Here is a 57,094-nt window from a genome sequence, read left to right as displayed (position 1 = left end):
CGGGGTCTGGGCCGGCCAGCTCGGCGACGGCCGCGCCATCCGCCTGGCGCAGGCGCAGACCGACACCGGCCCCTGGGAAATCCAGCTCAAGGGCGCAGGCCTGACGCCCTATTCGCGCATGGCCGACGGGCGCGCGGTGCTGCGCTCGTCGATCCGCGAGTACCTGTGCTCGGAGGCAATGGCGGCGCTGGGCGTGCCGACCACGCGCGCGCTGTCGATCATGGGGTCCGACGCCCCGGTGCGGCGCGAGACCATCGAGAGCGCCGCGGTCGTGACCCGGCTGTCACCCACCTTCATACGCTTCGGGCACTTCGAGCACTTCGCCGCGCACGACGACGTGGCCGCGCTGCACAAGCTGGCGGATTTCGTCATCGACAACTTCATGCCGGCCTGCCGCGAAGACGGGCAGCCGTACCAGGCGCTGCTGCGCGAGGTCTCGCTGCGCACCGCCGACCTGATCGCGCACTGGCAGGCGGTGGGCTTCTGCCACGGGGTGATGAACACCGACAATATGTCGATCCTGGGCCTGACCATCGATTACGGCCCGTTCGGCTTCCTCGATGCGTTCGACGCCAACCATATCTGCAACCACTCCGACACCCAGGGTCGCTACGCCTACAGCCAGCAGCCGCAGGTGGCGTTCTGGAACCTGCACTGCCTGGCGCAGGCGCTGCTGCCGCTGTGGCTGCCGCCCGGGCAGGCCGACCAGGAAAGCGCGCGCGAGGCCGCGGTCGAAGCCGCGCGTGCCGCGCTGGACCCGTTCCGCGAGCGCTACGCCGCGGCGTTCTTCCGCCACTACCGCGCCAAGCTGGGCCTGCGCCCGCCCGCCGGCGGCGACGACAAGACCGACGAGCCGCTGCTGACCAGCCTGTTCCAGCTGCTGCACGGCCAGCGCGTCGACTACACGCTGTTCTGGCGCAAGCTGTGCGGCATTTCGTCCACCGATGCCTCGCGCGACGCGCCGGTGCGCGACCTGTTCCTCGACCGCGCGGCCTTCGACGCCTGGGTGGCCGACTACCGCGTGCGCCTGCGTGCCGAGCAATCGCACGATGCCGCCCGCGAACTGGAAATGCTGGCGGTCAACCCCAAATACGTGCTGCGCAACCACCTGGCCGAGACCGCCATCCGCCGTGCGCGCGAGGACAAGGACTTCAGCGAGGTGGACCGGCTGCTGGCGGTGCTGTCGCGCCCGTTCGACGAACAGCCCGAGGCCGGGCACTACGCCGCGCTGCCGCCGGACTGGGCCGCCGGGCTGGAGGTCAGCTGCTCATCCTGACGACTGCGCCCGGCTGCGAGGTGATGCGCCTGCCTGCAAGCCGGTGTAAGGTTCGCGCAATTCCGGCGACGAACGCCGAGGACAAACGGCAAGGACATGCGACAGACGCTGAACGACTGACCGGCCTACTACTCCAAGGGAACACCGCGAGGACAACCATGACCACCACCAAGACCGACGCCGAGTGGCGTGCGCAACTCTCCGAGATCGAATACCGCGTTACCCGCGAAGCCGCCACCGAGCGCCCGTTCACCGGCCGCTACTGGGACCACTGGACCCAGGGCATCTACCACTGCGTGGGCTGCGGCACGCCCCTGTTCGAATCCGCCACCAAGTTCGATGCCGGCTGCGGCTGGCCCAGCTATTTCCGCCCGATCAACGGCGAGGTCATTGCCGAGCATGTCGACCATAGCCACGGCATGACGCGCGTCGAAGTCCGCTGCAAGGAATGCGGCAGCCACCTCGGCCACGTGTTCGAGGATGGCCCGGCGCCGACCGGGCTGCGCTATTGCATCAACTCGGCTGCGCTAAAATTCGACGATCGCGACCCGGCGCAGCGTGCGGCGGATGATGCCCACGCTGCCGAAGCACCCAAACGCGACCCGCAGCCCTGACGCCTGAATGGCCCGGCCAAGACGCCGGGCACAACCTGGACCCGCATGAAATTCCTGTTCGACCTGTTCCCGGTCATCCTTTTTTTTGCCGCATTCAAGCTGGCCGACATCTACACCGCCACCGCCGTGGCCATCGGCGCCACGGTGGTGCAGATCGGCTGGGTCTGGTTCCGCCACCGCAAGGTCGAGCCGATGCAGTGGGTCAGCCTGCTGATCATCGCGGTCTTCGGCGGCGCCACGCTGGTGCTGCACAACGAGACCTTCATCAAGTGGAAGCCGACCGTGCTGTACTGGCTGTTCGCGGCCGCGCTGCTGGGCTCGGTGCTGGTGTGGCGCAAGAACCTGATCCGCGCCATGATGGAAAAGCAAGTGTCCCTGCCGGATCCGGTGTGGGCGCGCTTGAATGTCGCGTGGGCCGGCTTCTTCGCCGCCATGGGCGTGCTCAACCTGTACGTGGCCTACCAGTTCTCGACCGAGGCCTGGGTCAACTTCAAGCTGTTCGGCAGCATGGGGCTGATGCTGGTCTTCATCGTCGCGCAAAGCGTCTGGCTGTCGCGCCACATGCCCGAAAACACCCAGGAATGACGGCGGCGCCTCGCCCCGTTCCGCCCCCCACGAACCGAAGGAAACCATTGATGGCAGCCGATCCCGCTACGATCGAGGCAATGCTGCGCGCAGCGCTCGCCCCCAGCCACCTGGCCGTGCGCGACGACAGCGCGCTGCACGCCGGACACGCCGGCGCCGCGTCCGGCGGCGGACATTACGACGTGACAATCGTCAGCGAGCGCTTTGCGGGTCACAACCGGGTTGCCCGACACCGCATGGTGTATGATGCGCTGCGCGGTCTGTTCCCCACGCAGATCCACGCCCTCGCCGTGACTGCGTTCACCGACCAAGAGTACCAATCCCGCGCACAATCCCTCGCACCCTCACGCGATTCTTCCAGCAACTCTCAGACCTGATTCCATGAAGACCACCGTCCTCTCGTTCAGCCTGGCGGCTGTGCTTGCTGCCGGCAGCCTGCCGGCCATCGCCCAGAATGCCGCCGTCGTGAATGGCAAGGCCATTCCGTCGGCAAAGCTGGACAAGTTGATCGCCGGCACCGGCCAGCCCGACAGCCCGGAGCTGCGCACGCGCGCCCGCAACATGCTGATCGACCGCGAACTGCTCGTGCAGGAAGCCAACAAGCGCGGCCTGACCCAGCGCGACGACGTGCAGGAGCAACTGGAACAGGCCCGCCTGAACGTGCTGGCCGGCGCGGTGTTCGAAGACTACGTCAAGACCCACGGCGCCAGCGACGCCGAGCTGCGCAAGCAATACGACAAGATCAAGTCGCAGTTCGGCAACGGCAAGGAATACCACGCCCGCCACATCCTGGTGGAAAAGGAAGCCGACGCCAAGGCCATCATCGCCAAGATCAAGGGCGGCGCCAAGTTCGAAGACCAGGCCAAGGCCGCGTCGAAGGACCCGGGCTCGGCCGCCAACGGCGGTGACCTGGACTGGGCCAACAGCAGCAGCTACGTGCCCGAGTTCTCGGCGGCGATGACCGGCCTGAAGAAGGGCCAGATGACCGATACCCCGGTCAAGACCCAGTTCGGCTGGCACATCATCGAGCTGGTCGACGTGCGCGACGCCAAGATCCCGTCGTTCGAAGAAGTGAAGCCGCAGCTGACGCAGATGCTGATGGGCGACCAGAACTGGCAACGCGAGCAGTTCCAGGCCATGATGAAGGCCCTGAAGGACAAGGCCAAGGTCCAGTAAGCCGCGGGCCGGTCGCCCCCGCCGGTCCTGCAGCCATCACGGATGCAGCGCGTGCAGACGACCGGCCGCTACTGGCAGCTCTGGCATCTCTCGTCCCGCGGCCTGTGCTATTGCGCACTGGCCTGGACCACCCTGGACGGCGCCGCCCCCGGCTGGCGCCGGCTCCATCCCCACCTCCCCTTGCGGGATCGGTATTCCCCGGAAAAGACCTTGCATGCGGTCGTGGCCTATCAGCTGGCCAGCGGCACGCTGGTGCCGGTGCGCGGATATGAGGGCGCGCGGATGCTGACGTATGCGTATGTGGCCTGGAGTTCGAAGCCGCGAGGAGTCGCTGCGGCCTGACGCCGCGCAAAAAAAAGCCACCGGCACCGCCGGTGGCTTTCTGACTGCACTACCCTGCGCGCGGGCGCCGGTGAGCCTTACCCCACCCACTTCCTCGCATTCCGGAACATCCGCATCCACGGGCTGCCGCCGTCGGCGATCTGCTTCCAAGCGTCCGGCGCCCAGCTCATGGTCGCGGCGCGGAATACGCGCTCGGGGTGCGGCATCAGCACGGTGAAGCGGCCGTCGACGGTGGTCACCGAGGTGATGCCGTCCGGCGAGCCGTTCGGGTTGAGCGGATAGGTCTGCGTGACCGCGCCGTAGTTGTCGACAAAGCGCAGCGCCACGTGGGCCTGGTCGATATTGCCTTGCTGCGAGAAGTCGGCAAACCCTTCGCCGTGCGCGACCACGATGGGAACGCGGCTGCCTTCCATGCCGGCGAAGAAGATCGACGGCGACGACTGCACCTCGACCGTGACATAGCGCGCCTCGTACTGCTCCGACTGGTTGCGCGTGAACTGCGGCCACGCACCGGCGCCCGGAATGATCGGGGCCAGGTTGCTCATCATCTGGCAGCCGTTGCACACGCCCAGCGCGAAGGTGTCCTGGCGGTTGAAGAAGGCGGCGAACTGCTCGGCCATCTGCGCGTTGAACAGGATGGTCTTGGCCCAGCCCTCGCCCGCGCCCAGCACGTCGCCGTAGCTGAAGCCGCCGCAGGCGACGAAGCCGGTGAAGTCGGCCAGGTTGGCGCGGCCGGCGATCAGGTCGCTCATATGCACGTCGTGCGTGTCGAAGCCGGCGCGGTCCATGCTGTACGCCATCTCGATCTGCGAATTGACGCCCTGCTCGCGCAGGATCGCCACGCGCGGACGCGCGCCGGTGGCAATGAACGGCGCGGCGATGTCTTCGGCCGGATCGAACGTCAGCACCGGGCTGATGCCGGGGTCGGCGGCGTCGAGCAGGCGGTCGTATTCGCTGTCGGCGCAGGCCGGGTTGTCGCGCAGGCGCGCGATGCGCCAGCTGACTTCGCTCCAGTTGCGCTGCAGGTCGGTGCGCGAGGCGCCGAACACCTTCTTCGCGTCGCGGTAGATCTCGACCTGGTCGGTGGTGTTGGGCTTGCCCACCACGTGGCTGCATGCCGACAGGCCGGCCTCGCGCAGCACCGCGAAGACCGCGTCGCGGTCTTCCATGCGCACCTGCACCACCGCGCCCAGTTCTTCCGAGAACAGCGCGCGCAGGGTCTGGTCGTTGCGGCGCTCGGCGATCTGCTGGGCCCAGTTCTTGGCATCGCCGTAGTCCTGCTCCTGCTGCGGATCGAGCGCCAGCATGTCGACGTTGAGCGAGATGCCGCAATGGCCGGCAAAGGCCATTTCGGCCAGCGCCGCCAGGAAGCCGCCATCGGAACGGTCGTGGTAGGCCAGCAGCTTGCCCTCGCAGTTCAGGCGCTGGATCACGTTGAAGAAGTTCTTCAGGTCTTCCGCATTGTCGACGTCGGGGGCGCTGTCGCCGACCTGCTGCGTGACCTGCGCCAGGATGCTGCCGGCCATGCGGTTCTTGCCGCGGCCCAGGTCCACGGCGATCAGCACGCTGTCGCCGGCGTCGGTGCGCAGCTGCGGCGTCAGCGTGCGGTTGACGTCGTCGACCGCGGCAAAGGCCGAGATGATCAGCGACACGGGCGCCACCACTTCCTTGTCGACGCCCTCGTCCTGCCACTTGGTGCGCATCGACAGCGAATCCTTGCCCACCGGAATGCTGATGCCCAGCGCCGGGCACAACTCCATGCCGACGGCATGCACGGTGTCGTACAGCTTCGCGTCTTCACCTTCCACGCCGCAGGCGGCCATCCAGTTGGCCGACAGCTTGACCTTGCCCAGGTCCTTGACCGGCGCGGCGGCCAGGTTGGTCAGCGCCTCGCCGATCGCCATGCGGCCGGAAGCCGGGGCATCGATCACGGCCAGCGGCGTGCGCTCGCCCATGGTCATCGCCTCGCCCGCATTGCCCTTGTAGTCCAGCGTGGTCACGGCCACGTCGGCCACCGGGACCTGCCACGGACCGACCATCTGGTCGCGTGCGTTCATGCCGCCCACGGTACGGTCGCCGATCGAGATCAGGAACGACTTGCTGGCCACGGTCGGATGACGCAGCACGTCGCGCACGGCCTGCTCCAGGCTGATGCCGGTCACGTCCACCGCCGGCAGCGGCTGCTCGACGCGCTTGACGTCGCGGTGCATGCGCGGCGGCTTGCCCAGCAACACGTCCATCGGCATATTGACCGCGTAGTGTTCCTTGAGCGCGGCGTCGACGCTGGCGTCGACCAGCTGCAGCTGCTTCGCTTCGGTGGCGATGCCGACCACGGCAAAGGGCGAACGCTCGCGCTCGCACATGGCCTGGAATTGCGGGAAGCTGTCCGGCGCGATCGCCAGCACATAGCGCTCCTGCGACTCGTTGCACCAGATCTCCGCCGGCGACAGGCCGGACTCTTCCAGGTGCACCTGGCGCAGGTCGAAGCGCGCGCCACGGTCGGCGCCGTCGACCAGTTCCGGGAAGGCGTTGGAGATGCCGCCCGCGCCGACGTCGTGGATCGACAGGATCGGGTTGGCGTCGCCGAGCTGCCAACAGGCGTTGATCACTTCCTGCGCGCGGCGCTCCATTTCCGGGTTGCCGCGCTGGACCGAGTCGAAGTCCAGGTCAGCGGTATTGGTGCCGGTCGCCATCGAGCTGGCGGCGCCACCGCCCATGCCGATGCGCATGCCCGGGCCGCCCAGCTGGATCAGCAGCGTGCCGGCCGGCAGCGGGTTCTTGTGCGTGTGCGCGGCGTCGATATTGCCGATGCCGCCCGCGATCATGATCGGCTTGTGGTAGCCGCGCACGGTGCCGCCGACGTTCTGCTCGTAGACGCGGAAGTAGCCGCCCAGGTTGGCGCGGCCGAATTCGTTGTTGAACGCGGCGCCGCCGAGCGGGCCGTCGATCATGATCTGCAGCGGCGAGGCGATGCGGTCCGGCTTGCCGGTCACGCCGGGCTTGTCGTCGGGGTTGCGGTGCGCCACCGGCTGGGCCGCATCGCGATCGTTTTCCCACGATTCGACGGCATCGGGCAGCATCAGGTTGGACACCGTGAAGCCGGTCAGGCCGGCCTTGGGCTTGGCGCCGCGGCCGGTCGCGCCCTCGTCGCGGATTTCGCCGCCGGCGCCGGTGGAAGCGCCCGGGAACGGCGAGATCGCGGTCGGGTGGTTGTGCGTCTCGACCTTCATCAGCGTGTGCGTCAGCGCTTCGTGGCGGCCGTACTTGTGGTCATCGCCGCGCGGGAACCAGCGCTCTGCCACGTCGCCTTCCATCACCGCCGAGTTGTCCGAGTAGGCCACGATCGAGCCCTGCGGATTGAGCTGGTGCGTGTTGCGGATCATCGCGAACAGCGACTTGTCCTGCTGCACGCCGTCGATGGTCCAGGTGGCGTTGAAGATCTTGTGGCGGCAATGCTCGCTGTTGGCCTGCGCGAACATCATCAGCTCGACGTCGGTCGGATTGCGCTCCAGCTTCGCGTAGGCGTCGACCAGGTAGTCGATCTCGTCCTCGGACAGGGCCAGGCCCATCTCGACGTTGGCCGCGGCCAGCGCGCTGCGGCCCGCGGAGATGTCGATAAAGCGCAGCGGCTTGGCCGGCAGTTCCTGGAACAGGCCGGCGGCATCGTCACGCGAGGCGACCACGGTCTCGGTCATGCGGTCGTACAGATGCGCGGCGACCGCGGCGCGGGTGTCCGCGTCCAGCGACTTGCGGCCGCGCAGCAGGCCCTTCTTGCAAACGACGGTGATCTCGATGCCGCGCTCGATGCGGTGGATATGCGCGAGGCCGCAGTTGTGGGCGATATCGGTGGCCTTGCTGGCCCACGGCGAGATCGTGCCGAAGCGCGGGATCACCACGAAGCGGTCGCCCTCGGGCTGCTCGGCGAACGGTGCGCCATAGGTCAGCAGCGCCGCCACGCGCGAGTGGTCGTCGGCCGACAGCGGCGTCTGCGCATCGACGAAATGCAGGAACTGGCCGTGCACCGACTCGATATCGGCGTCGATTTGCCGGAGAGCGGTGAGCAGGCGTTGCTGACGGAAGGCGGAAAGCGCCAAAGCGCCGGGGAAGCACGAGAAATGCGCCATGATCGTAGCGGTCGGGAGGCGGTGAGGTAGGGGCTGCAGCTTGGCCGGCACCGCTGCATGGGGTGCCGGCTCGCGGGAAACCGCTATTGTACCTTGCCGGGCCCCGCTTTTTGCACTGCGACATCACGGCCGCGCTGTGTCAGCACGGATCGTGATAATGCTTATGCATCACTTGCACGCAATGAACGGCTCAGAGTGACGTCGCCGACCGCGCCGCCTGCTCGTACAAGCCGGTCAATACCCGCATCAGCCGGGCCAGTTCGCCGATCTCGGCATTCTCTTCGCTGCCCGCGGTGAAATTGCTGGTCAGGCATTGCTCGCGGATCTCGCGGTAGCGCGAACACGCCTCGGCGCCAGCCTCGGTGGTCGAGTACGTCGCCTCCTTGCCTACCCGCTCCCCGCTCACCAGCCCCAGTCCTTGCAATTTCTTCAGCGCGTAGGTGACCAGGTGAGTGTCTTCCACGTTGAGCACGAAGCAGATGTCGGCCAGCCGCTTGGACCGGCCACGGTGGTTGACATGGTGCAGCACCAGCACGTCGAGGAAGGTCAGGTCGCGCACGCCGGCCGCGCCCATGCAGCGCACCACCCAGCGGCTGTAGGCGTTGTAGGCGGTGTTCAGACCGAATTCGAATTCCGACAACTCGGGACTGCGCACCGACACCAGATGGGACGACGACACGATACTGGCGCCGGCGGCGCGCGACAGTGCGGTGGCTGGCCTGCCGGCAGGGGTATCGGCGACCGCGGCGTCTCCGGCGGCGGGTGCGCTTTCGGCTGGCTTGCGTGACATGGGGGACGATTCCTTTCGATGGAGGACGGCATTGGCGGCGTTCGGGGTACCAGATTTCGCTGGATCGACCCCGCGGGCGCGCGCCTTTGGCCTGACAGTTTATCGGTGAATTACCACGAATAAAACGACATTTCGGGCGGCCCGCCCGGGGCTGGGTAGCCGGACAGGCGTCACCGCGTTTCGGACTCTTCCCAGACCAGCCGGAGACGCTATACTGTATATTCATACAGTATCGATCCGAGCCCCCATGTCGCCCGAACCTGCAAACTGCCCCCTTTGCGGCGCTGCTGCCGAGCGCACGCGCGCCGCGCCGCGCGGCTACCTCTACCTCTGCCCCGGCTGCGGCGCCTATCACATCAGCCGCGGCGCCCTGGCCTGCCGCCAGGACATTCCGGCTTCGGCCAGGAGCGATGTGCGGCTGCTGCGCGCCTATGGCCACCAGCCCCAGATCGAGGTCTGCCGGGACGGCGTGCGCATCGTGCCGGGGCGGGGGTAGGCATGGGCAACAGCAAACGGGCGGCAAGCTGCCACCTGCCCGCGGCAACACCCGAATATCCGGTGCCGGGGGCGAACGGCATACTGGCGCAGGTGCAGGGCCACCATGTCGCCGCCGCGCTGCAGACCCTGCCGCGCGCCACGGCGGACGCGCCCAATCACCATGAGGTGCTGGTCGAAGCCGGCCATCTCGGCACGGTCCGGCTCTTTGTCGTGAAGAAGCTCGCGCGCCATAACCGGCACAGCCACTATTACTGGTCGGCCTACCGTGCGGAACCGGCCAGCGCGGAACCGGCCTGACGCCAGGCCGTGCCGCCTGGTGTTCGCACCACCCCGAAGCATCAACACGTGATGCATTTCTGCCACGCTACCTCTTGAGTAGGGATATGCTATGGCGACCACGGCGCGCAATATCGAACGGTCGGATGCGTTCACCCATCCGGCTTCGACCGCCCGCTACACGTAGCGGGCGCTTTTTTGCGCCTGATCCGGGAGGCAATATGCAAGCGCGAATCATTCGCGTTACACCGGTCGACTCTGGCTGGGCGCTGGACTCCGCAAGCTTTCCGCAGCCGCAACGGTTCCCGACGCTCGAGGACGCGATCCTGGCGGGATGGGCGCAGGCCCGGCGCGAGCACGGCGAACTGCATATCCATCGCCACGACGGTGGCCTGCGCCTGCGCGCGGCGGCAGGCAGCGCCGATGAATCACAAGGCTGAGATCGCGGGCGATTGCAGGCCTGGGCGCGGATCACTGCCGAGGCACGTGCCGTGACCGGTGGCGCGCCCCCATGGACCTGCTCTCTCGGACACGCCGGCAATCGGCGTAAGATGGCTCCCACCCAGGTACATAGACGGGTTCGTCCAATCCTGCCGGAGCAAACATGAGACTTGCCGATTTCATCTTGCGCGACATGAGCCGGATCCTGACGGAGTGGGAGGCGTTCGCCGCCACCCTGATGCCTGCCGCCAGACACATGGACTCGCTCGCGCTGCGCGATCACGCGCTGCAGATCCTGCAGGCCGTGGCCAGGGACCTGTCGACCCCGCAATCGCGCCACGCCCAGCGCGAAAAGTCGCTCGGACGAGCGCCGCGACTGGCCAATGCACCGGAGACCGCGGCCCAGACGCACGCGCTGTTGCGGGCGCGCCATGGCTTCAACGTCAACCAGATAGTGGGCGAGTACCGCGCCCTGCGCGCCAGCGTGCTGCGCCTGTGGATCGACGCCTGCCATCCGGACCTGCCGGATCGCGATGACATGATCCGCTTCAACGAAGCCATCGACCAGGCCGTCGCCGAATCGGTCGGCTATTTCGATGCGCAGGTCGAGCAGGCGCGCAACCTGCTGCTCGGCATGCTGGGCCACGACATGCGCAGCCCGCTGCAGACCATTCAGGCCACCGCGAGCTACCTCGCGGCGCTCAATGCCGGCGAAAAAGTGTCCGAAGCCGCGGCCCGCCTGATTCGCAGCGGTGCCCGCATGAACGCACTGCTGGACGACCTGTGCGACTTCAACCGGGCCAATCTCGGCCTGGGCATCAACGTCGCTCCCACCGACATCAATCTGGCGCAGGTGTTCGGCGATGCCGTGGACCAGCTGCGTGCCGCCCACCCGGACCACCGCATCGAGTTCGCGGTCCATGGCAACGTGCAGGGCGTCTGGGACGGCCTGCGGCTGCAGCAGCTGCTTTCCAACCTGGTCACCAATGCGGTCACGTACGGCGCCGCTGACACGCCGGTCCGCGTTGCCGTGACCGGCGACGATGCGGAGGTCCGTGTCGCGGTCTGGAACAGCGGGCCGCCGATCGATCCGCAGACCCTGAGCCAGATCTTCGACCCGCTCAGGCGGGGCGAGCATCCGCACGACAGGAACGCCCCCGGCCTGGGGCTGGGGCTGTATATCGCGAGCGAAATCGCCAAGGCCCACCAAGGCTCGATCGAGGCCCGCTCAGATGAGGCCGGCACCGTGTTCGAGGTACGCCTGCCGCGCCAGGCCTAGCCGGCGGTGGTACCAGCGGCCTGCGCGCCATCACATAGAGGCCATCCCTATCTGTCACCGTGCAGGGCTTCTTGCTACCCTTGAGGTTCCCAGGCTGCCCCCAGCGCACGCTGCACGCGCCTCCGCACCCACTTGCCAACCCATGCCCTTGATGCTTCCCGACCTCGATACCCTCAACGCCCGCCTGCGCGATGGCGCCACCAGCCGCGCGCAGATCGTCGAGCAGGCCGCGGCCCGGGCGGCCACGCCGGCGGCCGAGGCCGTGTTCCTGCACAGCACCTTCGAGGCTGCCGCGCAGGTGGCGCGCGCCGCCGATGCCGCCAGCCGTGCCGGCAAGGCGCTGCATCCGCTGGCGGGCCTGCCGGTCTCGGTCAAGGACCTGTATGACGTGGCCGGCGAGGTCACCCGCGCCGCCTCGCTGGTGCGCGCCGATGCCGCGCCGGCCGCCGCCGACGCCCCGGTGGTGGCGCGGCTGCGCGCGGCCGGGGCGGCGCTGGTCGGGCGCACCAACATGACCGAGTTCGCGTTCTCGGGCGTGGGCATCAATCCCCATTACGGCACGCCTGCCAATCCCGCCGGCGGCGATACCGGCGGCGCCGCTCGCATCCCGGGCGGATCGTCGTCGGGCGCCGCGGTATCGGTGGCGCTGGGGCTGGCGGTGGCCGCGCTCGGCAGCGACACCGGCGGCTCGATCCGCATCCCGGCCGCGCTGTGCGGCATCACCGGGTTCAAGCCCACTGCGCGGCGCGTGCCGCTGGCCGGGGCCTTCCCGCTGTCATATACGCTCGACACCGCCTGCGCCATGGCGCGCACGGTCGGCGACTGCATCGCGGTGGACAGCGTGATCGCCGACAGCGCAGTGCTGCCGCGCGTGACCGATGCCGCTGCCACCCGGCTGGCGATCCCGCGCCAGCTGCTGCTCGACGATCTCGATCCGGTGGTGGCGCGCGCCTTCGACCGCGCGCTGGGCCGGCTGTCGGCCGCCGGCGTGCGGCTGGAGCATGTCGACCTGCCCGAACTCGGCGAACTCGCCGCGCTGAACGCGCACGGCGGCTTCAGCGCGGCCGAGGCCTATGCCATCCACCGCCACCTGCTGGCGGCCCGCCGCGACCGCTACGACCCGCGCGTGGCGTCGCGCATCGACCGCGGCGCCGGCATCAGCGCCGCCGACTATATCGACCTGGGCCGCGCGCGGCTGGACTGGATCGCCCGCATGGAAACCCGGCTGGCCGGCTTCGACGCCGTGGTCTGCCCCACCGTGCCGATGGTGGCGCCCGAGATCGGGCCGCTGCGCACCGATGACGCGCACTTCTTCCGCGTCAATGCCCTGCTGTTGCGCAATACCTCCGCCTTCAATTTCTTCGACGGCTGCTCGCTGTCCATGCCCTGCCACGCGCCGGACGAGCTGCCGGTGGGGCTGATGCTGTCGCACGGGCCGATGCGCGACGCCGCCCTGCTCGGCACGGCGCTTGCATTGGAACGCATCGTGCAGCCCATCGTGCAGCCCTCAGCGCGCGACGACTGAGCCCGCCGCCGCGCCGTTGATCTTGCGCCACGCACCCGGCCCGGAACCAGGCTGCGCGTGGCACCAGGTAGTACGCAACCCGCTGTACCACCGCGCCCCCGCGCGCACACCAGGAGAGATCGAGATGCGAGTCAAGGCAATGATCGCGGCCACGCTGATGCTGGCCGCCGTGGCGGCACAGGCGGACACCAAGTGGGACCTGCCCACCGGCTACCCCGTCGCCAACCTGCACACCGAGAACCTGCAGCAGATGGCCAGCGATGTCGACAAGGCCACCGGCGGCAAGCTCAAGATCGTGCTGCATCCGAACGGGTCGCTGCTCAAGGCCAACGAGATCAAGCGCGGCGTGCAGACCGGCCAGGTGCAGATGGGCGAGATCCTGATGTCGCTGCTGGCCAACGAGAATCCAATATTCGGCGTCGACGCGGTGCCGTTCCTGGCCACCAGCTATGCCGATGCCTACAAGCTGTGGCAGGCCTCGCGCCCGGTCACGGAGAAGGTGCTCGACAAGCAGGGGCTGAAGCTGCTGTACGCGGTGGCCTGGCCGCCGCAGGGCATCTACGCCAACAAGCCGATCAATTCGGCCGCCGACATGAAGGGCCTGAAGTGGCGCGCCTACAATCCCGCCACCTCGCGCATCGCCGAACTGGTGGGGGCGCAGCCGGTCACGATCCAGGCCGCCGACCTGGCGCAGGCGCTCGCCACCGGCACCGTCAACTCCTTCATGTCGTCGGGTGCGACCGGGGTCGACACCAAGGTGTGGGAGAGCGTGAAGTACTTCTATGCGGTCGATGCCTGGCTGCCCAAGAACATGCTGGTGGTCAGCAAGAAGGCTTTCGCGGCGCTCGACAAACCCACCCAGGACGCCCTGCTCAAGGCCGTCGCCGACGCCGAGAAGCGCGGCTGGCAGGTGTCGGAGCAGAAGACCAAGGAATACCTGGCCACGCTCGCCAAGAACGGCATGACGGTGCAGCAGCCGTCGCCGCAGCTCAAGGCGGACATGCAGAAGCTGGGCCAGACCATGGTGGAAGACTGGGCCAAGAGCGCGGGCGCCGACGGCAAGGCCATCCTCGACGCCTACCGCAAGTAAGCCCGCGGGCCACCAACTCCAGCGCCTGCATCGCGGCCGCGCCGGCTGCGTTGCAGGAAGCCCATCCTTACTCTGCGCCGCCCATCATGCCCACTGCCCCCTCCTCCAAGCGCTGGCTCGACCGCGTGCTGGACCTGTTCGCCGCGCTCGGCGCGCTGTGCATCCTTGCCGTTTGCGTGATCATGATCCTGATGTCGCTGTCGCGCGAAACCTCGGTGATCTTCAAGGGCGGCGACGACATCGTGGCCTGGCTGTGCGCCGCCTCCGCCTTCCTGGTGCTTGGCCAGACCTTCCAGCATGGCGGCATCGTGCGCGTGGAGATGCTGCTGTCGGCGCTCGGCCCGCGCCGGCGCTGGCTGCTGGAACTGGTCTCGCTGACCATCTGCCTGGTGTTCGCCGCTTATGCAAGCTGGGCGCTGGGCACCTTTGCCTGGCAGAGCTGGGAGATTGGCGATGTCTCGCAAGGCCAGATCGTGATCCCGTTGTGGATCCCGCAGAGTTTCGCCGTGCTGGGCTGCGCGGGGTTCCTGCTGGCGGTCGCGGATGAATGGCTGCGCGTGGTGCGGCGCCAGAAGCCGCGCTACCAGCTGGCCCAGGAAGCCAAGCTTGCCGCCGGCGATTTCGGGGAGACGGTCTGATGAGCACAGTCGTGGTTGCACTGATCCTGCTGCTGGTGCTGATCGTCTTCCTCGCGCTGGGCGCGTGGATTCCCGTGGCCATCGCGGTCACGTCGTGGCTCGGGCTGGTGGTGTTCTCGGACCGCGAGGCGCTGGTCAGCCTGGCCAATGCGTGGTGGTCATCGAGCGCCTCGTACACGCTGGCGTCGCTGCCGCTGTTCGTGTGGATGGGCGAGATCCTGTTCCGCACCCGGCTGTCGGAGCAGATGTTCAGCGGGCTGTCGCCATGGCTGAGCTGGCTGCCCGGGCGGCTGATGCACGTCAACATCCTGGGCTGCGGCATCTTCGGCTCGGTGTCGGGTTCGTCGGCGGCCACCTGCGCCACCATCGCCAAGTCGGCGCTGCCCGAACTGACGCGGCGCGGCTACGACGAGCGCATCACGCTGGGCTCGCTTTCGTGCGCCGGCACGCTCGGCATCCTGATCCCGCCGTCGATCACGATGGTGGTGTACGCGGTCTCGGCGGACGTGTCGATCATCCGCGTATTCCTGGCCGGCTTTATCCCGGGGCTGCTGCTGATGCTGCTGTTCTCGGGCTACATCGTGGTCTGGGCGCTGGCCAACCCGGACAAGACCCCGGCGTCGGAGCACTTCAACTGGCGCGCGCGGCTGGCGTCGCTCCGGCAGCTGCTGCCGTGCATCGTGCTGATCGCCTTCATCACTGCGATCATGGTGACCGGCTACTCCACCGCGACCGAGGCCGCCGCCTATGGCGTGGTCGCGTCGCTGGCGCTGGCGTGGGCGGGCGGCTCGCTCACGCGCGCGGCATTCTGGGACAGCCTGATGTCGGCCACGCGCCTGACCGCGATGATCATGTTCGTGCTGGGCGCGACCTCGTTCCTGTCGGTGACCATGAGCTTTACCGGCATCCCGCGCGCGCTGGCCGAGTGGGTGGCCGCGCTGCAGCTGTCGCCGTGGGCGCTGATCGCGGTGCTGACGGTGATCTACATCGTGCTGGGCACGGCGCTGGACGGCATCTCGATGATCGCGCTGACCACCGCCACGGTGCTGCCGATGGTGCAGGCGGCCGGCTTCGACCTGGTCTGGTTTGGCATCTTCATCGTGCTGCTGGTGGAGATTGCCGAAGTCACGCCGCCGGTCGGCTTCAACCTGTTCGTGCTGCAGAGCATGACCGGCAAGGACAGCAACTATATCGCGCGGGTCTCGCTGCCGTTCTTCATGATGATGGTGGTGGCGATCGCCATCGTCACGATCTGGCCCGGCGTGGTGACCTGGCTGCCCGACGCGGTGATGCAGCAGGAGGTCAAATAGCCTTGGCCGGCACGGCAACGGATGCGCGAAGGAGGGTCCGGTAGCGATGCATGTGATCGTCATCGGCGCCGGCGCGATCGGCGTCAGTTCCGCGTGGTACCTGCGCCAGGCCGGTTTCGACGTGACCGTGCTCGAGCGCCGCGGCGCGCCGGCGCAGGAAGCCAGCTTCGGCAATGCCGGCGTGATCGCGCCCGGCTACGTCACGCCGTGGGCCGCGCCGGGCATGCCGGCCAAGATCCTGCGCACGCTCTTCGCGCGCGAGGCGCCGGTGCTGTTCCGCCCCGCCGCCGACCCGGCGATGTGGCGCTGGATCGCGCACTGGCTGCGCGAATGCCGGCTCGAGCGCTACCGCGCCAACAAGCTGCGCATGCAGCGGCTGGCGTTCTACAGCCGCGCCTGCCTGCACCGGCTGCGCAGCGAGCTGGAGATCGACTACGAGCAGTCACAAGGCTACCTGCAGCTGTTCCGCACCGCGCGCGACCTGGACCTGGCCGGGCCCGCCATCGCCCTGCTGCGCGAGAACAACGTGCCGCACCGGCTGGTCAGCGCCGCCGAATGCCGCCAGATCGAACCGGGCCTGGCCGCCGGCACGCCGCTGGCCGGCGGGCTGCACCTGCCCGAGGATGAATCCGGCAACTGCCCGATGTTCGTGCGCGCGCTGCACCGGCATGCAGAGGCCGCGGGCGTGTCGTTCCGCTTCGAGACCCGGGTAACGCGCATCCGGCCGGGCCCGGCCGGAAGGCTGGAGGTCGATCTTTCAGAACCCGGCAGCCAGGGGGCGGCCCCGGAGCTCGGTGCCGAGCGCGTGCTGGTCGCCGCCGGCGCCGACAGTGCCGCGCTGCTGGGCCCGCTGGGCCTGCGCGTGCCGCTGTATCCAGTCAAGGGCTATTCGGTCACGGTGATGATCCGCGACGAACTGCAGGCACCGCTGGGCGCGCTGATGGACGAGTCGTATAAGGTCGCGATGACGCGCATGGGCAACCGGCTGCGCGTGGCCGGCACGGCGGAGCTGGGCTCGCGCCGGCTCGACCTGCGCCCCGCCGCGCTCAACACGCTGGTCAAGGTCGCGCGCGACTGGTTCCCGGTGGCCGGCAACTACCAGGAGGCCACGCAATGGGCCGGCGCGCGGCCGATGCTGCCCGACGGCCCGCCGCTGATTGGCCCCACCGCGGTGCCCGGCCTGTTCCTGAACCTGGGCCATGGTTCGACGGGCTGGGCGATGAGCTGCGGATCAGGCAAGATTGCGGCTGACCAGATCGCCGCCAGCGCAGGTGCTTCCGCCGGCCGCGGCGGTCCGGACATCGACATGGAAGGCCTGCTGCCCGACCGCTACGGGCTGGGGCCGGCCAATTAGGCCCGACATGACCCGCCCTGCCGCCACCGTCATCCCGCCCACCGGCCACGAACAAGACTGGCTTGCCCTCGATGCGGCCGCCCCGGCCCCGGTGCCGCTCTACGACGTGGCCGCGATCCGCTGCATCGAGCACGCCGCGCTGGCGCAGTTGCCGGCCTTCACGCTGATGGCGCGCGCCGGCACGGCGGCGGCGCGCTGGCTCGCCTGCCATGCGCCCGATGGCCCGCTGCTGTTCCTGGCCGGCCCCGGCAACAACGGCGGCGATGCGCTGGTCGCCGCCACGCAGCTGCACCGCGCCGGGCGCGCGGTGCAGGTCTGGCTCGCCGCCGACCCGCAGCGCCTGCCCGCCGATGCCGCCACCGCGTGGCAGCAGGCGCAGGCCGCGGGCGTGCCGTCGAGCGTGATGGCGGAGCTGGACACCGCGCAGGACGCGCACTGGCCCGCGGGCACCGCCGCGATCGTCGACGGCCTGCTGGGCATCGGCCTGAACCGTCCCGCCGACGGCCGCATGGCGTGGTGGATCGCACAACTCAACCGCGCCGCGCTGCCGGTGTTTGCGCTGGACATCCCGAGCGGACTGTCCGCCGACACCGGCGCGGGCGCACCCGCCGTGCACGCCCAACGCACGCTGACCTTCATCGCCGCCAAGCCCGGGCTGCTGACGCTGGACGGGCGCGACTGCGCCGGCGCGGTCGAGATCGCGCCGATCGGCCTGGACTATCCCCCACGCGACACACCGCAGGGCCTGGTGAACGGCCCCGCGCTGTTCGGTGCCGCGCTGCCGCGCCGCCGCCATGCCAGCAACAAGGGCACGCATGGGGCGCTGGCCGTGATCGGCGGCAACCTCGGCATGACCGGCGCGCCGCTGCTTGGCGCACGGGCGGCGCAATGGCTCGGCGCGGGCAAGGTGCATATCGGCTTCCTGGCGCAGCCGGCACCGCTGCTCGATCCGCTGCATCCGGAGCTGATGCTGCATGCGGTCGACGCACTGGCGCTCGCGTCGATGTCGGCGCTGGTGATCGGGCCGGGCATGGGCACCGATGCCAACGCGCGCCAGCAGTTCGCGCGGCTGCTGCAGGCCACGACGCAGCCGCTGGTGCTGGATGCCGATGCCCTGAACCTGCTGGCCGCCGATCCGGCCCTGGCGGGTGCGCTGGCCACGCGTGGCGCAGCCACCGTGATGACCCCGCACCCGCTCGAAGCCGCGCGGCTGATGGGCGTGCCGGTGGCCGAGATCCAGCGCGACCGGCCCGCCGCCGCCGCCGCGCTGGCCGCGCAATGGCAGGCGGTGGTGGTGCTGAAGGGATCGGGCAGCGTGATTGCCGCGCCCGACGGCAGCCCGTGGACGCTGAACCCGACCGGCAACGCGGCGCTGGCCAGCGCCGGCACCGGCGACGTGCTGGCCGGCATGCTGGGCGCGCTGCTGGCGCAGGGCATGGCGCCGCTGGCCGCGGCGCAGGCGGCAGTGTGGATCCACGGCCGTGCCGCCGATGTGCTGGTCGAGCAAGGCACGGGTCCGGCAGGCGTCATGGCAAGCGAACTGTATGCGCCGGCACGCGCCATATTCAACCAGTTGCTGACCACGGCGCGCGCGTAAGCGCAAGTGCCGGCGGCGCTGGCCACACCTGCCGTCAGACAACGCCCGATACCCGCGCGGCGCCACGGCTGTTATGTTGCAAGTGGTAACGATATGACGCCGCCGCGAGCCTCGATGCCGTGATCGCTGGCGATATACTTATCGCTCCGTCTTGCAAGCCGGCAATGCCACGCGGCTCGCGCCCCGCAACCCCGCTAGTCCTGCACGCCAGTCCTGCATGCCCACTGACCTTCACGCCTGGAACGCCCTGCTGCGGCACCATGACACCCTTCGCGACGCCCAGATGCGCGACTGGTTCGATCGCGAAGGCGCACAGCGCGTCGCGCAATGCTCGCTCGAGGCCGCCGGCCTCTATCTCGATTACTCGAAGAACCGCATCACGCCGCAGACCATGCGCCTGCTGATGCAGCTCGCGGCCGAGGCCGGCGTCACCCGCCGTCGCGACGCGATGTTCGCGGGCGAGCATATCAACACCACCGAAGACCGCGCGGCCCTGCACGTGGCGCTGCGCGCCACCGCCGGCGCGGGCTACAAGGTCGACGGCGAAGCCGTGGTGCCGGCCATCCAGCAGGTGCTGGCGCGCATGCGCGACTTCTCCGGGCGCGTGCGCAGCGGCGCCTGGAAGGGCGCGACCGGCGAGCGCATCACCGATGTCATCAACATCGGCATCGGCGGCTCCGACCTGGGGCCGCGCATGGTGTGCCGGGCGCTGTCGCATCTCGCCGATGCCGATGGCAACACCGCGCCGCGCATGCACTTCGTCTCCAATGTCGACGGCACCGACCTGGCCGAGACCCTGGTGCGGCTGGATCCGCAGCGCACCCTGGTGATCGTCTGCTCCAAGACCTTCACCACGCTCGAGACCATGGCCAACGCGCACAGCGCGCGCGCGTGGTTTGTCGCCGGCGGCGTGGCGGAGCAGGACCTGGCCAAGCACTTCGTCGCGGTCTCGACCAATACCGACGCGGTGCGCGAATTCGGCATCGACCCGGCCAATATGTTCGAGTTCTGGGACTGGATCGGCGGACGCTTTTCGCTGTGGTCGTCGGTCGGCCTGTCGATCACGCTGGCGGTGGGCTTCGATGCCTTTGCCGACCTGCTCGCCGGCGGGCGCGCGATGGACGAGCATTTCCGCAGCGCGCCGCTGGAGCGCAACATGCCGGTGATCCTCGGCATGCTGGGCATCTGGTACCGCAACTTCTGGAACCTGCCCACCAGCTGCATGGCGCCCTACTCCACTTCGCTGGAGCTGTTCCCGGCCTTCCTGCAGCAGCTGGAGATGGAGAGCAACGGCAAGTCGGTGCAACTGGACGGGCAGCCCATCCGCGCGCATACCTCGCCGGTGGTGTGGGGCACCGCCGGCACCAACGGCCAGCACGCCTACTTCCAGCAGATCCACCAAGGCTCGCAGGTGGTTCCGGTCGATTTCGTCGCGCCGCTGGTGCCGCCGCGCCGGCTGCCGGGCCATCACGCCAAGCTGCTGGCCAATTGCTTTGCGCAGGCCGAGGCGCTGATGCGCGGACGCAGCGCCGACGAGCTGCGCGCCGCCGGGCTGAAGGACGAGGTGCGCATCGCGCATATGGTGTTCGACGGCAACCGCCCCAGCAACACGCTGCTGATGGAGGACCTGACACCCAACGTGCTGGGTGCATTGATTGCGCTGTACGAGCACCGCACCTTCGTGCAGGGCGTGGTGTGGCGCATCAACTCGTTCGACCAGTGGGGCGTCGAGCTGGGCAAGATCCTGGCCCGGCCGATCGAGGCCGAACTGGCCGGCACCGCCACCGGCCAGCACGATGCCTCCACCGCCGCGCTGATCGCGCGCGCCCGCGCGGTGCTGCGGGCGGGCGTGGCCAGCTAGCCGCTAGACCTCAACGCCAATCCATTCGTCGCTGGCCACGCGGCCGGCGTCGATGGTCAGCACGCGCCCGCAGCGCGACGCCACCGAGCGGTCGTGCGTGACCAGCACCAGCGTCGAGCCGGCGTCGCGGTTTAGCTCGAACATCAGCGCGATCACCGCTTCGCCGGTGGCGGTATCGAGGCTGCCGGTCGGTTCGTCGGCGAACAGGATGTCGGGGCGCGCGACGAAGGCGCGCGCCAGTGCCACGCGCTGCTGCTCGCCGCCCGACAGCGTGCGCGGGTAGTGGCCCAGGCGCGCGCCCAGGCCCACGCGCTGCAGCATGTCGACGGCGCGCTCGCGCACCTGCGCGGTCTCGCCGCGCAGCTCCAGCGGCAGCATCACGTTTTCCAGCGCGGTCAGGTGGCCCACCAGCTGGAACGACTGGAACACGAAGCCGACATGCCGGCCGCGCACCGCGGCGCGCTGGTCCTCGTCCAGCGCATACAGGTCGTGGCCCTGCAGCCGCACCGTGCCGGTGCTGGGGAGGTCCAGCCCGGCGAGCAGGCCCAGCAGCGTAGACTTGCCGGATCCGGACGCGCCCACGATGGCGAGCGTTTCGCCCGGCGTGACGGAAAACGTCACGTCGTGCAAAATCGTCAGCGAACCGGTCGTGTCGGCTACGGTCTTTCCAAGGGATTCGACTGCAAGAATGGAAGAAGACATGGATATAGGGATCCGAGGGAAAAAGCGCAGGCTGCTGCTGGCAGCCGGCATGGCGCTGGCGATTTCGGCTGCCGGACCGGCGCGGGCCCAGGCTCCGGCCAAGACCGCGGCCCGGGCCACCGCCCCCGCGCTGCTGGTACTGGGCGACAGCCTGTCGGCCGAATACGGCATCGCGCGCGGCGCGGGCTGGGTCACGCTGCTGCAGGACCGGCTGCGGCAAGAGCGCTTCGATTATAGCGTCGTCAATGCCAGCATCAGCGGCGAGACCACCATCGGCGGCAAGACCCGCCTGCCCGAGCTGCTGTCGCGGCATCGCCCCGCCATCGTGGTGATCGAGCTCGGCGCCAACGATGCGCTGCGCGGCCTGCCGCTGCAGTCCACCGAGGCCAACCTGCGCAACCTCGTCACCACGGCGCAGCAGGCCGGCGCCAGCGTGCTGCTGATCGGGATGCGCATACCGCCTAACTATGGCCAGGACTACACCGAAAAGTTCGTCTCGCTCTATCCCCGGCTGGCGGGCGAATACAAGGTGCGGCTGGTGCCCTTCTTCCTCGACCAGGTGATCGCGCGGCAGGACTGGTTCCAGCCCGACCGCATCCACCCGACCGCCGCGGCGCAGCCCGCCTTGCTCGAGACGGTGTGGCCGCAGCTCAAGCCACTGCTCAAGCGCAGCGCCGCGAAGTGACCACAAAAAAAACCCTGCCGCGTGGCAGGGGTTCTTGATTCAGGTGAGGCCGGCGTGGCGCCGGCCCGGCGCGGATCACTCGGCGCCTTGCTCCTGGGTCGCACCGGCCGGCGTCAGCAGCTTGACCTTGGAGCGCGCCTTCAGGCTTTCATAGAAGGCCTGCAGGTCGGTCTGGCCGGCCAGCTGCGCCAGCTGCTGCGCCTCGGCCTGGCGCCGGGCCGGATCGGCCTGTGCCGGCTGGCTGACCTTGGTGATGCGATAGACCGCATAGCCCTGCGCGCCCAGGTCGACCCCGACCAGCGCCGGCAGCTTGGCGGCATCGGCGCGCATCACCGCTTCCACCGCCTGCGGCGTCATGCCCTCGGCCTTGGTGCGCGACACCGTCTGCGCCGCGCCAAAGCCCTCGGCACTGTCGGCCTGCTTCAGCGCGGCCAGGCGCGCCTCGCCATCCTTGCGCGCCAGTGCCGCCGCCTGCTGCGCGATATAGCCTTCGCGCACCTGCGCTTCCACTTCCTCGAACTTGCGCACGGTCGCCGGGCGGTACGCGGCGATGCGCGCGGCCACCAGCGTGTTGGGGGCAACCTGTACGGCTTCGGTGTTGCGCTTGTTCTTGATCGCGTCGTCGCTGAACAGTGCCTTGAGCAGCTTCTCGTGGTTAAGCGGGCTCTGCGCGCCCAGCGCCGGATTCGGCTGGCGCGTGACGTTGTCGGCGGTCTGGATGGTCAGCTTGAACTTGTCGGCGGCGGGCTTGAGGCTGTCGGCCTGCTCGTAGACGGTATTGCCGAAGGCATCGGCCTGCTCGGCAAACTTCTTGTCGGCGAACTGCTTGCGCAGCTCGGCTTCCAGCTCGGTGCGCACGGCCTCCAGCGGCCTGGTTTCCGCGGGCTTGGTGCCGGTCAGCTTGATGATGTGGTAGCCGAAGTCGGTCTCGACCACGTCGCTGATCTGGCCTTCCTTGAGCGCGTACATGGCGTCCTCGAACGGCTTGACCAGCGCGCCGCGGCCCATGAAGCCGAGGTCGCCGCCCTTCTCGGCCGAACCCGGGTCCTGCGAGTTCTTGCGCGCGACGTCGGCGAAGCTGTCCGGCTGCTTGCGCACTTCTGCCAGCAGCTTGGTGGCCTTGTCCCTGGCGGCCTGGCGCTGCGCCGCCGGCGCATCCTTCGGCGCGCTGATCAGGATATGGCTGGCGCGGCGCTGCTCGTCGACGCGGAAGCGCGCGATATTGCTTTCGTAGTACGACTTCAGCTCTTCCGGCGTCACCGCCTGCGACGCGGCCAGGGCTTCGCCCGACAGCACCAGGTATTCCACCTTGGCCTGCTCCGGCACCGAGAAGTCCTGCTGGTGGCTGTCATAGTAGGCCTTCAGCGCGGCGGCATCGGGCTGCACCTTGGCGGTGTAGCCGGCCGGCTTGAACAGCAGCGCCTGCACCTCGCGCTGCTGGTCGCGCACCGCCATCAGGCGCTCGATCAGCGACTTCGGCACGAACGCGGTCGCGGCAATCGACCCGCCCAGCTGCTGCGTGGCCAGCTCGAAGCGCATGCGCGCATCGAACTGCTCGGGGGTCATACCCTGCGACTGCAGCAGTTGCAGGTAAGCCTTGTCGTCGATCTTGCCGTCCTTGCCGCGCGGCAGCTGCGCGATCGCCGGCAGGTTGCTGATCTCTTCGAGCAGCCTGGCGTCCGACACCGTCAGGTGCTCGCTGGCCACGACATTGGCCATCACGCGCTGCTGGATCAGTTGATCAAGCACGGCCTTGCGCGCCTCCGGGCCCTCGAACTGGCGCGGGTCATAGTTGGCGCCCAGGATCTGCCGCGCGCGCTCGCTCTGGTCGCGCACCACGTTGTCGACCTCCTGCACGCTGATGGCCCGGCCGTCGACCTTGGCGGCATCGTGCGAGCTGTCCATGAAGCGCGAATAGCTTTCCACGCCGAAGAACACGAACGACGGGAAAACAAGCACCAGCAGCAGCAAGAGCATCAGGCGCCGGTTGTTGCGTACGAAATCAAGCATGCGGATTCGGGTAGTGGATTGGCACGAAAGACAAACTCCGCGATTCTATCAGGAGCCGGTGGGCAAGCGCCCGATGTGCTGGGTGGCGAACATGAGCCACAAATGAAAAACGCCCGCGGGCGCGGGCGTTTCCTTGATACTGGCGGAGTGGACGGGACTCGCCTACGTGCCGCAGGCCGCTGCTGCGCCTGCAGGCGCAGCCCTTCGATTCCCGCCGGAAGCCGCGCAGGCGGCTTCCTTCACTCCGCAAAATGAAAAACGCCCGCTGGCGCGGGCGTTTCCTTGATACTGGCGGAGTGGACGGGACTCGAACCCGCGACCCCCGGCGTGACAGGCCGGTATTCTAACCGACTGAACTACCACTCCTGTGTCGGTGCCTGCTGCAGCGTACTTTCGTACCAGCGCCGCAGCAGAGAGGCCGAACTATAGCGTATGTTGCCGGATCAGCGCAATACGGGGACACGTTTAAATTTAGCTCCTCGCCCGAAGGGTCCGTCGCTGGTCCCTGCCCGCTAGTGTCATCCCGCTGTCACTTGCGCCCCGCACAATCACCCTCGTTCGGCCTTCCAGGCCATTCGCGGGGCCGCGCCGGTTGTCCTGCGGCGCACCGCACCAACGGTTGTCCTTGACACCCGTTTTTTTGCGGCTTGAATGAAAACGTTTTCATTTTCTTCTGCACCGACTGCTGCCGACTCCTGCACTGATTCCGATTCCTGCCGAATGCGCCGCAACGCCACCGCCCTCGCCGCTCCGCCCGCGCCATCCAATGGCGTGACCCTGGTCAATGTCGCCAGGGCCGCGAGCGTGTCGCTGGCGACCGCCTCGCGTGTGTTCAGCAATCCGGAGCTGGTCCGCCAGGACACCGCCGAGCGCGTCTTGCAGGCGGCGGGTGAGCTTGGCTTCCGCCCCAACCTGCTGGGCGCCAAGCTCCGGGCCCAGCGCTCGCGCATCGTGGGGGTCATGCTGCCGACGCTCGAGAATGCCGTGTTTGCCGAGTGCTGGCGCGGCATCGAGGAGGCGGCGCTGGCGCAAGGCTATTCGCTGATGCTCGTGACCAGCCGCTACGACCCGGCGCGCGAACGCGAGCGGATCGAATATCTGCTGCGTCACCGCGTCGACGGCATGGTGCTGACGGTGGCCGATGCCGCCCGCAGCGCGGTGCTGGAACAGCTGGATGCCGAAGGCGTGCCTTATGTCCTTGCGTACAACCAGGGAGCGCGCCGGGGCAAGCGCTATTCGGTATCGGTGGACAACCGCGTCAGCGCGCGCGCCGGCGTCGAGACGCTGATCGCTGCCGGGCATCGGCGCATCTCGGTGGTGTCGGGCGCCTTCGTCGCGTCGGACCGCGCCAGGCAGCGCCACATGGGTTACCAGGACGCGATGCGCGCGCATGGCCTGCAGCCGTTGCCGCCGCTGTCCCTGCCAGCGCATACGCCCACGCACACGCCGGCGGAGGTCGAGCGCATCCGGCGATTCGTCACAGCGCCATCCGCGCCCACCGCGCTGTTTTGTACCAACGACATGCTGGCGATCGGTGTGATTTCCATCCTGAAGCGCCTGGGACTGTCCGTGCCCGGCGATGTATCCGTGCTCGGCTACGACGGCATCGAACTCGGCCAGTTGCTGGAACCGCCGCTGTCCACCGTGGCGCAGCCCAACCACGAGATCGGTGCCCGCGCGCTGGGCTGCCTGCTGGCGCGGCTGGAGCCTGCCAGCGCCGGACCCGCACCTGACCCCCCCTTGCCGCGCGCGACGCTGCTGCCGCACGCGCTGCGCGCAGGCGCTACCGTCGGGCCGCCGGCCTAGCGGCACTGCAACCGAACCAGCGCCGACATCGGCCTCGTCCCACGCCGTTTTCCACCACCGTCGTATCTAGAAAAGGAGTGCATCATGCAATCGACTTCGTCCTGGCTGCGCCGCTTGCGCTGGCTGCTGCCCACGGTTGGCGCGGTCGTATTCAGCCACGCCGCGGCCGCGCAAACCGCAATCTGCTACAACTGCCCGCCGGAATGGGCGGACTGGGCAGCGCAGATCCGCGCGATCAAGGAAAAGACCGGCGTCACGGTGCCGCACGACAACAAGAACTCGGGCCAGTCGCTGGCTCAGATCGTCGCGGAAAAGGCCAACCCGGTGGCCGACGTGGTGTATTACGGCGTGACGTTCGGCATCCAGGCCCAGAAGGAAGGCGTGACGGCACCCTACAAGCCTGCCAACTGGAATGACATCCCCGACGGCCTGAAGGACCCGCAGGGCCACTGGTTTGCCATCCATTCGGGCACGCTGGGCCTGATGGTCAATGTCGACGCGTTGCGCGGCAAACCGGTGCCGCAGTCGTGGGCCGACCTGCAGAAGCCCGAGTACAAGGGCATGGTTGGCTATCTCGACCCGGCCAGCGCCTTTGTCGGCTATGTGGGTGCGGTGGCGATCAACCAGGCCCTGGGCGGCTCGCTGGACAACTTCGGCCCGGCCCTCAAGTTCTTCAAGGACCTGCAGAAGAACCAGCCCATCGTGCCGAAGCAGACCGCGTACGCGCGCGTGCTGTCCGGTGAAATCCCGATCTTGCTGGACTACGACTTCAACGCCTATCGCGCGCGCTACAAGGATCGCGCCAACGTTGCCTTCGTGATTCCCAGGGAGGGCTCGCTGGTGGTGCCCTACGTCATGAGCATGGTCAACAAGGCGCCGCACCCTGCGGAAGCCCGCAAGGTGCTCGACTTCGTGCTGTCCGACGCCGGCCAGTCGCTGTGGGCAAATGCCTATCTGCGCCCGGTACGGGCCAAGGCCGTGTCCAGGGAAGTGGAATCCCGCTTCCTGCCGGCCGCGGACTATGCGCGCGCGAAGACCATCGACTACGGCAAGATGGCCGAAGTGCAAAAGGCCTTCAGCGACCAGTACCTGAAGGAAGTGCGCTGACGCCGCGCCGGGGCGCGCGTCGGCCCCGGCCAGTCGCCCTCAAGATGGAGAAACCCATGCGCCGTCGCACCACTGCGCCAACCGCCCGTACGCTGATCGTCTTCGCGCTGCCGGCGCTGATCGTTTTCCTGGCGTTCTTCTGCCTGCCGATGGCCAAATTGCTGGCGGTCAGCGTGGCGGGGGAAAACGGCGCGGGAGTCTACTGGACCGTGCTGTCCAGCCCGCGCTACCTGCACAGCCTGCTGTCCACGGTGCTGTTGTCGGCCTCGGTGACGCTGGCCACGCTGGCGATCGCCGGCGTGGCGGGGACCTTCCTGCAGCGGCATCCGGTGCCGGGCAAGCCGGTGCTGGTCGCCATGCTGACCTTTCCGCTGGCCTTTCCCGGCGTGGTGATCGGGTTCATGGTGATCATGCTGGGCGGGCGCAACGGCCTGCTCGCATCGGTGGGCGACCTGCTCGCCGGCGAGCGCTGGACCTTTGCTTATGGCATGGCCGGGTTGTTTGTCGGCTACCTGTATTTCTCGATTCCACGCGTGATCCTGACCGTGATGGCGGCGGTCGAAAAACTCGACGCCTCGCTGGAGGAAGCGGCCCGCTCACTGGGCGCCGGCCGCTGGCGCGTGGTGCGCGACGTCATGCTGCCGGCGCTGATGCCCGCGCTGATCTCCAGCGGCGCGATCTGCTTCGCCACCAGCATGGGCGCGTTCGGCACCGCCTTCACCCTTGCCACGCAACTCGACGTGCTGCCGCTCACCATCTACAACGAGTTCACCAACTACGCCAACTTCGGCATGGCCGCCGCACTATCCATCCTGCTCGGTGTGGTGACCTGGGCGCTGCTGGCGGTGGCGCGTCATCTTTCCGGCAACGCGGTTGCCGCCACCGCGTAGGAGCAAGCATGAAGACCAACCGTCGCGGCTCCGCCTACTGGATCCAACTTGCACTGACGCTCGCCGTTTGCGCATTCATGACCGTCCCCGTGGCGCTGTCGGTGCTGGCCGGACTCACCAACAATATCTTCGTCGGGCTGCAGAGCGGCCTGACCACGCGGTGGGTCGAGGAAGTGTGGGGCCTGTACCGCAACACCATCTTCCTGTCGCTGTGGATCGCGCTGGCATGCCTGGCCTGCACGCTGGTGCTGGGCGTTCCGGCCGCCTATTACATGGCGCTGCGCCGCAGCCGCGTGACCCGGCTGATCGAGGAACTGCTGATGTTGCCGGTGGCGATCCCCGGACTCGCGACCGCACTCGGCCTGATCCTGTTGTATGGCGGCCTGCCATGGCTGCGCACCAGCTGGGTCTTCATCCTGATCGGGCATGTGTTGTTCACGCTGCCCTTCATGGTGCGCTCGGTGCTGGCCATCATGTCCGCCATCGATATCCGCACGCTCGAGGACGCCGCCGCCAGCCTCGGCGCGACACGGCTGCAGCGTTTTTTCACCGTGGTGCTGCCGAATTGCCGGCAAGGGATTCTCGCCGGCGCGCTGATGGTGGTGACGCTTTCGGTCGGCGAATTCAACCTGACCTGGATGCTCCATACGCCCACCACGCAGACGCTTCCGGTCGGACTCGCCGACAGCTATGCCTCGATGCGCCTGGAGATCGGCTCTGCCTACACCATCGTGTTTTTCCTGATGATCATTCCGCTGCTGGTGATCATGCAAATGGTGTCCGCGCTGGGTGCGCGGGCCCAACGACATGTGGTGCAGGACACGGCCATGCCGTTCGCCGGCACGGTCACCACTTCACTGAACCCACCTGGCGGCCTGGACAACGCGCCGCAGTCCCAGCCACAGCCGGAGGCCCCCCGCCATGCATGAGCCCACCACCATCGCCCTGCGCCAATGCGGCAAGACCTTCGCCGACGGCACGCGCGCGCTCGAACCGCTGGACCTGGACATCGGTGCCGGCGAAACTGTCGTGCTGCTCGGCCCGTCTGGCTGCGGCAAGACCACCACGCTGCGGATGATCGCGGGGCTGGAATTTCCCGATACGGGCGGCGAGGTCCTGTTCGGCGACGCAGCGGTCACGCATCTGCCGATCGAGCAGCGCGGCGTCGGCATGGTGTTCCAGAACTATGCCCTGTTCCCCAATATGACCGTGGCCGAGAATATCGGCTATGGCCTGCGCGTGCGCAAGGTCGACGCCCAGACCCGCCGGCGTCGGGTCGACGACATGCTCGCCATGATGCAGCTGGGCGCCTTCGCCAACCGGCGCGTCGACCAGCTGTCCGGGGGCCAGCGCCAGCGCGTGGCGCTGGCGCGCGCCATCGCCGTGCAGCCGCGTGTGCTGCTGCTGGACGAACCGCTGACGGCGCTCGACGCCAAGCTGCGTGATGCGCTGCGCGCCGACATCAACCAGCTGCTGCGCAGCCTGCGCATCACCACTGTGTATGTCACGCACGACCAGGCCGAGGCGATGGCGCTTGGCGACCGGATCATCGTGATGGACAAGGGGCACATCGCGCAAAGCGGCACGCCGCAGGACATCTACCGGCATCCGGCCAATGCCTTCGTCGCCGACTTCATCGGCACGATGAATCGCTTGCCGGCGGCTGCAGATCACCAGGTATGGCGCGTGCCTGGTGGCGCATTGCCGCGTGAGCCGCGGCACCTCGAGGTGGCGCAGGTGGAGCTGATGTTCCGGCCCGAGGACGTAGCGCTGGCCGACGCACCGAACGCGCCCGACGTCCATGTGGCCGGCAGTGTCGTCACGGCCCTGTTCCTTGGCCATGCGACCCGGCTGCTGGTCGATGTCGGCGCACCTTCCCCGATCGTGCTCGATACCGCGCAGCGCGACCGCTGGGTAGCCGGCGACCGCGTTGGCCTGCGCATCGATACCGGCCATCTGCTGACGGTGCCCGCTGCGCCCTCGGTGTCAGTAGGGAGCGCGGCATGATGCAGAGCGCCCCCCAGGCCACTCCCTACCTGGTCGCCCACATCACGGACCTGCATATCAAGGCGGGCGGCAAGCTCTCCTACCGGCGCGTGGATACCGCAGGCGCTTTGCGCCAGTGCATCGACACGCTGCTGGCGTTGCCTCAGCGCCCCGACATTGCGGTGGTGACCGGCGACCTGGTCGACTTCGGCAGCGAGGATGAATATCGCTTCCTGCGAGGGATCCTTGAATCCTTGCCGATGCCGGTGCGGCTGATGCCGGGCAATCACGACAGCCGCGGCGCACTGCGCCGCGTATTCGCAGATCACGCCTATCTGTTCGCCGCTGGCGATGCCGACGCGCCCGTGCACTACCGCATCGACGCGGGGCCGTTGACGCTGATTGCCTTCGACTGCACCGTGCCCGGCCATAGCGGCGGGCGCGTGGACCCGGATGCGCTGCCATGGCTGGAAGCCGCGCTGGCCGCCGACCCGCCGCGCCCCACCCTGCTGATGCTGCACCACCCGCCTTTCCACACCGGCATCGGCCATATGGACCGGCAGGGCCTGGAGAACGCCGCGCTGCTCGAGGCCGTGGTGCGGCGCCATCCGCAGGTGGAGCGGGTGCTGTGCGGCCATCTGCATCGGCATATCACCCGGCGCTTCGGCGGCACCATCGCCATGACGGCGCCCGGACCGGCGCACCAGGTCGCGCTGGACCTCGACCCGCAGGCGGCTTCGCGCTTCCGGATGGAGCCGCCGGGCATGCTGCTGCACTGGTGGCATCCCGTGCACGGACTGGTCACCCATGCCGTTGCCATCGGGGACCATGGACCTGCGTATCCGTTCTTCGATGCACAGGGGAAGCTGATCGATTGAGGCAGTGCCTGCACCACCGCGTCGGCGGTGTCATTGATGCGCATGGGCAATCGGGGACGATACCTGGCGCACTCAGGTCAGCGCAGCCAGCAGCCTGCACTGCGCCGACTCGCCGTCCGGCACGGGCGGGCGCGCATAGTTGCCTTCCGGCGTCATCATCCACGCTTCGCGCCGGTCGGAAAGATACGGCTCCAGCCCCTCGGCAACAATCCGCTCCTTCAAGCGGGTATCGAGCACGGGAAAACATATTTCGATGCGACGCGACAGGCTTCGTTCCATCCATTCCCCGCTCGACAGCATGACCTTGTCGGCGCCGCCGTCGTGGAAGCAGAAGATGCGCGAGTGCTCGAGAAACCGGCCCATCACCGATTTCACCGTGATGTGCTCGGACAGTCCGGCGACCCCCGGACGCAGCGCGCACGCGCCCCGCACGATCAGGTCGATGCGCACGCCCTGGCCTGACGCGTCGTACAGCGCCTGGATCAGTTCGGGCTCCAGCAGCGCATTCATCTTGGCGATGATGCGCCCCTTGCGCCCGGCCCTGGCATGCTCGGCTTCGCCCCGGATCGCCGCCAGCAACTGCTGCTTCAGCGTAAACGGCGATTGCCAGACATGGGTCATGCTTTGCGTCTGACCGCGGCCGGTCAGCTGGCTGAAGACCTGGGCCACGTCCTGGGTCAGCGCTTCATCGCAGGTCAGCAAGCCGAAATCCGTATAGCTGCGCGAGGTCTCGTGATGATAGTTGCCGGTGCCGAGATGCACATAGCGCCTGAGCCTTCCGTCCTCGCGCCGCACCACCATCAGGATCTTGGCGTGCGCCTTGAAGCCGACCACGCCATAGACCACATGCGCCCCCACTTCCTCGAGCTGCCCCGCCCAGCCGATGTTGGCCTCTTCGTCGAAGCGCGCCATCAGTTCCACCACGGCCGTGACCTCCTTGCCGTTGCGCGCCGCCTCGATCAGCGACGACAGCAGCGCCGAGTCGTGCCCGGCCCGATACACCGTCTGGCTGATCGCCACCACGTCCGGATCCTGCGCTGCCTGCCTGACGAAATCGACCACCGGCGCAAACGACTGGAACGGATGGTGCAGCAGGATGTCGCCATCGCGCATGGCGCGGAAGATATCGGGCTGGTCCCGCAGCGCCTTCGGCAGGCCCGGCCGGAAAGGCGGGTATTTCAGGTCCGGCCGGTCGACCTGGTCCGGCACCTGCATCAGGCGAACCAGGTTGACCGGGCCGTTGACCGCGAACACCTCGGCGGGCGCGAGGCCAAACTGTTCCTGCAGGAACGCGGTCATGGCGCGCGGGCAGTTGTCGGCCACCTCGAGCCGCACCGCGTCGCCAAGATGCCGGTGCGGCAGTTCGCCCTGCAGGGCCTCGCGCAGGTTCTTGACCTCTTCCTCGTCGACAAACAGCTCGCTGTTGCGCGTGACCCGGAACTGGTAGCAGCCGCGCACCGTCATGCCGCTGAACAGCTCGCCGACGTGGGCATGCAGGATCGAAGACAGGAACACGAAGCCGTGTTCGCATCCGGCGACCTCCGCTGGCAGCGCGATCACGCGCGGCAGCGCCCTGGGCGCCTGCACGATGGCATTGCCGGAGCTGCGGCCGAACGCATCCTTGCCCTCGAGTTCAACGGCGAAGTTCAGGCTCTTGTTCAGCACGCGCGGAAACGGATGCGCCGGATCCAGCCGGATCGGCGTCAGGACCGGCATCAGCTCGGCAAAGAAAAACTCGCGAATCCAGTCTTGCTGCGCGGCGTTCCACGATGGCCGCCGCAGGAAGCAGATCCGCTCCTGGGCCATGGCGGGAATCAGCACGTCATTGAACAGCCGGTACTGTTGATCGACCAGCTCACGCACCCGCTGGTTGACCGCGGCATAAACGGCCTGCGGCGTCAGCCCGTCCGGGCCGACCACCGGCGACGACAGCGCGCACTGTTCCCTCAATCCCGCCACGCGGATTTCGTAGAACTCGTCGAGATTGCTGCTGAAGGTGCACAGGGCCCGCAGGCGCTCGAGCAGTGGCATGGCGGGATCGGCCGCCTGCTGCAGCACGCGGTGAAAGAATTCCAGCTGGCCGAGTTCGCGGTTGATGTAGCGCGCATTGCCGTTGGCCAAGGTGGCCGCATCCGCCGGGTCGCGCCCGCGCGGATCCTGCGACTCGTCCTGCATGACGCCAGATTCGTGTCTCATGATGCCGTGCCAAGAGAAACTGTTTTCAGATTCTAGCTGGCGTATCGCGCATACCGGCGCGATTCCGCTTCCGGCGTTCGCGAAAGACGCCCTGCCTCGGAACACCCGTATCGAGACAATGTGACGCGGACACCAGCTAAGCGGTCTGCAAGGCGCCGCCGCGCGCCATGCGGCGGATCGCCTGCGGCGGTTGCCCGAAGGCGCGCAGGAAGGCCCGCCGCATGCGCTCGGGATCGCCGAAACCGGTATCCCGGGCCACCACGTCGATGGGGTGGCGTCCGCTTTCCATCATCAGCCGCGCCGCCTCCACGCGCAGGCGCTCCACGGCTTTGGCCGGGCTCTGCCCGGTTTCATCGCGGAACGCGCGAGAGAACTGCCGGGCGCTGAGGTGCGCGGCATTCGCCAGCTGCTCCACCGAGAGATCCTGCCCCAGGTTCTGCCGCGCGAAATCCAGCGCGCCACGAATGCGATCGGAGCGCGGCTCCAGGTCCAGCAGCGCCGAAAATTGTGACTGGCCGCCGGCGCGGCGATGGTACACAACCAGGCTCTTGGCCACGCCTCGCGCGACGGCGGCACCCACGTCTTTCTCCACCAGTGCCAGCGCCAGGTCGATGCAGGCCGACATCCCGGCCGAGGTCCACACCGGACCGTCGATGATAAAGATGCGGTCCTCCTCCACGCTGACGTCCGGGAAGCGGCGCCGCAACTCCTCCGCGTAATGCCAGTGGGTGGTGGCACGGCGGCCGGCCAGCAAGCCCGCCTCCGCCAGGGTGAAGGCACCGGTACAAGTCGCGCCGATGCGCCGCGAAGTGCGCGCCGCGCGCTGCAGGAACTTCACCAGCGCCGGCGGCGCAGGCAGGACGTCATTGTCTCCCACCACCAGCACGGTATCGAAGCGACGCCGGCCAAAGGGCGCGGTGCTGACGGCAAAGCCCCCGGAACTCGCCACGGGGCCGCCATGCTCGGACAGCAGGTGAACCTGGTACAGCGGCTCGCCAAGCGCCCGGTTGGCGAACTCGAGCACCGTCGACACCGCAAGGTTCAGCGCCTGGAAGCCGGGATAGAGGGCAATGGCCACATGGTGCATGGTGAACTCCTGATGGCGGTGGAAGGTACATTTCCTGCCATGGCATAAAAGGTGGGATCTACGACATTGTTGCCATCGCCATTGTGCACCTAATCTTCGATGCACGCAGCGGCGATACGCACCGCCGGCTGCCACGGAACTTATCACCGCCTTCCCACTGTTATGGAGCTTCAACGTGACGACTCACACCTACGCCGGCACCGCCCTGATCACCGGGGCATCTTCGGGCATCGGCGCCATCTACGCGGACCGGCTCGCGCGCCGCGGCCATGACCTGATCCTGGTGGCACGCAGCCGCAGCCGCCTCGAGGCCCTGGCGCGGCGCATCACCGACCAGACCGGCCGCTCGGTCGAAATCGTGACGGCCGACCTGGGCCAGGCGGCCGAGGTACGCCATGTCGAGAACATCCTGAGGACGGACGCCAGCATCACCACGCTGGTCAACAACGCGGGCTTCGGTGGCGCGTCGCCGTTGCTGGCGTCGGATGCAGACACCATGCAGGCGATGATCGAACTCAACGTCACGGCGCTGACCCGCCTCACCTACGCCGCTGCGCCGGCCTTCGTGGCGCGGGGCCAGGGCACGATCATCAATATTGCCTCGATCGTCGCGATCGCGCCCGAGGTGCTGAACGGCGTATACGGCGGCTCCAAGGCCTTTGTGCTGGCCTTTACCCAGTCGCTGCAGCACGAGCTTGCGGGCCAGGGCGTGCGCGTCCAGGCGGTGCTGCCGGGGGCGACCCGCACGGCGTTCTGGGACGTGGCCGGGCAGCCTGTCGAGAACCTGCCGCAAGCGCTGGTGATGGACGGCGACGACCTGGTCGATGCGGCACTGGCGGGCCTGGACCAGGGCGAGGTGATCACGCTGCCGTCGTTGCCGGACGCCGCGGACTGGCAGGCCTTCGAGGCGGCACGCGCCGCGCTCGGCCCCAATCTTTCGCGTGCGCAGCCGGCCGCGCGGTACGGCATTGCGCGGTAGACGTCCGCGTCCGGAGGGCTCGCCGCCTGCGCCATATGCGCCGGGCGCGCGCCCTCCGCAAACCTGCCGCCCGGAACCCTTATGACATGAAATTCGCCATGAACGTAGAACTGAAACGGAAAATCGCCTTCGCGCTGGCGATGGGCGTGGTCACCACGGGGATCATCTCGTTCGCCCTGCTCGCTCTCAATATGGGATTCACCGAGGACTTTGCACTGACCTGGCTGCGTTCCTGGGGCGTCGGCTATGTGATCGTCATCCCCGCCATCCTGCTGGTCGGGCCGCGCCTGCAAGCGCGGGTCGAGCGCTGGGTCCGCTAGACGATCGTGATGGGATGCTGCCGCGGTCCGCGCTCCAGCAGCGCCGCCAGCCTGCGCAGCGCATGCGCCAGCTGGGCCCGGTCGTCCACGCCGCCCAGCGAAATCCGGATGGCATTGGGAGCGCCTGCGCCGTCCCAGAACACATCGGAAGGCGTGACCCGCAGGTCTTCCGCCAGCGCGGCGCTGGCCAGCTGCTGCGCGGACCAGTGGGACGGAAGACGGTGCCACACGTGGATGCCGCTGGGCGGCAACTGGCCCATCCCGCTCAGCCAGCGGCTGGCCAGGGCGCAGCGCGCCAGCGCTTCGGCGCGGATGCCCTCGAGCAGCTGCATGGCCGAGCCGTCATGGATCCATTGCGTGGCCAGGGCCGCGGTCATGGGCGCGGGCATCAGCGCGAAGGCGCGTAGCGGCGCCAGCAGGTCGTCGCCGCCGCGGCCCTCGGGCAACAGCACATAGGCGGTGCGCAGTCCCGGACTCAGCGCCTTGGATAGTGTCGCGACGTAGTAGGTGCGGGCGGGCGCAAAGCTCGCCAGCGGAGGCGGTGCGGACGGCGTCAGCAGCCAGTAGGGGTCGTCCTCGAGCAGCGCGATGTCGCAGCGCTCCGCGGCGCTGGCCAGGTCGGCCCGGCGCGAGGCCGGCATGGTGTGAGTGGTGGGGTTCTGCGCGGTCGGGTTGAAGTAGGCCAGCGTGGCGCCGTCGGCGCGGGCCGCGGCGAGCGCGTCGGGCAGCATCCCGTCGCCGTCGCACGGCGCGACCACCACGCGCCGGCCCAGTTGCGCCGCCGCGGCGCGAATGCCCGGATAGGCCAGCGGCTCGGTCACGATCGCCTCGCCGGGCCGGGTGCGGCTCAGGATCACGGCGGCCAGCGCGGCCTGGGCGCCGGGGCACACCACCAGCCGCGCCGTGTCGACCGGCCCGAACATCGGCGCCAGCCAGAGCGCCCCGGCCGCGCGGTCCGACGCACTGCCGCCGCCGAGCTGGTAGGTCATCAGCAACTGCGGGTCGCTGCGCAGCAGCACCTGGTTCAGTCCGCGCCGCAACAGGTCCTGGAAATCCACGCCGGCCGGCGGCGGCGGCACGTTCATGCTCATGTCGACCACCCGCGCCAGTTCCGCGCGCGGCGCCGCGATAAAGGTGCCGAGCGCGCCCCGGGCCTCGATCAGCTGGCGCCGCCGGGCCTCGTTGTAGGCGCGCGTGACCGTGGTCAGGTCGACGCCGAGCGCTTGTGCCAGGCTGCGCTGCGGCGGCACGCGGTCGCCGGCCACGAGCCGGCCCTCGCCGATGGCGCGCTCGATGTATTCGACGATTTGCAAGTAGCGGGCAACGCCGGAGGTGGCGATCCGCAGATCCCACCTGGCTGCGATTTCGCTGTCTTGTATGGATTCTGCAGCCAAAATTTTCCTCGATGTATGGCCTTTGTCTTCGAATAGCATGCCAGACATTGCCGAAGGAATCCATACAAGCCACGCCCGCGCGGGGCTGACGCAGCACTTGAATCGGAGCGCGTGGCCGGATGCCTTCGGTAATCCGTAACCAAGGTGTCCGACATGCTCAAACCTACCGCCGGGCCGGCAAATCAGAACCGACAAGGCCCGCTGCCCCGCCCGCCCTCCCGCCACAGTCCATCGCCAACGTGGCCGCCCCGTATCGGCGTGTTGCTGCTGGCCGCCGGCCTGAGCGCCCTGCTCAGCGGCTGCAACCTCGAACTGCTCAATCCCAAGGGCAGCATCGGCGAGCAGGAGAAATCGCTGATCCTGATATCGCTGTTCGTGATGCTGATGGTCGTGATCCCGGTGATCTTCCTGACGCTGTGGTTTGCGTGGCGCTACCGCGAAAGCAACACGCGCGCGACCTACGCGCCCACATGGTCGCACTCGACCAGGATCGAGATCGTGGTGTGGGGCATCCCGTGCGTGATCGTGGCCTGCCTGGCGGTGCTGATCTGGGACTCGACGCACAACCTCGACCCGTACCGGCCGCTGGAATCGGAGGTCAAGCCGCTGCAGGTCGACGTCATCGCGCTGAACTGGAAATGGCTGTTCGTCTATCCGGAGTACGGCGTCGCCTCGGTGAACCAGCTGGCCATACCCGTCGGCACGCCCGTCAGCTTCCGGCTGACCTCGGAATCGATGATGAACGCCTTCTTCATCCCGCAGCTTGGCAGCATGGTCTACACCATGGCCGGCATGCAGACCCGCCTGCACCTGATCGCCGAGTCGCCGGGCGTCTATCTCGGCCAGTCGGCGGCCTACAGCGGTGCGGGTTTCTCGGACATGCATTTCAAGACCCTGGCGACCTCGCGCGAGGAATTCGACGCGTGGATCGGCAAGGCCCGCGCCTCGGGCCAGGCGCTCGATGCCAACGCCTATCGCGCGCTGGAGCAGCCCAGCCGCAAGGATCCGGTCACGCTGTACGCCTCGGTGGCGCCGAAGCTGTTCGACCAGGTGGTCGACAAGTATATGCAGGCCTACGGCGCGGTCTGCCGCGCGGACACCCCCGAATCTCTGCAGGCCTTCCAGCGCGTCCCGTCGGCGCTCCCTGGCCGCCTGGAGCAATGACATGCTAGGAAAACTCAACCTCGAAGCCATTCCCTACCACGAGCCGATCATCATGGGGACGCTGGCCGTGGTGATCGTGCTGGGCGCGGCGCTGCTCGGCGCCATCACCTACTTCCGCAAGTGGAAATACCTGTGGACCGAGTGGATCTGCTCGGTCGACCACAAGAAGGTCGGGGTGATGTACATCATCCTGGCGCTGGTGATGCTGCTGCGCGGCTTTGCCGACGCGATCCTGATGCGCACCCAGCAGGCCATCGCCTACGGCGATGCCGCGGGCTACCTGCCGCCGCACCACTACGACCAGATCTTCACCGCGCACGGCGTGATCATGATCTTCTACGTCGCCACGCCGCTGGTGGTGGGGCTGATGAACGTGATCGTGCCACTGCAGATCGGCGCGCGCGACGTGGCCTTCCCCTTCGTCAACTCGCTGAGTTTCTGGCTGTCGGCGATGGGCGCGGTGCTGGTGATGCTGTCGATGTTCGTCGGCGACTTCGCCGCGACCGGCTGGGTCGCCTACCCGCCGTTGTCCGAGCTCGGCTACAGCCCGACCGTCGGCGTCGACTACTACATCTGGTCGTTGCAGATATCCGGGCTCGGCACCACGCTGACCGGCATCAACTTCATCGTCACCATCCTGCGCATGCGCGCGCCGGGCCTGACGCTGATGAAGATGCCGGTGTTCACCTGGACCGCGCTGATCACCAACATCCTGATCGTCGCGATCTTCCCGGTGCTGACCGCCACGCTGGCCCTGCTCACCGCCGACCGCTACCTCGGCATGCATTTCTTCACCAACGAGCTGGGCGGCAACGCCATGATGTACGTGAACCTGATCTGGATCTGGGGCCACCCCGAGGTCTATGTGCTGATCCTGCCCGCGTTCGGCGCGTTTTCGGAAATCATCGCCACGTTCTCGCGCAAGCCGCTGTTCGGCTACAAGTCGATGGTCTATGCGACCTCGTCGATCGGCGTGCTGTCGTTCTTCGTCTGGCTGCACCACTTCTTCACCATGGGCTCGGGTGCGAACGTCAATGCCTTCTTCGGCATCATGACGTCGATCATCTCGATCCCCACCGGCGTCAAGCTGTTCAACTGGCTGTTCACCATGTACCGGGGCCGGATCCGCTTCCATACCTCGACCATGTGGACCATCGGCTTCATGGTGACGTTCGCGGTCGGCGGCATGACCGGCGTGCTGCTGGCGGTGCCGGGCGCCGACTTCGTGCTGCACAACAGCCTGTTCCTGGTGGCCCACTTCCATAACGTGATCATCGGCGGCGTGCTGTTCGGCTGCCTGGCCGCGATCAGCTACTGGTTCCCCAAGGTGTTCGGCTTCAAGCTCAACGAGTTCTGGGGCAAGGTGTCGTTCTGGTGCTGGCTGGCCGGCTTCTTCCTGGCCTTCATGCCGCTCTACGTGCTGGGCTTCAAGGGCATGACGCGGCGGATGAACCACTACGCCAACGTCGACTGGCATCCCTACCTGGTGGTGGCGATGATCGGCGCCTTCGTCATCGGTGCCGGCATCCTGGCGATGATGGTGCAGCTGGCCGTCAGCATCCGCGACCGCAAGCACAACCGTGACCTGACCGGCGACCCGTGGGACGGGCGCAGCCTGGAATGGTCGACGGCATCGCCGGCGCCGTTCTACAACTTCGCGACGGTGCCGCACATCACCTCGCTGGAGCAGCACTGGGACGACAAGGAAGCCGGACGCGCCTGGCGCCAGCCGGCCCGCTACGAGGACATCCACATGCCCCGCCCCACCGCCGCCGGCTTCCTGGTGTCGGTGTTCGGGCTGGTGTCCTGCTTTGCGCTGGTCTGGCACATGTGGCTGGTCGCCATTGCCGGGCTGCTCGGCGCGATCGCGACCTTCGTGCTGCGCAGCTACGACCGCGACGTCGACTACTACGTGCCGGCCGCCGAAGTCGAGCGCATCGAGCGCGCCCGCTACGCCCAACTGCAACAAGCAGCCTGAACCATGAACCCGACGCTATCCCCTGCCCTGAACCACGCGGGCAACGACGCCGCACATGCGGCGGCACACGCCGCCGACCACGGCCATCACGATGCCGCCGCCCATACCACGCTGGGCTTCTGGCTCTACCTGATGAGCGACTGCCTGATCTTCGCGGTGCTGTTCGCCACCTTCGGCGTGCTGTCCGGCAACACCGCGGGCGGCCCTGGCGGGCAGCAACTGTTCGAGCTGCCGTTCGTGTTCGCCGAGACCATGGTGCTGCTGCTCAGCAGCTACACCTTCGGCCTGGCGATGCTGCGGCAGGACGCCAATGCCACGCCGCGCATGATCCGCTGGCTGGCGGCCACCTTCGTTCTGGGCGCGCTGTTCGTCGCCATGGAGGTCTACGAGTTTGCCCACCTGCTGCACCAGGGCGCCGGCCCCGGCGTGAGCGCCTACCTGTCGGCGTTCTTCACGCTGGTCGGCACCCACGGCCTGCACGTCACCGCGGGCCTGTGCTGGCTGGCCGTGATGATCCACCAGATCCGGCGTTTCGGCCTCGACGACATCGTGCGCCGCCGGCTGGCGTGCCTGAGCCTGTTCTGGCACTTCCTCGACCTGGTCTGGATCTGCGTCTTCACCTTCGTCTACCTGCGGGAGTTCGCATGAAGCCGTCCCACCTTCATTCCGTCCATCCGGACGAACATGCCACCCACGGCAGCGCGCGCAGCTACACCATCGGCCTGCTGCTGTCGGTCGCGCTCACCGTGGCCTCGTTTGCCTCGGTGATGACCGGCGCGTTGCCCAGCCACGCCGCGATCGCGCTGGTCGTTGGCCTGTGCGTCGCTCAGCTGCTGGTGCAGCTGGTGTACTTCCTGCATTTGGGCACCGGTGCCGGGCAGCGCGGCAATACCGCCATCTTCGCCTGTACCGGCTTCCTGATCGTCATCGTCGTCGCCGGCTCGTTGTGGGTGATGCACAACGCCGACATCAACATGATGCCGACCGACATGTCCATCGAACGGGCACGGGCCAAAGACTAGCGCGCGGGCGCGAGGAGACCTTCACCATGTATGTCTATGACGAGATCGACCAGCGGCTGGTCGACGAGCGGGTCGTGCAGTTCACCGACCAGACCCGCCGCTTTCTCGACGGCGAACTCGACGAGGAAGAGTTCCGCGTGCTGCGGCTGCAGAATGGCCTGTATATCCAGCGCCATGCCCCGATGCTGCGCGTCGCTATCCCCTACGGCATGCTGGCGTCTAGGCAGCTGCGCAAGCTGGCGGAGATCGCGCGCCGCTGGGACCGTGGCTACGGGCACTTCAGCACGCGGCAGAACCTGCAGTTCAACTGGCCCCGCCTGGAAGACGCACCCGCGATCCTCGCGGAGCTCGCCACCGTGCAGATGCACGCGATCCAGACCAGCGGCAACTGCATTCGCAACACCACCACCGACCACTTCGCCGGCATCGCGCCCGACGAGCTGGTGAACCCGCTGGTATGGTGCGAGATCGTGCGGCAATGGTCGATGCTGCACCCCGAGTTCGCCTACCTGCCGCGCAAGTTCAAGATTGCGATCAGCGGCGCCACTACCGACCGGGCCGCGGTCGGCGTACATGACATCGGGCTGCAGGCGGTCGAGCAGGACGGCCAGGTCGGCTTTCGCGTGTGGGTCGGCGGCGGCATGGGGCGCACGCCCATGGTCGGCAAGCTGATCAATCCCTTCGTCGCCTGGCAGGACCTGCTGACCTATCTGCAGGCGACGCTGCGCGTCTACAACCTGCATGGCAGGCGCGACAACAAGTACAAGGCGCGCATCAAGATCCTGGTGAAGGATCTCACTCCGGAGGTGTTCCGCGAGCAGGTCGCGGAGCAGTGGCAGCGCATCCGCGGGGGCCCGGATACCGTCACCGAAGACTTTGTCGCGTCGGTGGCGGCGCGCTTCACGGTGCCGCCTTATGATCCCGCCGCGGCGGACGATGCCGATGAAGTCGACGATGGAGGCGCCGATGAAAGCGCCGAACTCGCCCGCACCGACCGCGCGTTCCGGCTCTGGCTGCGCAGCAACGTCCATCCGCACCGCGTAGCCGGCTACGCCGCGGTGACCGCATCGCTCAAGGCCACCGGCCGCGCGCCGGGCGACATTACCGCCGCGCAGATGGAGCTGATGGCCGACCTCGCCGATCGCTACGGCTTTGGCGAGCTGCGGGTCTCGCACGAGCAGAACCTGATCCTGGCCGACGTGCGTCGCAGCGGCCTGCCCGCGCTGTGGCGCGCGCTCGATGCGGCCGGCCTGGCCACGCCCAATGTCGGCAGGATCACCAACATCATCGCCTGCCCCGGCGGCGACTTCTGCTCGCTCGCCAATGCGGTGTCGATTCCGCTGGCGCAGGCGATCCAGGAACGCTTCGAGGATCTCGACCACGTGCACGACATCGGCGAGCTCGACCTCAACATCTCGGGCTGCATCAACTCGTGCGGGCACCACCATGTCGGCCATATCGGCATCCTCGGCGTCGACAAGGCCGGCGCGGCCTGGTACCAGGTCACCCTCGGCGGCCGGCAGAACGGCGCCGACAGCCAGGACGGCCACGCCGGCGGCGGCGCGGCGATCGGCCGCATCATCGGCCCCTCGTTCGCGCAAGAGCAGGTGCCAGACGTGATCGAGAAGCTGATCGGCGTCTACCTGGCGCACCGCGACAGCGATGCCGAGCGCTTCGTCGACGTGGTCGCGCGGATCGGCCTGGCACCGTTCCAGGCGGCCGTGTACCCGGACGGCAACCAGCGCGCGGCGGCGCCGCACCAGCCTTCATGATCCGCGTGGAGATCACCGATGCTTGCCATGCCTGGTATCGCCCAGCCGCTGTCCAGCCCGGAAGACCTGTGGCGTGCGATCGCCGCGCTTTCCGCCGGGCAGCTGCATACCATCATCGATATCGACCGTGCATCGCCGGGCCCCACGGCTGACCTCGATTCGTTCCGGCGCCGCATAGCCCGGGTGTTCGGCAATGTCGCCGGTTTCGCGGCGACGCCGCCGCCGCCGGAATCGATCGTGCGGGAGATGTGGGAAAAGTACCGCGGCTGAACCGAAACCGCGCAGATGGCCGCGCTCTGGCTATACTTGCCCAGGTATCCGTCCTGCCCGGTTTTCCCCCGCCTTTCCACGAAGTTCCTCCGGAGCCACGATATGCGAGCCGGGTATTGCGCCAGCCGATCACGGCATGCTTCGCCACAGACCGGGCAGCGCAAGCGCTGGCGCACTCTCCCGGCCATTGCCGCGGCATTCGCAACCACCTGCGCGGCGCAGGATTTCGATGCCATCGAGCGGCCGTTGTGGGAGGCCGGGCTTGGGGTCGGCGGCATCACCCTGCCGCACTACCGCGGCTCGGACTCGCGCGCCAACCTGTTGTTTCCGGTCCCCTACTTTGTCTACCGCGGCGAGCATCTGCGCGCGGACCGCAACGGGGTGCGCGGCAAGCTGTTCGACAGCGACCGGATCGAGCTCAATGTCAGCCTCGGCCTCTCGCTACCGGTCAAGAGCAGCCAGGATGAAGTCCGCCGCGGCATGCCGGATCTCAAGACCGCGGTGGAAATCGGGCCGTCGCTGGCGGTGACGCTGTGGCATTCCGCCGAGGACCGTACCAGGCTGGATTTGCGCCTGCCCGTACGGCTGGCAGTGACCGTGGAATCGTCGCCCAAGGCGATCGGCTGGATCTTCTCGCCCAACCTGAACCTCGACGTTGCCAATGTCGGCGGCCTCGCCGGCTGGAACCTGGGCCTGATGGCGGGTCCGCTGTTCTCGACCGCGCGCTACAACCAGTATTTCTATTCCGTCGACGAGCAATTCGCCACCGCGGCCCGTCCGGCCTACGCCGCTCGAGGCGGCTACTCCGGCAGCATGGCGCTGGCTTCGTTGTCCAAGCGCTTCCGCCATGTCTGGTTCGGCGCCTTCGTCCGCTACGACCGGCTCGACGGCGCCAGCTTCGAGGACAGCCCGCTGGTGCGCCAGAAGGACGCCTTTGCCGCCGGACTGGCACTGAGCTGGATCTTCGGTCAGTCGTCGACTTACGTGCCGAGCCGGGAATAAGGCCGCCGGCGGCTCGATGCCTATCGGCTGACGACATGCGCCCCGGGCAGGCCCATGCGATATATTTCCGCATGCCGCCCTGGCTCTATTCCCGAATCCCACCCAGAGAAAAACGAAAATGCCAATGACAAGGACGATCGTCAGCGCCGTTGCCCTGCTCTGCGCCGCCCCCGTGTTCTCGCAGCCGGCCACGCCGGCCGCCGGACTGTCACCCACCATGACCCGCGTCGCGCAATCCGGCGTGCTGCGCGTCTGCACGCCGGGCGATTACAAGCCCTTCAGCTTCATGAAGTCGGAAGGCCAGTACGAAGGACTCGACGTGGACCTGATGACGTCGCTGGCCAGCTCGCTCGGCGCCAAACCGCAATTCGTCAAGACCAGCTGGGCCACGCTGATGCCGGATTTCGTCAGCGGCAAATGCGATATCGGCGCCGGCGGCATCTCGGTGTCGCTGGAACGCCAGAGGCAGGCCTATTTCAGCGCGCCCTACATGGTCAATGGCAAGACACCGATCACGCGCTGCGAGAATGTGCAGCGCTTCCAGACCGTGGAGGCCATCAACCGGCCCGGCGTGCGCGTGATCGCCAATCCCGGCGGCAGCAACGAGCGCTTCGCCCGCACGCACCTGTCCCAGGCCAGGCTGACCATGCACAAGGACAACCTGACGATCTTCGACGAGGTGATCCGGGGCAATGCCGACGTCTTCGTCACCGAGGCCGCCGAAGCCATCGTCCAGAGCAAGGCCCATCCCGAGCTGTGCGCGGTCAATCCCGACAAGCCGCTGCAGTACGCTGAAATGGGTTATCTGCTGCCCAATGGCGACGAGGTGTTCAAGCGGTACGTCGACCAGTGGCTGCACCTCGCCAGGGCCGGCGGGGAATTCGATGCGCGCCGCGCGGCATGGCTGGGGAAGTAGCGTTTTGCATGCGATCGACGCAGATACCCCAATGGCCTTTGGCCCATGCGTTGATGCCTTGCGGGTAGGCCTGCTAAGGCCATCAACCCGGGCGTGGCGGCAGTGGAATCGGACTGCCGTTGTCCAGGTGGCTCACTTTGGCATGATATGAACGCAAATTGTCGTTCGCACCACTAGTCCGTTAAACCCCGGCTCCCTATCCTGTGCTCGTGGCTCCGCCTCGATTTTTCTCATGCCTCGGACACAGCCAGCTAATGGACATGGACCGCTACGATAAACAAATCCTTGCCATCCTGCAGGACGACGCCACTGTCCCCGTAACGGAAATCGGGGACCGCGTCGGCCTGACCTCGACGCCCTGCTGGCGCCGCATCCAAAAGCTGGAAGAGGCCGGCATTATTCGCAAGCGGGTTGCCTTGCTGGACGCAGACGCGTTGAATGCCGGTGTCACGGTCTTTGTCTCGGTGCGTACCAGCCAGCACAACCTGAATTGGATCAAGCTGTTCCATGGATTGGTGGCATCGATCCCGGAAGTAACCGAGCTTTACCGGATGGCCGGCGATACCGATTACCTGCTGCGCGTGGTAGTGCCGGATATTGCGGCCTATGATCGGGTCTACAAGAAGCTGATCCAGGGGGCGGAGCTAGCCGATGTCAGCTCCAGCTTTGCCATGGAACAGATCAAGTACACCACTGCGCTACCCTTGGATTACGCCTAAGCCGGCAACCGGTCATGCTGAAAGCGCAGAGGTGCTGAAACGCCGCCTGTAGTATCCGGGACTGGTTCCAAACCGGATCCGGAAGTGATTGCGCAACGTGGCTGCAGCGCCGAACCCCACTTGCACCGCGATGTCATCCACGGACGCATCGGTCTCTTCGAGCAACACCCTCGCCCGGCTCAGGCGTTCTATCAGCAACCACTCTCCAGGCGGCATTCCCATCATACTGGCAAAGTGCCGCTGGAAGGTGCGGGCACTCATTGCCGCTTGCCTTGCCATCCTGGCAATCGGCCAGTCTTGGTCCAAGGTTGCGCGCACCGCGTCCGCCAGCGGTGCCAGCGAGGCGTTGCTGCGCTTCGAGACCGGTTCGGCAATGTACTGGGCTTGGCCGCCTTCACGGTGTGGCGGCATGACAAGTCGGCGTGCGACCTGATTGGCTGCGCGCGGGCCGAAGTCCCGGCGGATCAGGTGCAGGCACAGATCGATTCCTGCTGCACTTCCGGCCGAAGTCAGGACATCGTCGGCATCGACGTAGAGCACATCTGCCTCTACCCGGATTTCCGGATATCGCTCCGCTAGCGTTGCCGCGTGCCGCCAGTGCGTAGTCGCGCGCTTGCCGTCGAGCAATCCTGCTGCGGCCAGGACAAAGGCACCGGTGCAGATCGACATGATTCTCGCCCCCCGCTTGTTCGCCTTTCGCAAGGCACGGCAGAGCTCGGTTGGCACTTCCGCTTCAATATCGCGCCAGCCGGGGATGATGATCGTCTTCGCCTTCGCCAGAAGTTCAAGGCCACCGTCAGCCTGGACCTGGATGCCACCCGGCCCGCGCAACGTCCCGAGCTCTGCCGAACAGGTCGCGAAGCGATACCACGCCTCTCCCATTTCCGGCCTGGGCATACCGAACACTTCAACGGCGCAGCCGAATTCGAAGAGGCTCAGGCCGTCGTAGACGACGACCGCGACAAGCCCCCCATTGGTGCCCGATTGCGTTTCCTTCCTTGGCACGATGCGGGTAGTAATAGGTATTGATGCCATCTCGCCGGGATTTTGCATCAGCTGCCTCGGGTCCCGCAAGCGTCGAAACGTGGCAGTTGCAGCGCACCGCGAGGATATCCGGTGCACCCACGCGCTGCGGATCACGATGCGGCACACTTTGGCATGATCCAGACGAAAATTGTCGTTCGTGCCACTAGTTCATTCAACCCGCGATCCCTATCCTTGGCTCGGTGGATCGCGACCCGACGGGGAGCAGAGTCCGCCAGAAACTTAATCTACAGTGAGAGAGAAAGTGAAAGACAAGCTACTGATGCTCCGCCCCGGTTTTACGCAAGGCCTGGAAGGCCCCTTCTATTGCGGCGACGCCGTTGCCATCGAAGGCCTGCTTAGCTTTTTCCCGCAGTTGCGTAGCCAGATTGACGTCGAATATATCGATGCGCAGCGGCCTCGCAAGGCAATCGTCGACCTGATCGGCGAGGCAAACCAGTCCGCCCCTGTTCTGGTGCTCGGCGCCGGACGCAAGCCGGTCGACGACAGCGTGGAGTTCCGCATGCACGGCCAAACGCGATTCGTCGACTCGCCCGACCATATTCGTCGATACCTGTCGTCGCAATATGGGGTGGCGCACTCAACTTCCTGACCGCAGCCTCGCGCGAACGCTCGTGCGCGAGGCAGGTGTAACGGGAACGGCGCCGCCCCGCGCTTCAATCAGCCGTCGGCGACACCTGCGGCGCGTCGAAGGCACGAACCTCCGGCGGGTTCCCGTTGACCCACGGCGCGATCTCGACCAGCGCGGAATGCGCGCTGCACCCCTGGGCCAGGGCTGAGGTGCCGCGGTCCATCGTCAGGACGTTGGGATTGCCATGGCGTTCAAGCGAACCGTCGCTCGCATCGAACCAGGCACCGGTCGACATCACCACGACGCCGCGCATCAGTGCATCGTCCAGACGCGCGCCCGCCAGACATGCCCCGCGCTCGTTGAACACGCGTACGATTGCGTCCTGCGCGATGCCGCGCTCCGCCGCGTCCAGCGGGTGTATATGGATTGCCTGCCGGCCCCGGACCTTCATTGCCAGGGAGTGGCTACCCGCGTCCAGCTGGGAGTGCAGCTTATCGGCCGGCTGGGATGTAATCAGGTGCAACGGCCAGCGCCGGGCTGCGGCATCTCCGAGCCATTCGGCAGGCGGCAGCCAGGACGGATGCGGAGGGCAATCCTGGTAGCCGAATTCGCCAATGCGCCGGGAGTAGAGCTCGATCTTGCCGCTGGGTGTGCTCAGCGGACTGCCCTCCGGATCAGCACGGAAGTCCGAGAACAGCACGAACGGCGTAGCCGGCTGCGGCAAGCACGTGTACCCCTGCTCCCAGAACTGTTCAAATGGCGGCGCGTCGAAGCCCGCCCCTGCCCAGCGTTCCACCATGCTGTCGTAGATATGGCGAATCCAGGCGAATTCATCGCGGCCTTCGGTGAACGTCAACTCGCAGCCGGCACGCAATGCCAGGTCCCGATAGATGTCGAAGTCATTGCGGCTGCTGTACTGGGGCGGCAGCGCCTGATGCATCGCCAGCACGTACCGGTCTCTTGACGAGCCGCCGATGTCGTTGCGCTCCAGCGTGGTCGTGGCCGGCAGGACAATGTCCGCGCGCCGCGCGGTGGGCGTCCACCAGCTGTCATGCACCACGATCGTCTCCGGCACTTGCCAGGCCCGTGCCAGCCGGTTGAGATCCTGGTGGTGGTGGAACGGGTTGCCGCCGGCCCAGTACACCATGCGTATATCCGGATAGGTGCCTTCACGGCCGTTGAAGTCGTAGCGCTCCCCGGGGTGCAGCAGCATGTCCGAAATACGCGCGACGGGGATGGCGCTGCGCGCGGGATTGGTACCCGCGCCCATCTCCGGGGCCGCGATGTCGGGCCGGGGCGTGCCGGCACCGTTGATGGAGCCATGCCCGAACGCAAAGCCGCCGCCTGGCAGACCGATCTGCCCCAGCATCGAGGCCAGCGCGATGCTGGCCCAGTACGGCTGTTCGCCGTGATGGGCGCGCTGCAACGACCATGTGCAGTTCAACATGGTGCGCTGCCGGGCTGCTTCGGTGGCCAGTTCGATGATGGTCTCGGCCGGCACCGCGCAGATCGACTCCGCCCAGCGGGCGTCCTTGGCCTGGCCGTCGTTGCGGCCCAGCAGATAGGCCGCGAATGCGTCAAAGCCCTCGCAATAGCGCGAAAGAAAATCCGCCGCGTGCAGGCCGCGCGTCAGCAGCGTGTGCGCCATGCCCAGCATCAGCGCGGTGTCAGTATTGGGCCGGATCGGCACCCAGCGGGCCTGCAGGCCATGAGGTATGTCAGCGCGCGTCGGGCTGACTACGACAAACTTTACCCCTGATCGCTTTGCGCGTTCGATCCATTCCTGCGAGCTGTGCGCGCCCGCGCCGCCGGAAGTGATCTGGGTGTTGCGTAACGGCAGGCCGCCAAAGGCGATGAACAGCTCCGTGTGTTCAAGAACGCTGCGCCAGTCGGTCACCCTCCCCGTGACCGGCTTGTAGGTGCCGATCACATGGGGCAGCAGGAACTGCGCGGCACCCCAGCTGTAATTGCCCGCCTGCGTGGTGCAGCCGCCGCCTGCGAACAGAAAGCGGTGCGTCAGCGTGCGTGCATGATGCAGGCGCCCTGCGGAAGACCAGCCGTAAGAGCCGCCAAAAATGGAAGCATTGCCGTACTCCCCGCGTACTCGCGCCAGCTCGCCCGCCACCAGGTCCAGCGCGGTGTCCCAGTCCACCTCAACGAAGTCATCGCTGCCCCGCTCGCTGCGCTGCGCGTGCTCGCGCTTGCGCAGCCAGCCGCGCCGCACCGCGGGCCGACGGACCCGCAGCGGCGAATGCACCATCCCCGGCATGGATTGCAGGATCGGTGAGGGCGCGCTGTCGCCGAGAAACGGCTCGCACGCGACCAGCCTCCCGCCTTCCACCACCGCCGTATAGGCACCCCAGTGCGATAGCGTGGGAAAGCGGCCGCGGACATCGGCAGCAGCATGCGTAGGTTTCATGTAGGTCTCCTCCATCGGGATACAGGCGCCCGCTACGAGCGGCGCAAGCGCCCAATGTTGGGCGAGCCACGCGAGCATTTTTTTCTCTTATGGATGGGATGCGCCGATCAAATGAGATGAATTTTCTCAGGACGCATCCCTAAGCTGGTCGACATTCCAGCGGCAATCACCAACATGAAAGCCGCACCGCTCAGCCACGGAGATCCGATGAAAGAAAGCACTCAGTTAGTTTGCGCCGGCCGCCACCCGGAGCGGTTCGGCGGGGTTGTCAACACGCCGGTCTTCAGGGCCTCGACCATTCTCGCCGGGTCGATGGCCGAATGGGAGGAAATGAAGCGCGCCCGCGCTGCGGAAGAGCCTGGCGCAACGACCTATGGTCGCTACGGCACGCCCACGACCCATGCGCTGGAAGAAGCCGTTGCCGCGCTGGAAGGCGGTTACCGTTCGCTCGTGTTTCCGTCCGGCCTCGCGGCGATCAGCACCGCACTGACGGCACTGCTGTCGGCAGGTGACCACGTGCTGGTCACTGACAGCGCCTATTCGCCAACCCGCGCCTTTCTGGAGCGCGTGCTGACGCGCTTCGGCGTCGAAGTCGAGACCTACGATCCCGCCGGCGGCACGCCGCTCGAAGCACTGATGCGGCTCAACACGCGGGTCGTGTATGTCGAAGCGCCGGGGTCGGAGACGCTTGACATGCAGGATATCCCGGCAATCTGCGCTGCCGCGCATCGACATGGCGCCGTGGTGGTGATGGACAACACCTGGGCAACGCCGCTCTACTTCAAACCGTTCGCCCACGGCGTCGACGTTTCGATCCAGGCCGCCACCAAGTACATCGTCGGCCATTCCGATGCCATGCTTGGCGTGGTTACCTGCAACCGGGATACCTGGCCCCGGATCAAGCAGACCACTCAGGACATGGGCCAGACTGCCGGTCCGGACGACGTCTACCTGGCACTGCGCGGCCTGCGCACCATGGCGGTCCGGCTCCAGCGCCACTGGGAATCAGGACTGCGCGTTGCCCAATGGCTGGCGCAGCAGCCGCAAGTCGAGGCGGTGCTGCATCCCGCCCTGCCGTCGCATCCGGGCCATGCGCTGTGGAAGCGCGACTTTACCGGTGCCTGTGGCCTGTTTTCCGTTGTCTTGCGCACGCATTCCAAAGGATCACTCGCAGCCTTCGTCGACGCGCTGAAACACTTTGGCCTGGGGGTTTCCTGGGGTGGCTATGAAAGCCTCGCCATCCCTTTCACGCCGGGAAAGCACTTCACCAGCGCGCGCTGGCCCTATCAAGGCCAGGCCGTGCGCCTGCATGTGGGTCTCGAAGACCCGCAAGACCTGATCGACGATCTGCAGCGCGGCCTGATGGCGCTTTGCGCGCATGAGTCCACCGGGGAGGCAAGGCAAGGCGTCGACGCCAACCACACTTGCCCGACCTGAACGACAACGCAGCCTGCGCCGGATTGTCCCGGCCCCGGCCCATACAAAATTTACGACGGAGACAGACATGAGCAAGATGAAGATTGAAGGGTCCTTTGTGGCCCTGATCACCCCCTTCGCTAAGGACGGCAGCCCGGACTTCGGCGCCTTTCGCGAACTGCTGGATTTCCAGGAACGCCACGGGACCTCGGCGGTGCTGATCATGGGGTCCACGGGCGAGGTCTCGATGCTCTCCCAAAAAGAGCGCGAGGCCATCATCGTGGAAACCGCGAAGATGAAGACCGGCAAGATGAAGCTGTTCTATGGCTGCACCGGCAACAACACCCAGACCACCAAGGACTATCTGCGCTTTGCCAGGGCCAATGGCGCGGATGGCGCCATCATCGCCGCGCCCGCCTACATCTGCGCCCCGGAGGCCGACATCGAAAGCTACTTCCTGGAAGTGGCCGACGAGACCGACCTGCCCCTGGGCATCTACAACAACCCGCCGCGCGTGAAGACCGACCTGCATTGGGACAGCCTGCTGCGCATCTTCAAGCACCCCAACTATGTCGTCCACAAGGAGTCGACGACGCGGGTGGGACAGGTAGCGCAAGTGCTGCGCGGCGCGCCGGACGTCTCCGTGATGTGCTGCGACTCGCCCAACCTTGGCCTGGTCGTTCCAACCATGAGCCTGGGCGGCCATGGCACCGCCAACATGACCGGCAATATCGCCCCGGCGGAGCTGGCGCAGATCTCCCGTCCATGGACATCCCCCGAGACCGCGGCCAGCTTCCACCAGGCCTACCTGCGGAATCTCCCGTTGCTGCACTACGCCTATTCCGCCATCAACCCGGTATCGATCAAATCGCTGATGAAGGCGGTGGGCCTGCCTTCGGGCGAACTGCGCAAGCCGCTCACCGGCCTGGAGGGCGAGCCCCTGCTGCGGGGTCTGCGCGTCATCAAGGAACTCGAACTCGACCGGAAGTACGGCTGGTCGTCGCCGATGCTCAAGGCCGTTTGAACCGAACCGGGAGCGATCAATGGAACTCGGCATTGCAGGGCGCCATGCACTCGTCTTTGGCGGAAGCAAGGGCATGGGGCGCGCTTGCGCGCAGCAACTGGCAGCGGAAGGCGTGAAGGTATGCATTGCTGCCCGCACGGAGAGCACGCTGGCCGCGGCGGCCACGGAAATCGGCGCCGCGACCGGGGGTGATGTCAGGTACGTGGTAGCGGACATCACCACGGACGCGGGGCGCGCCGCCGCGCTGGCGGCATGCCCCACCCCGGATATCCTGGTCAATAACGCGGATGGTGCCCCGCCCGGTGATTTCCGCCAGTGGACACCGGCAGACTGGCACGCCGCCATCGATGCCATGATGATCGGGCCGATCGACATGATCCGGCAAACGGTCGACGGCATGATCGAACGCCGCTTCGGCCGCATCGTGAATATCGTCTCGCGCAGCGTGAAGACGCCGCAGCTGGAACTGGGCCTGTCCAATGGCGCGCGCTCCGGCCTGGTCGGCTTCGTCGCGGGGCTTGCGCGCCAGACCGTTCGCCACAACGTCACCATCAACAACCTGCTCCCGGGCGTATTCGCGACCGACGCCCAGCGCCACCACATCGAAGGCATGCTGGAGTCGACCGGCAAGAGCTTCGAGCAACTGTGGAACGAACGCGGCACCAGCAACCCGGCAGCCCGCTATGGCCGGCCCGAAGAGCTCGGCGCACTGTGCGCCTTCATCTGCTCCGGGCAGGCGGGCTATATCTGCGGTCAGAACATCCTGATCGACGGCGCGGCTTACCCCGGCACCTTCTGAGCCACCGGCTTCACCGAAGCCATTTCAACGCAGCGCCTCGTCCCACGTCATCGCGCGCGATGGCGCTGCCTTCCCTTGTCCTGCAAGTTTCGTTGATCCGGCCATGCAACCACGCCCCCTCACCCAGATCCGTTCCCGCCACGTGCCAGTCGCCAGCATGGGCCTCTTCCTTCTGTTCGCCCTGACGTCCGCGGGCGTCGCAAAAGCGGAATCCGCGCCTGACAGCGCCTATCCCGTTCGTACCATCACCGTCGTCGTGCCGCATGCGCCTGGCGGCTCGGTGGACGGCCTTGCGCGCGTGTTCGCGATGAAGCTTGGCCAGGAGCTGAAGCAAAGCGTCATTGTCGACAACCGGCCGGGTGCATCAGGCCTGGTCGGGGCCGGCATCGTCGCCCGCGCGGCGCCTGATGGCTACACCCTCTACCTCAACGCATCGATCCACAACATCAACCCGATGCTCTACCGGAAGACCATCAAGTTCGATGCGGTCAAGGATTTCACCGCGGTCAGCATGCTCGCGCAAGGGGCGCTGATCTTCAGCGTGAATCCGCAGGTACCGGCGAACTCGCCGCAGGCACTGGCGCGCGCCGTGAAAGCCAATCCCAGGCAGTACAACTTCGCGACCAGCGGCAACGGCTCGGCCGGCCACCTGGCCTTGTCCCAGTTCATGTATGACAGCGGCATCGCGGACCTGCAGGTGCCGATTGCCCTGTACAAGGGCGGCGGCCCGGCGCTGACCGACCTCATGAGCGGCCAGGCCCAGGGCATGATGGATCCCATGCTCTCGTCGCTGCCCGGGGTCAAGGCCGGCAAATTGCGCGCGATCGCGGTGACCGGGCGCACGCGCAGCCCGTTGCTGCCGGAGGTCCCGACCATGCAGGAAGCCGGATTCAAGAACTTCGAGTTCTATTCCTGGTATGGCCTGTGGGCGCCGGCCAGGCTGCCCGATGGGATCAGGAAGAAGCTCGACAGCGCCTCGGCGAGGGTCATGTCGTCGCCTGACATCAAGGATCGCCTGAGCGGCCTGGGCTTCGAGAGCGCCTACAAGAATGGTGGTGATTTCGAGCAATATATCGACAGCGAAACCAGGCGCTATCGCGCGATCATCGATCGCGCGCACATCACGGCCGACTGAATCCTTGGAACGGGGCAGCAGACATGCGCGTACTAGTGCTTGGCGCCGGCGTTGCCGGCATCTCCGCCGCCTACCACCTGTGGCGCGACGGCCATGAGGTGACCGTACTGGAGCGACATGCGGGCCCGGGGATGGGATCGAGCTTCGGCAACGCAGGGGGCCTTTGCCCCGGCTTTGCCGGCCCGTGGGCGTCGCCGGGCATGCCGCACAAGGTGCTGCGCATGGCCCTGCAAAAGCATGCGCCGGTGCGCTTCTCGATGATGCCGGACGCCGAGCGCCTGCGCTGGCTCGCCCTATGGCTCAAGGAATGCAATGCGGAGCGCTTTGGCGTCAACAAGGCACGCATGCAGCGCATGGCGCACTACAGCATGCGCTGCATGCAGGCCCTGCGTGACGAAGTGCCGGAACTCGCCTTCGGCTTTCACCGCGACGGCACGTTGCAACTGCTCGAGACCGACCAGGAAGTCGAGTTGGCACGGTTAGCCACGCGCACACTCAGCCAGTTCCAGGTGCCATGGCGGATGATGAGTCGCGATGAAGCCGTGGCGCTGGAACCATCACTGCGGGCGTCTGCCGCGGCATGGCAAGGCGCACTGCATCTGCCGGACGATGCATCGGGCGACAGCGCGAAGTTCTGCGCAGGCCTGGCCAGCTATCTTTCCCATCGCGGCGTGTCGTTTCAGTACGGCGCTTCGGCAACCCGGCTGGTCCATGCGCACGGCCGCCTTCGCAGCGTCGAGATCACGCTGGGCGGGCAGACGGATCAGCGGCAGGCCGACGCCTGCGTGGTTGCACTCGGCTGCCAGGCACCCGCGCTGCTCGCTACTGCCGGCCTGCGGATCCCGGTCTACCCGCTCAAGGGCTATTCGATCACGATCCCCATTGCCGACACCAGGGCGGCACCGCGCATGGCAATCATGGACGAGCACAACAAGATCATGCTGACCCGCTTGGGCGACAAGTTGCGCGTCGCGGGAATGGCCGAGTTCGTCGGCTATGACTTGTCGGTGCGCCGGGTCCGTACGGAACTGCTGTCGACACTGACGCGACGGCTCTTTCCGCGAGGACTCGATCATGCCGCGGCCACGTCGTGGGCCGGCCTTCGTCCGATGACGCCGGACGGGCCGCCCATCCTCGGTGCGACACCACTGCAAGGCCTCTACCTGAATGCCGGCCATGGCTCCAACGGCTGGACACAGGCGTGCGGCACCGGCCGGCTTGTAGCCGACGCGGTATCCGGCAGGCCGCCGGAAATCGACATGGACGGACTTACCGTGGAGCGCTTCGGCATGCAACGCGCCGAACGCGCGCCGGCTCCCCTGGCCTGATCCATACCCTTGCACGGGCGTAGCTGACGGCGGCCCAGTTCGCGGCCGAGTGCCATCAGCGCGGAGGCAGCGCCTGGGTGACGCGCACCGCAGCCCGCTGAAGCGCCATAACCGCATCACCAGGCTATCGCCGCATCGCCCGTTCCGGGGCCGCGGCGAGTGCTGCCCTGCGCGGGCAACAACTCGAACACAGATACGGAGGAGAACGATGAAGACATCAGCAAAGAGCGCCCTCGCGGCGTCGGTGGGATGCCTGCTTGCCGCGACGGCACAGGTACAGGCACAGACAAAGTCAAGCGTCACGCTGTACGGCGTGATGGATGCCGGCGTGGAGTATGTCAGCCATGCCGGCCCGGGTGGTGCGGGGTCCGCGTACCGCGTCACCTCCGGCAACACCGCGGCATCGCGGTGGGGCATGCGGGGCACGGAAGCACTGGGCGCGGGCATGAGCGCGATCTTTGTGCTGGAGAGCGGTTTCCTGACCGACACTGGCATGGCCGGATTTGGCGGCCGCCTGTTCGGCCGGCAGGCATTCGTCGGTATCGCGGGGCCTTGGGGCAAGGTCACGCTTGGGCGCCAGAACAATATCCTGTTCGACTTGTTCATCCCCTTTGACGCAAACCGCTATGCGCCCTACTCGGTGCTTGCCCACGATGCGCAGTTCGCCGGCCGGGCGGACAATGCCATCAAGTACACGGGCAACTTCGGCGAACTGACCATCAGCGGGCTGTACAGCGCCGGCTATGACTCGACCATCGCCAATGGCAGCGAAGTCCCCGGCGCGCCGCGCGTCGGCCAGGAAATCGGTGCCGGCGCTTCATACACCATCGGCAAGTTCGGATTCGCCATTGCCTACGACCAGCGCCGCGGCACCTCCACGGCCACTGCGGGCAACATTGAACGCCGCTACGCGGCAGGATTGCTCTACACCAGCGGCCCCTTCACCGCCGAGGCCGGATACCGGCTCCTGCAGAACGGCCTGGCCGCGCCCGCCAGCCGTTCCCATCTCTACTGGCTCGGCGGTGCCTACGCGGTCAAACCGGCGCTGACGCTGCGCGCCGGCATCTACCGGACGGATACCCATGCCTCGGCTGACGACGCCACCAGCTACGTGCTGCAGGCGGCGTACACCCTATCGAAGCGCACGGAGCTTTATGTCAATGCGTCCTACATGGACAATGCGGGCCGCTCGACGCTGGGCGTGGCGAGTGCGACCAGGGTCGCGCCAGGCGTCGGACAGACCGGCGTGGCGGCGGGCATGAAGCATATCTTCTAGTACCGCGCGCAGGGCGTTTGAGGGTATTCCGCTCGCCCGCTGCCGAACACCGACCAATCAGCCAAGGAGACAGAGATGTACATAGGTATCCCGCGCGAGACGCGGGCCGGCGAGACTCGCGTTGCCGCCACCCCGGAGACCGTCAAGAAATACGTCGCCCAGGGCCACAAGGTGGTGGTGCAGGCCGGTGCCGGCCTGAACGCCAGCCAGCCCGACGGCGCGTATGAGGCGGTCGGCGCCACCATCGGCAGCGCCGCCGACGCGCTCGGCGCGCAGCTGGTGCTCAAGGTGCGCGCACCCGATGCCGCCGAACTGGCGCAGATGAAGCCCGGCGCGGTGCTGGTGGGCATGCTCAATCCCTTCGATGCCGAGAACAACGCGCGTATGTCGGCCGCCAACATCACCGCGTTCGCGCTCGAAGCG

Annotated in this window: 51 protein-coding genes, 1 tRNA gene and 1 pseudogene (1 of these 53 cut by a window edge); 43 read left to right on the top strand and 10 right to left on the bottom strand. The window is 67.3% G+C overall.

Annotation, left to right across the window (positions count from 1 at the left end; all coding sequences use genetic code 11):
- The 6 genes from MKD38_RS22270 to MKD38_RS22245 form a co-directional block, all read left to right on the top strand.
- Positions 1-1,276: the 3' portion of a protein adenylyltransferase SelO gene (locus MKD38_RS22270; RefSeq protein ID WP_252680121.1), read on the top strand. It extends 302 nt beyond the left edge of the window; the window shows 1,276 of its 1,578 coding nt (coding positions 303-1,578); its start codon lies beyond the left edge, outside the window; the stop codon is at positions 1,274-1,276.
- A 158-nt stretch (positions 1,277-1,434) separates the two neighbouring features.
- A complete protein-coding gene (gene msrB, locus MKD38_RS22265; protein WP_252680119.1) occupies positions 1,435-1,890 on the top strand; it encodes a peptide-methionine (R)-S-oxide reductase MsrB in 456 nt (151 codons plus the stop codon).
- 45 nt (positions 1,891-1,935) lie between these two features.
- Positions 1,936-2,475, top strand: coding sequence for a septation protein A (locus MKD38_RS22260; protein WP_252680117.1), 540 nt, complete (start codon positions 1,936-1,938; stop codon positions 2,473-2,475).
- 50 nt (positions 2,476-2,525) lie between these two features.
- Positions 2,526-2,852 carry a BolA family protein gene (locus MKD38_RS22255; RefSeq protein WP_062799129.1) on the top strand — a complete coding sequence of 109 codons (327 nt, stop codon included), beginning with the start codon at positions 2,526-2,528 and terminating at the stop codon, positions 2,850-2,852.
- Positions 2,853-2,856: 4 nt separating this feature from the next.
- Positions 2,857-3,651, top strand: a complete 795-nt coding sequence (locus MKD38_RS22250) for a peptidylprolyl isomerase (protein ID WP_115680161.1) — start codon at positions 2,857-2,859, stop codon at positions 3,649-3,651.
- 42 nt (positions 3,652-3,693) lie between these two features.
- Positions 3,694-3,993, top strand: a complete 300-nt coding sequence (locus MKD38_RS22245; protein WP_252680116.1) for a hypothetical protein — start codon at positions 3,694-3,696, stop codon at positions 3,991-3,993.
- Positions 3,994-4,070: 77 nt separating this feature from the next.
- Here MKD38_RS22245 and purL read toward each other — a convergent pair whose 3' ends face one another.
- Together purL and MKD38_RS22235 are read right to left on the bottom strand one after the other, a co-directional pair.
- A complete protein-coding gene (gene purL, locus MKD38_RS22240; protein ID WP_252680114.1) occupies positions 4,071-8,117 on the bottom strand; it encodes a phosphoribosylformylglycinamidine synthase in 4,047 nt (1,348 codons plus the stop codon).
- Between the two features lie 190 nt (positions 8,118-8,307).
- Entirely contained in the window at positions 8,308-8,907 is a 600-nt protein-coding gene (locus tag MKD38_RS22235) for a winged helix DNA-binding protein (RefSeq protein ID WP_252680112.1), read from the bottom strand.
- Positions 8,908-9,154: 247 nt separating this feature from the next.
- On the opposite strand from MKD38_RS22235, the gene MKD38_RS22230 reads away from it, so the two are divergent.
- The 11 genes from MKD38_RS22230 (at position 9,155) to pgi (ending at position 20,776) form a co-directional block, all read left to right on the top strand.
- On the top strand, positions 9,155-9,403 hold the full coding sequence (locus tag MKD38_RS22230) for a hypothetical protein (protein WP_252680110.1): 249 nt from the start codon (positions 9,155-9,157) through the stop codon (positions 9,401-9,403).
- 2 nt (positions 9,404-9,405) lie between these two features.
- Entirely contained in the window at positions 9,406-9,702 is a 297-nt protein-coding gene (locus MKD38_RS22225) for a hypothetical protein (protein WP_252680108.1), read from the top strand.
- 200 nt (positions 9,703-9,902) lie between these two features.
- Positions 9,903-10,121, top strand: coding sequence for a DUF2188 domain-containing protein (locus MKD38_RS22220; protein WP_252680106.1), 219 nt, complete (start codon positions 9,903-9,905; stop codon positions 10,119-10,121).
- 164 nt (positions 10,122-10,285) lie between these two features.
- A complete protein-coding gene (locus MKD38_RS22215; RefSeq protein ID WP_252680104.1) occupies positions 10,286-11,401 on the top strand; it encodes a sensor histidine kinase in 1,116 nt (371 codons plus the stop codon).
- A gap of 142 nt (positions 11,402-11,543) precedes the next feature.
- Positions 11,544-12,926 carry an amidase gene (locus MKD38_RS22210; protein WP_252680102.1) on the top strand — a complete coding sequence of 461 codons (1,383 nt, stop codon included), beginning with the start codon at positions 11,544-11,546 and terminating at the stop codon, positions 12,924-12,926.
- Between the two features lie 124 nt (positions 12,927-13,050).
- Entirely contained in the window at positions 13,051-14,016 is a 966-nt protein-coding gene (locus MKD38_RS22205) for a TRAP transporter substrate-binding protein (protein ID WP_252680100.1), read from the top strand.
- Positions 14,017-14,102: 86 nt separating this feature from the next.
- On the top strand, positions 14,103-14,654 hold the full coding sequence (locus MKD38_RS22200; RefSeq protein ID WP_252680098.1) for a TRAP transporter small permease subunit: 552 nt from the start codon (positions 14,103-14,105) through the stop codon (positions 14,652-14,654).
- Positions 14,654-15,964: a TRAP transporter large permease gene (locus tag MKD38_RS22195; protein WP_252680096.1), complete on the top strand. Its 1,311-nt coding sequence runs from the start codon at positions 14,654-14,656 to the stop codon at positions 15,962-15,964. Before MKD38_RS22200 ends, MKD38_RS22195 begins: the two co-directional genes overlap by 1 nt.
- A 46-nt stretch (positions 15,965-16,010) precedes the next feature.
- Entirely contained in the window at positions 16,011-17,318 is a 1,308-nt protein-coding gene (locus MKD38_RS22190; protein WP_252680094.1) for a D-amino acid dehydrogenase, read from the top strand.
- 7 nt (positions 17,319-17,325) lie between these two features.
- Entirely contained in the window at positions 17,326-18,915 is a 1,590-nt protein-coding gene (locus tag MKD38_RS22185) for an NAD(P)H-hydrate dehydratase (RefSeq protein WP_252680092.1), read from the top strand.
- A gap of 217 nt (positions 18,916-19,132) precedes the next feature.
- A complete protein-coding gene (gene pgi, locus MKD38_RS22180) occupies positions 19,133-20,776 on the top strand; it encodes a glucose-6-phosphate isomerase (protein WP_252680090.1) in 1,644 nt (547 codons plus the stop codon).
- A gap of 3 nt (positions 20,777-20,779) precedes the next feature.
- Here the strand turns inward: pgi and MKD38_RS22175 are convergent, their stop codons facing one another.
- On the bottom strand, positions 20,780-21,478 hold the full coding sequence (locus MKD38_RS22175) for an ABC transporter ATP-binding protein (protein WP_252680088.1): 699 nt from the start codon (positions 21,476-21,478) through the stop codon (positions 20,780-20,782).
- Here MKD38_RS22175 and MKD38_RS22170 point away from each other — a divergent pair.
- A complete protein-coding gene (locus tag MKD38_RS22170) occupies positions 21,477-22,163 on the top strand; it encodes an arylesterase (protein WP_252680086.1) in 687 nt (228 codons plus the stop codon). The two genes, MKD38_RS22175 and MKD38_RS22170, sit on opposite strands and share 2 nt — an antisense overlap.
- Positions 22,164-22,238: 75 nt before the next feature.
- Here MKD38_RS22170 and MKD38_RS22165 read toward each other — a convergent pair whose 3' ends face one another.
- On the bottom strand, positions 22,239-24,173 hold the full coding sequence (locus MKD38_RS22165) for a SurA N-terminal domain-containing protein (protein WP_252680084.1): 1,935 nt from the start codon (positions 24,171-24,173) through the stop codon (positions 22,239-22,241).
- 289 nt (positions 24,174-24,462) lie between these two features.
- Positions 24,463-24,539, bottom strand: a tRNA-Asp gene (locus MKD38_RS22160).
- A gap of 354 nt (positions 24,540-24,893) precedes the next feature.
- Between MKD38_RS22160 and MKD38_RS22155 the strand changes: the two genes are divergently transcribed.
- From MKD38_RS22155 to MKD38_RS22130, 6 genes are all read left to right on the top strand, one after another.
- Positions 24,894-25,979, top strand: coding sequence for a LacI family DNA-binding transcriptional regulator (locus MKD38_RS22155; protein WP_252680082.1), 1,086 nt, complete (start codon positions 24,894-24,896; stop codon positions 25,977-25,979).
- A gap of 84 nt (positions 25,980-26,063) precedes the next feature.
- A complete protein-coding gene (locus MKD38_RS22150; RefSeq protein WP_252680081.1) occupies positions 26,064-27,086 on the top strand; it encodes an ABC transporter substrate-binding protein in 1,023 nt (340 codons plus the stop codon).
- A gap of 56 nt (positions 27,087-27,142) precedes the next feature.
- A complete protein-coding gene (locus MKD38_RS22145; RefSeq protein WP_062799089.1) occupies positions 27,143-27,976 on the top strand; it encodes an ABC transporter permease in 834 nt (277 codons plus the stop codon).
- Positions 27,977-27,984: 8 nt separating this feature from the next.
- Positions 27,985-28,905, top strand: coding sequence for an ABC transporter permease (locus MKD38_RS22140; protein WP_252680079.1), 921 nt, complete (start codon positions 27,985-27,987; stop codon positions 28,903-28,905).
- On the top strand, positions 28,898-29,983 hold the full coding sequence (locus tag MKD38_RS22135; RefSeq protein WP_252680077.1) for an ABC transporter ATP-binding protein: 1,086 nt from the start codon (positions 28,898-28,900) through the stop codon (positions 29,981-29,983). The genes MKD38_RS22140 and MKD38_RS22135 overlap by 8 nt, the downstream gene beginning before the upstream one ends.
- Positions 29,980-30,840 (top strand): phosphodiesterase, encoded by an 861-nt coding sequence (locus MKD38_RS22130; protein WP_252680075.1) that lies wholly within the window; start codon positions 29,980-29,982, stop codon positions 30,838-30,840. The genes MKD38_RS22135 and MKD38_RS22130 overlap by 4 nt, the downstream gene beginning before the upstream one ends.
- Before the next feature lie 72 nt (positions 30,841-30,912).
- Here MKD38_RS22130 and ppk1 read toward each other — a convergent pair whose 3' ends face one another.
- Both ppk1 and MKD38_RS22120 read right to left on the bottom strand, forming a co-directional pair.
- Positions 30,913-33,036, bottom strand: a complete 2,124-nt coding sequence (ppk1, locus tag MKD38_RS22125) for a polyphosphate kinase 1 (protein WP_252680072.1) — start codon at positions 33,034-33,036, stop codon at positions 30,913-30,915.
- 136 nt (positions 33,037-33,172) lie between these two features.
- The gene (locus MKD38_RS22120; RefSeq protein WP_252680070.1) at positions 33,173-34,123 is read right to left on the bottom strand and encodes a GlxA family transcriptional regulator; all 951 of its coding nucleotides are present in this window, start codon (positions 34,121-34,123) and stop codon (positions 33,173-33,175) included.
- 175 nt (positions 34,124-34,298) lie between these two features.
- On the opposite strand from MKD38_RS22120, the gene MKD38_RS22115 reads away from it, so the two are divergent.
- The gene (locus tag MKD38_RS22115) at positions 34,299-35,102 is read left to right on the top strand and encodes an SDR family NAD(P)-dependent oxidoreductase (protein WP_252680068.1); all 804 of its coding nucleotides are present in this window, start codon (positions 34,299-34,301) and stop codon (positions 35,100-35,102) included.
- A gap of 98 nt (positions 35,103-35,200) precedes the next feature.
- Complete coding sequence (locus MKD38_RS22110) at positions 35,201-35,422, top strand: DUF2798 domain-containing protein (protein ID WP_252680066.1); 222 nt, start codon at positions 35,201-35,203, stop codon at positions 35,420-35,422.
- On the opposite strand, the gene MKD38_RS22105 is transcribed toward MKD38_RS22110, so the two are convergent.
- Positions 35,419-36,735 (bottom strand): aminotransferase-like domain-containing protein, encoded by a 1,317-nt coding sequence (locus tag MKD38_RS22105; RefSeq protein WP_252680064.1) that lies wholly within the window; start codon positions 36,733-36,735, stop codon positions 35,419-35,421. The genes MKD38_RS22110 and MKD38_RS22105 overlap by 4 nt on opposite strands.
- A 234-nt stretch (positions 36,736-36,969) precedes the next feature.
- Here MKD38_RS22105 and cyoA point away from each other — a divergent pair, with 234 nt between their 5' ends.
- From cyoA to MKD38_RS22060, 9 genes are all read left to right on the top strand, one after another.
- On the top strand, positions 36,970-37,980 hold the full coding sequence (cyoA, locus tag MKD38_RS22100; protein WP_252680062.1) for a ubiquinol oxidase subunit II: 1,011 nt from the start codon (positions 36,970-36,972) through the stop codon (positions 37,978-37,980).
- 1 nt (position 37,981) lies between these two features.
- The gene (gene cyoB / locus MKD38_RS22095; RefSeq protein ID WP_252680060.1) at positions 37,982-39,958 is read left to right on the top strand and encodes a cytochrome o ubiquinol oxidase subunit I; all 1,977 of its coding nucleotides are present in this window, start codon (positions 37,982-37,984) and stop codon (positions 39,956-39,958) included.
- Between the two features lie 3 nt (positions 39,959-39,961).
- Positions 39,962-40,606 carry a cytochrome o ubiquinol oxidase subunit III gene (gene cyoC, locus MKD38_RS22090; protein WP_252680058.1) on the top strand — a complete coding sequence of 215 codons (645 nt, stop codon included), beginning with the start codon at positions 39,962-39,964 and terminating at the stop codon, positions 40,604-40,606.
- Positions 40,603-40,980, top strand: coding sequence for a cytochrome o ubiquinol oxidase subunit IV (gene cyoD, locus MKD38_RS22085; RefSeq protein ID WP_252680056.1), 378 nt, complete (start codon positions 40,603-40,605; stop codon positions 40,978-40,980). Before cyoC ends, cyoD begins: the two co-directional genes overlap by 4 nt.
- 26 nt (positions 40,981-41,006) lie before the next feature.
- On the top strand, positions 41,007-42,752 hold the full coding sequence (locus MKD38_RS22080; protein ID WP_252680054.1) for a nitrite/sulfite reductase: 1,746 nt from the start codon (positions 41,007-41,009) through the stop codon (positions 42,750-42,752).
- 18 nt (positions 42,753-42,770) lie between these two features.
- Positions 42,771-43,022: a hypothetical protein gene (locus MKD38_RS22075; protein ID WP_252680052.1), complete on the top strand. Its 252-nt coding sequence runs from the start codon at positions 42,771-42,773 to the stop codon at positions 43,020-43,022.
- Positions 43,023-43,124: 102 nt separating this feature from the next.
- The gene (locus MKD38_RS22070) at positions 43,125-44,024 is read left to right on the top strand and encodes a MipA/OmpV family protein (protein WP_252680050.1); all 900 of its coding nucleotides are present in this window, start codon (positions 43,125-43,127) and stop codon (positions 44,022-44,024) included.
- 124 nt (positions 44,025-44,148) lie between these two features.
- On the top strand, positions 44,149-44,940 hold the full coding sequence (locus MKD38_RS22065; RefSeq protein ID WP_252680049.1) for a transporter substrate-binding domain-containing protein: 792 nt from the start codon (positions 44,149-44,151) through the stop codon (positions 44,938-44,940).
- Positions 44,941-45,200: 260 nt separating this feature from the next.
- On the top strand, positions 45,201-45,659 hold the full coding sequence (locus MKD38_RS22060) for an Lrp/AsnC family transcriptional regulator (protein WP_252680047.1): 459 nt from the start codon (positions 45,201-45,203) through the stop codon (positions 45,657-45,659).
- A 12-nt stretch (positions 45,660-45,671) separates the two neighbouring features.
- Here MKD38_RS22060 and ftrA read toward each other — a convergent pair whose 3' ends face one another.
- Positions 45,672-46,712, bottom strand: coding sequence for a transcriptional regulator FtrA (gene ftrA, locus MKD38_RS22055; RefSeq protein WP_371925728.1), 1,041 nt, complete (start codon positions 46,710-46,712; stop codon positions 45,672-45,674).
- Positions 46,713-46,947: 235 nt separating this feature from the next.
- On the opposite strand from ftrA, the gene MKD38_RS22050 reads away from it, so the two are divergent.
- Positions 46,948-47,295, top strand: a complete 348-nt coding sequence (locus MKD38_RS22050) for a DUF3088 domain-containing protein (protein WP_252680045.1) — start codon at positions 46,948-46,950, stop codon at positions 47,293-47,295.
- A 64-nt stretch (positions 47,296-47,359) separates the two neighbouring features.
- On the opposite strand, the gene MKD38_RS22045 is transcribed toward MKD38_RS22050, so the two are convergent.
- Positions 47,360-49,693: a molybdopterin guanine dinucleotide-containing S/N-oxide reductase gene (locus MKD38_RS22045; protein ID WP_252680043.1), complete on the bottom strand. Its 2,334-nt coding sequence runs from the start codon at positions 49,691-49,693 to the stop codon at positions 47,360-47,362.
- 207 nt (positions 49,694-49,900) lie between these two features.
- On the opposite strand from MKD38_RS22045, the gene metC reads away from it, so the two are divergent.
- The 7 genes and pseudogenes from metC to MKD38_RS22010 form a co-directional block, all read left to right on the top strand.
- Positions 49,901-51,130 carry a cystathionine beta-lyase gene (metC, locus tag MKD38_RS22040; RefSeq protein WP_252680041.1) on the top strand — a complete coding sequence of 410 codons (1,230 nt, stop codon included), beginning with the start codon at positions 49,901-49,903 and terminating at the stop codon, positions 51,128-51,130.
- A gap of 67 nt (positions 51,131-51,197) precedes the next feature.
- Positions 51,198-52,133 carry a 4-hydroxy-tetrahydrodipicolinate synthase family protein gene (locus MKD38_RS22035; RefSeq protein ID WP_252680039.1) on the top strand — a complete coding sequence of 312 codons (936 nt, stop codon included), beginning with the start codon at positions 51,198-51,200 and terminating at the stop codon, positions 52,131-52,133.
- Between the two features lie 19 nt (positions 52,134-52,152).
- A complete protein-coding gene (locus tag MKD38_RS22030; RefSeq protein ID WP_252680037.1) occupies positions 52,153-52,932 on the top strand; it encodes an SDR family NAD(P)-dependent oxidoreductase in 780 nt (259 codons plus the stop codon).
- Positions 52,933-53,035: 103 nt separating this feature from the next.
- Positions 53,036-54,067, top strand: a complete 1,032-nt coding sequence (locus MKD38_RS22025; RefSeq protein WP_252680035.1) for a Bug family tripartite tricarboxylate transporter substrate binding protein — start codon at positions 53,036-53,038, stop codon at positions 54,065-54,067.
- A 23-nt stretch (positions 54,068-54,090) separates the two neighbouring features.
- Entirely contained in the window at positions 54,091-55,395 is a 1,305-nt protein-coding gene (locus MKD38_RS22020) for a D-amino acid dehydrogenase (protein ID WP_252680033.1), read from the top strand.
- A gap of 208 nt (positions 55,396-55,603) precedes the next feature.
- Positions 55,604-56,671, top strand: a complete 1,068-nt coding sequence (locus MKD38_RS22015; protein ID WP_252680031.1) for a porin — start codon at positions 55,604-55,606, stop codon at positions 56,669-56,671.
- Between the two features lie 75 nt (positions 56,672-56,746).
- Positions 56,747-57,094, top strand: a pseudogene (locus MKD38_RS22010) (NAD(P)(+) transhydrogenase (Re/Si-specific) subunit alpha); the annotation flags it as partial.

The organism is Cupriavidus sp. WGlv3 (assembly GCF_023952475.1).
In the GTDB taxonomy this organism is placed as follows: Bacteria; Pseudomonadota; Gammaproteobacteria; order Burkholderiales; family Burkholderiaceae; genus Cupriavidus; species Cupriavidus phytorum.
The sequence above is the reverse complement of the archived record's forward strand: the minus strand, read 5'-3'. Positions and strand labels throughout refer to the sequence as shown.

Bases quoted from the DNA above. Each gene is read 5' to 3' on its own strand.
- msrB (WP_252680119.1), top strand. From the start codon at position 1,435: ATGACCACCACCAAGACCGACGCCGAGTGGCGTGCGCAACTCTCCGAG.
- MKD38_RS22260 (WP_252680117.1), top strand. From the start codon at position 1,936: ATGAAATTCCTGTTCGACCTGTTCCCGGTCATCCTTTTTTTTGCCGCA.
- MKD38_RS22255 (WP_062799129.1), top strand. From the start codon at position 2,526: ATGGCAGCCGATCCCGCTACGATCGAGGCAATGCTGCGCGCAGCGCTC.
- MKD38_RS22250 (WP_115680161.1), top strand. From the start codon at position 2,857: ATGAAGACCACCGTCCTCTCGTTCAGCCTGGCGGCTGTGCTTGCTGCC.
- MKD38_RS22245 (WP_252680116.1), top strand. From the start codon at position 3,694: ATGCAGCGCGTGCAGACGACCGGCCGCTACTGGCAGCTCTGGCATCTC.
- purL (WP_252680114.1), bottom strand. From the start codon at position 8,117: ATGGCGCATTTCTCGTGCTTCCCCGGCGCTTTGGCGCTTTCCGCCTTC.
- MKD38_RS22235 (WP_252680112.1), bottom strand. From the start codon at position 8,907: ATGTCACGCAAGCCAGCCGAAAGCGCACCCGCCGCCGGAGACGCCGCG.
- MKD38_RS22230 (WP_252680110.1), top strand. From the start codon at position 9,155: ATGTCGCCCGAACCTGCAAACTGCCCCCTTTGCGGCGCTGCTGCCGAG.
- MKD38_RS22225 (WP_252680108.1), top strand. From the start codon at position 9,406: ATGGGCAACAGCAAACGGGCGGCAAGCTGCCACCTGCCCGCGGCAACA.
- MKD38_RS22220 (WP_252680106.1), top strand. From the start codon at position 9,903: ATGCAAGCGCGAATCATTCGCGTTACACCGGTCGACTCTGGCTGGGCG.
- MKD38_RS22215 (WP_252680104.1), top strand. From the start codon at position 10,286: ATGAGACTTGCCGATTTCATCTTGCGCGACATGAGCCGGATCCTGACG.
- MKD38_RS22210 (WP_252680102.1), top strand. From the start codon at position 11,544: ATGCCCTTGATGCTTCCCGACCTCGATACCCTCAACGCCCGCCTGCGC.
- MKD38_RS22205 (WP_252680100.1), top strand. From the start codon at position 13,051: ATGCGAGTCAAGGCAATGATCGCGGCCACGCTGATGCTGGCCGCCGTG.
- MKD38_RS22200 (WP_252680098.1), top strand. From the start codon at position 14,103: ATGCCCACTGCCCCCTCCTCCAAGCGCTGGCTCGACCGCGTGCTGGAC.
- MKD38_RS22195 (WP_252680096.1), top strand. From the start codon at position 14,654: ATGAGCACAGTCGTGGTTGCACTGATCCTGCTGCTGGTGCTGATCGTC.
- MKD38_RS22190 (WP_252680094.1), top strand. From the start codon at position 16,011: ATGCATGTGATCGTCATCGGCGCCGGCGCGATCGGCGTCAGTTCCGCG.
- MKD38_RS22185 (WP_252680092.1), top strand. From the start codon at position 17,326: ATGACCCGCCCTGCCGCCACCGTCATCCCGCCCACCGGCCACGAACAA.
- pgi (WP_252680090.1), top strand. From the start codon at position 19,133: ATGCCCACTGACCTTCACGCCTGGAACGCCCTGCTGCGGCACCATGAC.
- MKD38_RS22170 (WP_252680086.1), top strand. From the start codon at position 21,477: ATGGATATAGGGATCCGAGGGAAAAAGCGCAGGCTGCTGCTGGCAGCC.
- MKD38_RS22175 (WP_252680088.1), bottom strand. From the start codon at position 21,478: ATGTCTTCTTCCATTCTTGCAGTCGAATCCCTTGGAAAGACCGTAGCC.
- MKD38_RS22165 (WP_252680084.1), bottom strand. From the start codon at position 24,173: ATGCTTGATTTCGTACGCAACAACCGGCGCCTGATGCTCTTGCTGCTG.
- MKD38_RS22155 (WP_252680082.1), top strand. From the start codon at position 24,894: ATGCGCCGCAACGCCACCGCCCTCGCCGCTCCGCCCGCGCCATCCAAT.
- MKD38_RS22150 (WP_252680081.1), top strand. From the start codon at position 26,064: ATGCAATCGACTTCGTCCTGGCTGCGCCGCTTGCGCTGGCTGCTGCCC.
- MKD38_RS22145 (WP_062799089.1), top strand. From the start codon at position 27,143: ATGCGCCGTCGCACCACTGCGCCAACCGCCCGTACGCTGATCGTCTTC.
- MKD38_RS22140 (WP_252680079.1), top strand. From the start codon at position 27,985: ATGAAGACCAACCGTCGCGGCTCCGCCTACTGGATCCAACTTGCACTG.
- MKD38_RS22135 (WP_252680077.1), top strand. From the start codon at position 28,898: ATGCATGAGCCCACCACCATCGCCCTGCGCCAATGCGGCAAGACCTTC.
- MKD38_RS22130 (WP_252680075.1), top strand. From the start codon at position 29,980: ATGATGCAGAGCGCCCCCCAGGCCACTCCCTACCTGGTCGCCCACATC.
- ppk1 (WP_252680072.1), bottom strand. From the start codon at position 33,036: ATGAGACACGAATCTGGCGTCATGCAGGACGAGTCGCAGGATCCGCGC.
- MKD38_RS22120 (WP_252680070.1), bottom strand. From the start codon at position 34,123: ATGCACCATGTGGCCATTGCCCTCTATCCCGGCTTCCAGGCGCTGAAC.
- MKD38_RS22110 (WP_252680066.1), top strand. From the start codon at position 35,201: ATGAACGTAGAACTGAAACGGAAAATCGCCTTCGCGCTGGCGATGGGC.
- cyoA (WP_252680062.1), top strand. From the start codon at position 36,970: ATGCTCAAACCTACCGCCGGGCCGGCAAATCAGAACCGACAAGGCCCG.
- cyoB (WP_252680060.1), top strand. From the start codon at position 37,982: ATGCTAGGAAAACTCAACCTCGAAGCCATTCCCTACCACGAGCCGATC.
- cyoC (WP_252680058.1), top strand. From the start codon at position 39,962: ATGAACCCGACGCTATCCCCTGCCCTGAACCACGCGGGCAACGACGCC.
- cyoD (WP_252680056.1), top strand. From the start codon at position 40,603: ATGAAGCCGTCCCACCTTCATTCCGTCCATCCGGACGAACATGCCACC.
- MKD38_RS22080 (WP_252680054.1), top strand. From the start codon at position 41,007: ATGTATGTCTATGACGAGATCGACCAGCGGCTGGTCGACGAGCGGGTC.
- MKD38_RS22075 (WP_252680052.1), top strand. From the start codon at position 42,771: ATGCTTGCCATGCCTGGTATCGCCCAGCCGCTGTCCAGCCCGGAAGAC.
- MKD38_RS22070 (WP_252680050.1), top strand. From the start codon at position 43,125: ATGCGAGCCGGGTATTGCGCCAGCCGATCACGGCATGCTTCGCCACAG.
- MKD38_RS22065 (WP_252680049.1), top strand. From the start codon at position 44,149: ATGACAAGGACGATCGTCAGCGCCGTTGCCCTGCTCTGCGCCGCCCCC.
- MKD38_RS22060 (WP_252680047.1), top strand. From the start codon at position 45,201: ATGGACCGCTACGATAAACAAATCCTTGCCATCCTGCAGGACGACGCC.
- ftrA (WP_371925728.1), bottom strand. From the start codon at position 46,712: ATGCAAAATCCCGGCGAGATGGCATCAATACCTATTACTACCCGCATC.
- MKD38_RS22045 (WP_252680043.1), bottom strand. From the start codon at position 49,693: ATGAAACCTACGCATGCTGCTGCCGATGTCCGCGGCCGCTTTCCCACG.
- metC (WP_252680041.1), top strand. From the start codon at position 49,901: ATGAAAGAAAGCACTCAGTTAGTTTGCGCCGGCCGCCACCCGGAGCGG.
- MKD38_RS22035 (WP_252680039.1), top strand. From the start codon at position 51,198: ATGAGCAAGATGAAGATTGAAGGGTCCTTTGTGGCCCTGATCACCCCC.
- MKD38_RS22030 (WP_252680037.1), top strand. From the start codon at position 52,153: ATGGAACTCGGCATTGCAGGGCGCCATGCACTCGTCTTTGGCGGAAGC.
- MKD38_RS22025 (WP_252680035.1), top strand. From the start codon at position 53,036: ATGCAACCACGCCCCCTCACCCAGATCCGTTCCCGCCACGTGCCAGTC.
- MKD38_RS22020 (WP_252680033.1), top strand. From the start codon at position 54,091: ATGCGCGTACTAGTGCTTGGCGCCGGCGTTGCCGGCATCTCCGCCGCC.
- MKD38_RS22015 (WP_252680031.1), top strand. From the start codon at position 55,604: ATGAAGACATCAGCAAAGAGCGCCCTCGCGGCGTCGGTGGGATGCCTG.